49 protein-coding genes and 1 pseudogene (2 of these 50 running past the window's edge) are annotated in these 57,671 nt (G+C 66.2%); 37 read left to right on the top strand and 13 right to left on the bottom strand.

The genetic code is table 11. The annotated features are described in order from the left end of the window. The 3 genes in view from LQG66_RS15220 to LQG66_RS15210 are tightly spaced (at most 60 nt apart) and all read left to right on the top strand, a layout consistent with a single transcriptional unit that may run on beyond the window. On the top strand, positions 1-553 hold the 3' end of the coding sequence (locus LQG66_RS15220) for a cbb3-type cytochrome c oxidase subunit I (protein ID WP_231327019.1). It extends 794 nt beyond the left edge of the window; only the last 553 of its 1,347 coding nucleotides appear in the window; its start codon lies beyond the left edge, outside the window; the stop codon is at positions 551-553. A gap of 60 nt (positions 554-613) precedes the next feature. Further along, on the top strand, positions 614-1,423 hold the full coding sequence (locus LQG66_RS15215) for a CbbQ/NirQ/NorQ/GpvN family protein (protein WP_231327018.1): 810 nt from the start codon (positions 614-616) through the stop codon (positions 1,421-1,423). A gap of 3 nt (positions 1,424-1,426) precedes the next feature. Next, positions 1,427-3,340 (top strand): nitric oxide reductase activation protein NorD, encoded by a 1,914-nt coding sequence (locus LQG66_RS15210; protein ID WP_231327017.1) that lies wholly within the window; start codon positions 1,427-1,429, stop codon positions 3,338-3,340. Between the two features lie 207 nt (positions 3,341-3,547). On the opposite strand, the gene LQG66_RS15205 is transcribed toward LQG66_RS15210, so the two are convergent. Beyond that, positions 3,548-3,982, bottom strand: a complete 435-nt coding sequence (locus tag LQG66_RS15205) for a DUF2267 domain-containing protein (RefSeq protein ID WP_231327016.1) — start codon at positions 3,980-3,982, stop codon at positions 3,548-3,550. 681 nt (positions 3,983-4,663) lie between these two features. On the opposite strand from LQG66_RS15205, the gene LQG66_RS15200 reads away from it, so the two are divergent. Beyond that, a complete protein-coding gene (locus LQG66_RS15200; RefSeq protein ID WP_231327015.1) occupies positions 4,664-4,906 on the top strand; it encodes a hypothetical protein in 243 nt (80 codons plus the stop codon). A gap of 251 nt (positions 4,907-5,157) precedes the next feature. On the opposite strand, the gene LQG66_RS15195 is transcribed toward LQG66_RS15200, so the two are convergent. Then, the gene (locus LQG66_RS15195) at positions 5,158-6,141 is read right to left on the bottom strand and encodes a LysR family transcriptional regulator (protein WP_231327014.1); all 984 of its coding nucleotides are present in this window, start codon (positions 6,139-6,141) and stop codon (positions 5,158-5,160) included. A 178-nt stretch (positions 6,142-6,319) separates the two neighbouring features. Here LQG66_RS15195 and LQG66_RS15190 point away from each other — a divergent pair, with 178 nt between their 5' ends. The 9 genes from LQG66_RS15190 to LQG66_RS15150 all read left to right on the top strand — a co-directional run bounded on the left by LQG66_RS15190 (position 6,320) and on the right by LQG66_RS15150 (position 15,940). Further along, positions 6,320-7,270, top strand: coding sequence for an N-carbamoyl-D-amino-acid hydrolase (locus LQG66_RS15190; RefSeq protein WP_256460622.1), 951 nt, complete (start codon positions 6,320-6,322; stop codon positions 7,268-7,270). A gap of 28 nt (positions 7,271-7,298) precedes the next feature. Beyond that, the gene (locus LQG66_RS15185; protein WP_231327013.1) at positions 7,299-8,120 is read left to right on the top strand and encodes an ABC transporter substrate-binding protein; all 822 of its coding nucleotides are present in this window, start codon (positions 7,299-7,301) and stop codon (positions 8,118-8,120) included. Beyond that, a complete protein-coding gene (locus tag LQG66_RS15180; RefSeq protein ID WP_231327012.1) occupies positions 8,117-8,974 on the top strand; it encodes an amino acid ABC transporter permease in 858 nt (285 codons plus the stop codon). Before LQG66_RS15185 ends, LQG66_RS15180 begins: the two co-directional genes overlap by 4 nt. Continuing rightward, complete coding sequence (locus LQG66_RS15175; RefSeq protein WP_305879339.1) at positions 8,971-9,738, top strand: amino acid ABC transporter ATP-binding protein; 768 nt, start codon at positions 8,971-8,973, stop codon at positions 9,736-9,738. Before LQG66_RS15180 ends, LQG66_RS15175 begins: the two co-directional genes overlap by 4 nt. A gap of 7 nt (positions 9,739-9,745) precedes the next feature. After that, positions 9,746-10,564 carry an ABC transporter substrate-binding protein gene (locus tag LQG66_RS15170; protein WP_231327010.1) on the top strand — a complete coding sequence of 273 codons (819 nt, stop codon included), beginning with the start codon at positions 9,746-9,748 and terminating at the stop codon, positions 10,562-10,564. Then, on the top strand, positions 10,551-11,435 hold the full coding sequence (locus LQG66_RS15165) for a polysaccharide deacetylase family protein (RefSeq protein ID WP_231327009.1): 885 nt from the start codon (positions 10,551-10,553) through the stop codon (positions 11,433-11,435). Before LQG66_RS15170 ends, LQG66_RS15165 begins: the two co-directional genes overlap by 14 nt. A 23-nt stretch (positions 11,436-11,458) precedes the next feature. Next, a complete protein-coding gene (locus LQG66_RS15160; RefSeq protein ID WP_231327008.1) occupies positions 11,459-13,042 on the top strand; it encodes an ABC transporter substrate-binding protein in 1,584 nt (527 codons plus the stop codon). Next, on the top strand, positions 13,039-14,412 hold the full coding sequence (locus LQG66_RS15155; protein WP_231327007.1) for an amidohydrolase family protein: 1,374 nt from the start codon (positions 13,039-13,041) through the stop codon (positions 14,410-14,412). The genes LQG66_RS15160 and LQG66_RS15155 overlap by 4 nt, the downstream gene beginning before the upstream one ends. 829 nt (positions 14,413-15,241) lie before the next feature. Further along, entirely contained in the window at positions 15,242-15,940 is a 699-nt protein-coding gene (locus LQG66_RS15150; protein WP_231327006.1) for a hypothetical protein, read from the top strand. 265 nt (positions 15,941-16,205) lie between these two features. Here LQG66_RS15150 and LQG66_RS15145 read toward each other — a convergent pair whose 3' ends face one another. Then, on the bottom strand, positions 16,206-16,583 hold the full coding sequence (locus tag LQG66_RS15145; protein WP_231327005.1) for a tautomerase family protein: 378 nt from the start codon (positions 16,581-16,583) through the stop codon (positions 16,206-16,208). Between the two features lie 107 nt (positions 16,584-16,690). Between LQG66_RS15145 and LQG66_RS15140 the strand changes: the two are divergent. Then, positions 16,691-17,596: pseudogene (locus tag LQG66_RS15140) on the top strand (LysR family transcriptional regulator). 246 nt (positions 17,597-17,842) lie between these two features. On the opposite strand, the gene upp reads toward LQG66_RS15140, so the two are convergent. The 3 genes from upp to LQG66_RS15125 all read right to left on the bottom strand — a co-directional run bounded on the left by upp (position 17,843) and on the right by LQG66_RS15125 (position 21,208). Then, a complete protein-coding gene (upp, locus tag LQG66_RS15135; RefSeq protein ID WP_231327004.1) occupies positions 17,843-18,472 on the bottom strand; it encodes a uracil phosphoribosyltransferase in 630 nt (209 codons plus the stop codon). 240 nt (positions 18,473-18,712) lie between these two features. Further along, positions 18,713-19,936 (bottom strand): URC4/urg3 family protein, encoded by a 1,224-nt coding sequence (locus LQG66_RS15130; RefSeq protein WP_231327003.1) that lies wholly within the window; start codon positions 19,934-19,936, stop codon positions 18,713-18,715. A gap of 15 nt (positions 19,937-19,951) precedes the next feature. Beyond that, positions 19,952-21,208: a GTP cyclohydrolase II gene (locus tag LQG66_RS15125; protein WP_231327002.1), complete on the bottom strand. Its 1,257-nt coding sequence runs from the start codon at positions 21,206-21,208 to the stop codon at positions 19,952-19,954. Between the two features lie 256 nt (positions 21,209-21,464). Between LQG66_RS15125 and LQG66_RS15120 the strand changes: the two genes are divergently transcribed. Both LQG66_RS15120 and LQG66_RS15115 read left to right on the top strand, forming a co-directional pair. After that, positions 21,465-22,694: an amidohydrolase family protein gene (locus LQG66_RS15120; RefSeq protein ID WP_231327001.1), complete on the top strand. Its 1,230-nt coding sequence runs from the start codon at positions 21,465-21,467 to the stop codon at positions 22,692-22,694. A gap of 339 nt (positions 22,695-23,033) precedes the next feature. Then, positions 23,034-23,960, top strand: coding sequence for an N-carbamoyl-D-amino-acid hydrolase (locus LQG66_RS15115; protein WP_231327000.1), 927 nt, complete (start codon positions 23,034-23,036; stop codon positions 23,958-23,960). Positions 23,961-24,218: 258 nt separating this feature from the next. Here the strand turns inward: LQG66_RS15115 and LQG66_RS15110 are convergent, their stop codons facing one another. Further along, entirely contained in the window at positions 24,219-24,878 is a 660-nt protein-coding gene (locus tag LQG66_RS15110) for an aspartate/glutamate racemase family protein (RefSeq protein ID WP_231326999.1), read from the bottom strand. Between the two features lie 156 nt (positions 24,879-25,034). Between LQG66_RS15110 and hydA the strand changes: the two genes are divergently transcribed. Genes hydA through LQG66_RS15095 form a run of 3 tightly spaced genes read left to right on the top strand, consistent with a single transcriptional unit; the run spans position 25,035 to position 28,254 of the window. After that, positions 25,035-26,504: a dihydropyrimidinase gene (hydA, locus tag LQG66_RS15105; protein ID WP_231326998.1), complete on the top strand. Its 1,470-nt coding sequence runs from the start codon at positions 25,035-25,037 to the stop codon at positions 26,502-26,504. 15 nt (positions 26,505-26,519) lie between these two features. Beyond that, complete coding sequence (locus tag LQG66_RS15100) at positions 26,520-27,491, top strand: NAD-dependent epimerase/dehydratase family protein (RefSeq protein WP_231326997.1); 972 nt, start codon at positions 26,520-26,522, stop codon at positions 27,489-27,491. Between the two features lies 1 nt (position 27,492). Continuing rightward, positions 27,493-28,254, top strand: a complete 762-nt coding sequence (locus LQG66_RS15095; protein WP_231326996.1) for an SDR family oxidoreductase — start codon at positions 27,493-27,495, stop codon at positions 28,252-28,254. Positions 28,255-28,471: 217 nt separating this feature from the next. Here the strand turns inward: LQG66_RS15095 and LQG66_RS15090 are convergent, their stop codons facing one another. Continuing rightward, positions 28,472-29,368: a LysR substrate-binding domain-containing protein gene (locus LQG66_RS15090; protein WP_231326995.1), complete on the bottom strand. Its 897-nt coding sequence runs from the start codon at positions 29,366-29,368 to the stop codon at positions 28,472-28,474. Between the two features lie 210 nt (positions 29,369-29,578). Here LQG66_RS15090 and LQG66_RS15085 point away from each other — a divergent pair, with 210 nt between their 5' ends. From LQG66_RS15085 to LQG66_RS15060, 6 genes are all read left to right on the top strand, one after another. After that, positions 29,579-31,009 carry an NAD(P)-binding domain-containing protein gene (locus tag LQG66_RS15085; RefSeq protein ID WP_231327795.1) on the top strand — a complete coding sequence of 477 codons (1,431 nt, stop codon included), beginning with the start codon at positions 29,579-29,581 and terminating at the stop codon, positions 31,007-31,009. 157 nt (positions 31,010-31,166) lie between these two features. Then, on the top strand, positions 31,167-32,786 hold the full coding sequence (locus LQG66_RS15080) for an ABC transporter substrate-binding protein (protein ID WP_231326994.1): 1,620 nt from the start codon (positions 31,167-31,169) through the stop codon (positions 32,784-32,786). Between the two features lie 238 nt (positions 32,787-33,024). Beyond that, positions 33,025-34,056, top strand: coding sequence for an ABC transporter permease (locus LQG66_RS15075; RefSeq protein ID WP_231326993.1), 1,032 nt, complete (start codon positions 33,025-33,027; stop codon positions 34,054-34,056). 10 nt (positions 34,057-34,066) lie between these two features. After that, positions 34,067-34,927, top strand: a complete 861-nt coding sequence (locus tag LQG66_RS15070; RefSeq protein ID WP_231326992.1) for an ABC transporter permease — start codon at positions 34,067-34,069, stop codon at positions 34,925-34,927. 46 nt (positions 34,928-34,973) lie between these two features. After that, the gene (gene nikE, locus LQG66_RS15065; RefSeq protein ID WP_231326991.1) at positions 34,974-36,635 is read left to right on the top strand and encodes a nickel ABC transporter ATP-binding protein NikE; all 1,662 of its coding nucleotides are present in this window, start codon (positions 34,974-34,976) and stop codon (positions 36,633-36,635) included. A gap of 119 nt (positions 36,636-36,754) precedes the next feature. Then, positions 36,755-38,170 (top strand): FAD-binding oxidoreductase, encoded by a 1,416-nt coding sequence (locus tag LQG66_RS15060; protein ID WP_231326990.1) that lies wholly within the window; start codon positions 36,755-36,757, stop codon positions 38,168-38,170. Between the two features lie 24 nt (positions 38,171-38,194). Here the strand turns inward: LQG66_RS15060 and LQG66_RS15055 are convergent, their stop codons facing one another. The 3 genes from LQG66_RS15055 to LQG66_RS15045 form a co-directional block, all read right to left on the bottom strand. Continuing rightward, positions 38,195-38,929 carry a TonB family protein gene (locus tag LQG66_RS15055; RefSeq protein ID WP_231326989.1) on the bottom strand — a complete coding sequence of 245 codons (735 nt, stop codon included), beginning with the start codon at positions 38,927-38,929 and terminating at the stop codon, positions 38,195-38,197. Positions 38,930-39,105: 176 nt separating this feature from the next. Further along, positions 39,106-40,596 (bottom strand): mannitol dehydrogenase family protein, encoded by a 1,491-nt coding sequence (locus tag LQG66_RS15050; protein WP_231326988.1) that lies wholly within the window; start codon positions 40,594-40,596, stop codon positions 39,106-39,108. Positions 40,597-40,611: 15 nt separating this feature from the next. Then, on the bottom strand, positions 40,612-41,622 hold the full coding sequence (locus tag LQG66_RS15045) for a Zn-dependent oxidoreductase (protein WP_231326987.1): 1,011 nt from the start codon (positions 41,620-41,622) through the stop codon (positions 40,612-40,614). A 184-nt stretch (positions 41,623-41,806) separates the two neighbouring features. Between LQG66_RS15045 and LQG66_RS15040 the strand changes: the two genes are divergently transcribed. The 4 genes from LQG66_RS15040 (at position 41,807) to uxuA (ending at position 46,927) form a co-directional block, all read left to right on the top strand. After that, complete coding sequence (locus tag LQG66_RS15040; protein ID WP_231326986.1) at positions 41,807-42,823, top strand: TRAP transporter substrate-binding protein; 1,017 nt, start codon at positions 41,807-41,809, stop codon at positions 42,821-42,823. Between the two features lie 250 nt (positions 42,824-43,073). Continuing rightward, positions 43,074-44,933, top strand: a complete 1,860-nt coding sequence (locus LQG66_RS15035; RefSeq protein ID WP_231326985.1) for a TRAP transporter large permease — start codon at positions 43,074-43,076, stop codon at positions 44,931-44,933. Between the two features lie 18 nt (positions 44,934-44,951). Then, positions 44,952-45,677: a GntR family transcriptional regulator gene (locus LQG66_RS15030; RefSeq protein ID WP_231326984.1), complete on the top strand. Its 726-nt coding sequence runs from the start codon at positions 44,952-44,954 to the stop codon at positions 45,675-45,677. A 53-nt stretch (positions 45,678-45,730) separates the two neighbouring features. Next, positions 45,731-46,927 carry a mannonate dehydratase gene (gene uxuA / locus LQG66_RS15025; protein WP_231326983.1) on the top strand — a complete coding sequence of 399 codons (1,197 nt, stop codon included), beginning with the start codon at positions 45,731-45,733 and terminating at the stop codon, positions 46,925-46,927. A 43-nt stretch (positions 46,928-46,970) separates the two neighbouring features. Here uxuA and LQG66_RS15020 read toward each other — a convergent pair whose 3' ends face one another. Then, positions 46,971-48,335 carry an MFS transporter gene (locus tag LQG66_RS15020; protein WP_345778959.1) on the bottom strand — a complete coding sequence of 455 codons (1,365 nt, stop codon included), beginning with the start codon at positions 48,333-48,335 and terminating at the stop codon, positions 46,971-46,973. Between the two features lie 39 nt (positions 48,336-48,374). Further along, positions 48,375-49,130 (bottom strand): GntR family transcriptional regulator, encoded by a 756-nt coding sequence (locus tag LQG66_RS15015; protein WP_231326981.1) that lies wholly within the window; start codon positions 49,128-49,130, stop codon positions 48,375-48,377. Between the two features lie 153 nt (positions 49,131-49,283). Between LQG66_RS15015 and LQG66_RS15010 the strand changes: the two genes are divergently transcribed. The 8 genes from LQG66_RS15010 to LQG66_RS14975 all read left to right on the top strand — a co-directional run. Next, positions 49,284-50,480: a mandelate racemase/muconate lactonizing enzyme family protein gene (locus tag LQG66_RS15010; RefSeq protein WP_231326980.1), complete on the top strand. Its 1,197-nt coding sequence runs from the start codon at positions 49,284-49,286 to the stop codon at positions 50,478-50,480. Positions 50,481-50,487: 7 nt separating this feature from the next. After that, a complete protein-coding gene (locus tag LQG66_RS15005; RefSeq protein WP_231326979.1) occupies positions 50,488-51,255 on the top strand; it encodes a glucose 1-dehydrogenase in 768 nt (255 codons plus the stop codon). Between the two features lie 35 nt (positions 51,256-51,290). Next, on the top strand, positions 51,291-52,322 hold the full coding sequence (locus LQG66_RS15000; RefSeq protein WP_231326978.1) for an L-idonate 5-dehydrogenase: 1,032 nt from the start codon (positions 51,291-51,293) through the stop codon (positions 52,320-52,322). A gap of 17 nt (positions 52,323-52,339) precedes the next feature. After that, entirely contained in the window at positions 52,340-53,266 is a 927-nt protein-coding gene (locus LQG66_RS14995) for a sugar kinase (RefSeq protein WP_256460621.1), read from the top strand. Further along, positions 53,263-53,907 (top strand): bifunctional 4-hydroxy-2-oxoglutarate aldolase/2-dehydro-3-deoxy-phosphogluconate aldolase, encoded by a 645-nt coding sequence (gene eda / locus LQG66_RS14990; protein WP_305879329.1) that lies wholly within the window; start codon positions 53,263-53,265, stop codon positions 53,905-53,907. Before LQG66_RS14995 ends, eda begins: the two co-directional genes overlap by 4 nt. A gap of 264 nt (positions 53,908-54,171) precedes the next feature. Then, the gene (gene ytfQ / locus LQG66_RS14985; RefSeq protein ID WP_305879328.1) at positions 54,172-55,137 is read left to right on the top strand and encodes a galactofuranose ABC transporter, galactofuranose-binding protein YtfQ; all 966 of its coding nucleotides are present in this window, start codon (positions 54,172-54,174) and stop codon (positions 55,135-55,137) included. A gap of 123 nt (positions 55,138-55,260) precedes the next feature. Continuing rightward, complete coding sequence (locus LQG66_RS14980) at positions 55,261-56,811, top strand: sugar ABC transporter ATP-binding protein (RefSeq protein ID WP_231326975.1); 1,551 nt, start codon at positions 55,261-55,263, stop codon at positions 56,809-56,811. Then, positions 56,808-57,671, top strand: the 5' portion of a protein-coding gene (locus LQG66_RS14975) for an ABC transporter permease (protein WP_231326974.1). It continues 129 nt past the right edge of the window; only the first 864 of its 993 coding nucleotides appear in the window; the start codon lies at positions 56,808-56,810; its stop codon lies off the right edge, out of view. The genes LQG66_RS14980 and LQG66_RS14975 overlap by 4 nt, the downstream gene beginning before the upstream one ends.

Here is a 57,671-nt window from a genome sequence, read left to right as displayed (position 1 = left end):
CATGGTGATCTTCACGGTGCAGATGACGCTCAAGGCCGGCCGCAGGCATCCCAACCGCGCCGCGCTGCTGTGGTCGGTCGGCTGCTCGGTGATGGCGTTCCTCGGCGCCGGCGTATGGGGCTTCCTGCACACGCTGTCCTCGGTGAACTACTACACCCACGGCACCCAGGTCACCGCGGCGCACGGCCATCTCGCCTTCTTCGGCGCCTATGTGATGCTGAACCTCGCCGTGATGGCCTATGCGGTGCCGCAGCTGCGCCAGCGCGCGCCGTACAACCAGTGGCTCTCGATCGCGAGCTTCTGGATCATGTGCACGGCGATGATGGTCATGACCTTCGCGCTCACCTTCGCTGGCATCCTGCAGGTTCATCTGCAACGCGTGCTCGGCCAGAGCTACATGGACGTCCAGGACCAGCTCGCAATGTTCTACTGGGTACGGCTCGGCTCCGGGGTGTTCGTGGCGATCGCGGCGCTGATGTTCGTGTGGGCCGTGCTGGTGCCTGGCCGCATCAAGCAGCCGGTGCTTCCCGGCGCGCTGCAGCCGGCGGAGTGAAATCCCGCAGGCGGCGGCCGTGGTGTCGCCGCCTGCATTCCCTGATCTCGGAGAGACGTCATGAAAGCCGCGCTGCACGCGATCGACCCCGCCACCGCTTTTCCCGCCTACACGCCGACCGCCAGCGAATGCGCGCTGTTCGAGCATGCGTTCCGGCATCGCTTGCCGGTGTTGCTGAAGGGCCCGACCGGCTGCGGCAAGACCCGCTTCGTCGCCCATATGGCGGTGCGGCTCGGCCTGCCGCTGCACACGGTGGCCTGTCACGATGACCTCACCGCTGCCGATCTCACTGGACGTTATCTGCTCAAGGGCGGTGACACCGTCTGGACCGACGGCCCGCTGACCCGCGCTGTGCGCGAGGGCGGCATCTGCTACCTCGACGAGGTGGTCGAGGCGCGCAAGGACGTCACCGTCGTGCTACATCCCCTCACCGACGACCGCCGCATCCTGCCCCTGGAGCGCACTGGCGAGGAGCTGATTGCGCCCGACGGCTTCATGCTCGTCGTGTCCTACAATCCCGGCTACCAGTCGCTGCACAAGGCGCTGAAGCCGTCGACGCGCCAGCGCTTCATCGCGATCGAGTTCGGCTTCCTGCCGGCCGAGCAGGAGATCGCGGTGGTCGCGGCCGAGAGTGGCCTGTCGCCGGAGCGCGTGCGGCCGCTGGTGGCGCTGGCGCATCGCTTCCGCGCGCTACAGGGCCATGATCTGGAGGAGGGCGTCTCGACCCGGCTCCTGGTCTATTGCGCGACCCTGGTGACGGCTGGAACGCCCGTTGCGGACGCCGTGCTCGCGGCCATGATCGAGCCGCTCACTGACGATGCCGACGTCAAGGCTGGGCTGCGCGAGGTCGCGCACGCCGTGATCGGGTGAGCCATGCTCGACTTCCTCGAACTGGAGGAGACGGTCGGCCGCGCCTGGCATCGCCTGGTCGGAACGACGTCGAGCTATCCGGTCCATCCCGAGCACGCCGTGGCGCTCGCCGACATCAGCGGCCGCATCGCCGTGATGTTTCGCGCGCTCGGCGGCGAGACTGGCGTGCAGATCGCCGGAGCCAAGGCGCGCAAGTCGGGCCATCGGCTCGGCTGGCGCCAGCGCATCGGGCTCGGTGACGAATGCCTCGACCACGCCGGGCGTGACGGCGCGACCGTGTTCCTGCCCGAGACCATCCCGCTGCTGCCGGACCGCGCGCTCAATGCGCAGCTCTATCACTGGCTCGCGGCGTGGTTTGCGACCATGCCGGCGGAGCCGATCACGCAGACGGATCCGCTGCGGCGTGATCTCCTGGCCCTGCGCCGTGCCGGCGAGACGACCGCGCTCGTCCTGACGCGCTTTCCGGGGCTGACCCGCACGCATGCGCAACTCGCCCAGGCGCTGGCTGCCGCCCGGCCGCAGCGGCCGCTGCCGCGTCTCGAGCAGCAGGTCGAGCACATCGTCATGGCGCTGCTCGGCGCGGGCGCTCCGTCGAGGGGAGCGTTGTGGGATGCCGTGATCGCCGACGGCGCACTGCCGGACGTGGCACCGCCCGGCTATCGGCCGATGCTGCCGTGCCCGTTGTGGGGCGATTGCTGGAGCCGCGAGGCCGTCGCGGCTACGCGCGATGATGAGGAGACTCGGACGCCGGCAGAGGAGGCAAGCGCGCCGGACACCCGCAAGCGCTTTGCACGTCGCGAACGTGATGACTCTGTCAAGCGCGATCCGTTCATCCTCAACCGTTTCGAGAAGATCCTCGCGATGGCTGAGATGGTGAATGTCGATCGCCCCTCCGACGACTCCGAGGAGGACGACGCCCGCAAGGCGGCCGACGATCTCGATGAGCTCGCGATCTCCAGGCGCAAGGGGCGTCCGGCGAGCAAGTTGAAATTCGATCTCGACCTGCCGCCGGAGGCGGTCGACACCGCGAGGCTCGATAGCGGCCGGCTTTATCCCGAATGGAACTACCGCAGCGGCGCCTATCTGCCGGACCATTGCCGCGTCGTCACGGGCGACGCCGCCGAGACGGGCGAGAGCTGGGCGCCTGATGATGCGATGCGCCGGCGCATCCGCAGCGTACGGCGCAGGTTCGAGACCCTGCGGCCGCGCCACGAGGTGATGCGCGCCCAGGCCGACGGGCACGATCTCGACATCGACGCGCTGGTGCGCGCGCGCAGCGATCTCAACGCCGGCCATGGCGGGCTCGATCGCGTCTATCTCGCGATGCGCCCGCTCGCGCACGATCTTGCCGTGACCTTGCTGGTCGATGTCTCCCTGTCCACCGATGCGTGGGTCGACGGCGTACGCGTGCTCGACGTCGAGAAGGAGGCGCTGCTGGTGCTTGCCCATGGGCTTTCGGCCTGTGGCGACAGCCACAGCATCCTCACCTTCACCTCGCGGCGCAATTCCTGGGTCCGCCTCGAGACCGTCAAGGCGTTCGGCGAGCCGATGAGCGGGCAGGTCGAGCGCCGCATCGGTGCGCTCAGGCCGGGTTACTACACGCGCATCGGCACGGCGGTGCGTCACGCGGCCGGCGAGCTTGCTGAGCGTCCCGAGCGCAAGCGCCTGTTGTTGGTGCTGACCGACGGCAAGCCCAACGACATCGATCACTATGAGGGCCGCTTCGCGGTCGAGGATACGCGCAAGGCGGTGCAGGAAGCGCGGCGCGCAGGCGTCGCGGTGTTCGGTGTGACGATCGATGCGGCGGCGCAGTCCTATTTCCCAACGCTGTTCGGTCGCGGCGGTTACGCCATCGTCGGCAACATCCGCCGTCTGCCCGCGGCGCTGCCGGCGCTGTACCGGCAGCTGGCGCATTGAGTGCGTAGGAGTTGATCGTGCGAATCTCTCACCGCGACGGCGGTCTGCTCCCTCTCCCCGCAAGCGGGGCGAGGTGAGCACCGCGCAGGCCGCAGGTCTGTACCGCAAGAGCGAAGGATGCACCGCCGCCGCGTTGTTTGTTATTCATCGCCCGATGAACCCAGGCCCGAATTGCCAGCGTATCCCTTCAGCCCTTGTGTTGGCCCCTCACGTTGCGGGCTCGCGCAGGTTGCGCAAAGGTATCGGCAGGTGGGCCATCAGCTTGTCAAACTCGCCGGGATCGAGCTTTTCCCAGAGAATTTCGAAGATGCCGCGCGCTGCCGTGAGCGGGTCGACTGGGAATTGCGGCGGCAGCTGACGGAAGATGTCGTCGACGAAATACTCGAGATGGCGGTCCTTGGTCGGCGTTGCCACGTGATGCCAGCCCTCGTAGTAGATGCCGCGAATGAGCATCGGCAACTGGACGCCGAAATTCACGGCGACGGCCATGGGCATACGGTCGCGCAGTACATGCAGGACTGCACGCAGCGCGTTGTAGGCCTGCTGGCGGCTCGCGAGCGCGAGCCTCTGCTCGACCGCCTTGAGCCAGATATTGGTTTCCTGGACGGCATGGTCCAGCGCGGTGACGCCGATCTCGCTCATGTGTTTCTCCATGACATCTGCATAGGACCGTTCGCGGGACGCCGAACGACGCAACAGCAACACCTGATTCGCTTGGAAGTCGTGTCAGTAGGCGGCGCGTTCAAGTCGAGGATGTTGACTTGCATCAAATTCACAACGTTGTTGTCGATCCTGAGGTAAACGGCCGGTCAATCGCCCTGCGCGGGCGTTTACGATTCATGGTGCCGCAGAACGGGATACCGGTGGTCCGCGACGCCATTCGGCATCTGATGCGGATCATCGTGACGACGCCATTCGCGCCGGAAGCACCGGCGACTGACAGGTTCACGACAACAGCAGGTCGGCAGGCGAAAACATCGCGATCTCGCGGCGCAGGTCGTGCCCGAGTCTTGCCTGACGTGGCCCTCTGCGAATCGAGGCGCGTTCGGCTGGGACATCCGGCCGATGATACGCGATCGGATGGTGCGCGATCGGAAAGGTTCAACATTCAAGCCTGGAACTCGCCGCGAGCGGTTCACGCTGAACATCCAGGGATCATCGTGAAGCGGTACTGCGCCATCAGGTTGAACCGTAATCGCCACGCTTGTGCAGAACGCGTCTTCGCTTGCTCCGCGCGACAGACTCACCTTACATCGGAGTCGTTCGAGGCGGAGAGATCCCGCACTCGACGCCCCTCAACTCACGAATCGACGTCGGCTCGCAATGCTCAAGTCTGCCCAAGAGAAGTCTGTTCACAACAAGCCTGCTCAAGACAAGTCCGGCAAAGACCTGCCGCTGACCGGCTATGCCGTCGTCGTCGACGGTCAGATCAAGACCGAGTTCAAGACCAAGGAGGGCGCGCATAACGGCGCGCACGATCTGAAGCGTCGGTTCCCGATGTTGCAGATCAAGGTGTACGATGCCGAGACCAAGCAGACGCACGACATCGAGCTGGCGCGGGCGTGAGACGCGCGTGCTGTGCACTGGCTTTGGCGTGACGAGGACGCAAAGCTCCGACACCTTGTTGACGTTGCCGCAAACGTATTTTGCCGATGTTCAGGCGCACGGGAAGCGTGTTCCTGATCTTGTGTGGCCGCGGAGACGTTAGTCGTTAATGCGCCCTCGCCCCTTGTGGGAGAGGGCATGCAAGACACAGCAGCAAACTCGCTTGGGTGAGGGGTATGCCTCTACGAGCGTTGCCTGCGGAGAGATCCTCCTCACCCGACTGAGCGCGTAGATGGGCCGGCGATTCCCTCTCCCACAACAAGGGGAGAGGGCGCTGTATCGCGCAACCTTACTGCGGAGGCGATCGGGTCAACGCTTCCAGCTAGACTGGCATTCCGCACCTCGCTGCGAAACGTCTTCGCCAGGTTCGACAGCGGCTTCGCTTCGGACCACAGCATGTAGGCGGAGACTTTCGTGCTCGGCGTGAATGGCCGCACGACCAGGTCATGTCCGCCCTGGCGCGGCGAGAACGGATCGACCGCGGCGACGCCGACGCCGGTCGCGGCCAGCACGCAGGCGGTGTTGCAGTAGCGCACCTCGACGGTCGGCTGGAATTCCGCATCGGCCTCGCGAAAACTGTCGCGCACGGCTTCGCCGAGCCGCGTGCCGCGCTCCAGCCCGATCAGCGGAAAGCCAGCGAGATCCCGTGCCGAAATCACTGGCCGCTCCGCCAGCGGATGCCGTGGCGGCATCACGCACACCATCTCGCCGGTGTGCACCACCTCATGGGCGATGCCGGGATGATCGGACAGGCCGAGCGCGAAGCCGAGCTCGGCGACGTTGCCGAGCACGCCCTCGATGACCCCCTCATAGCGCCGCACGTCGAAGAACATCCGCGTTTGCGGCCGCCGCCGCAGAAAGCCCGACAAGGTCGGCGGAATGATGCTGTAGGCCAGCGGCGGCGTCGCCACGATCGAGAGATGACCCGTGCGCTGTTCGCGCAGGTCGCGGACGCGGCTTTCGAGCCGCGCATGCAAGGTGAAGATCGCCTCGCTCTCCTCGTACAGCGCCATCGCCTCCGGCGTCGGGAACAGGCGGTTGTTGACCCGCTCGAACAGCGTGAAGCCGGCCTGCGTCTCCATCGCCTTCAGGGCGTTGCTGATCGCGGGCTGCGACAGCGAAAGCTCCTCGGCGGCGGCGACGGTGGTGTGATGGCGGATGACTGCCCGCAGGATCTCCAGCTGGCGCAGGTTCATGGCATGGACGCCCTATAAGCCCGGGTTATGGTCTCGGCCAAAATATCATAGACCGAGACCGTCCCGACTGGTTGCAATTCCTGCGCCGGTTTCGCTTCATTGATCCTTCTTTTGCGCGTCGCAACGGGCGGTCCTGCCGCCCGCTTGAAAGGCATGACGCCCAGATCGGAGGCAGAGTTTGAGCCGTATCTTCCGCGCCGCCGCCGCCCAGATGGGGCCCACCCAGCGGGCCGACAGCCGCGAGCACACGCTGTCGCGCATGATCGGGCTTTTGGAGCAGGCGGCCGCCCAGGGCGCGAAGCTGGTGGTGTTTCCGGAACTCGCCTTCACCACCTTCTTCCCGCGCTGGATTCTCGACGGTGATGAGCTCGACGTCCATTTCGAGCGGAGCATGCCGAACCCCGCGGTCGCACCGCTGTTCGATCGGGCGCGCGCGCTTCGCGTCGGCTTCTATGTCGGCTATGCCGAGCTGACGCCGGATGGCCGGCGGTTCAACAGCGCCATCCTCGTCGACTGCGACGGGCAGATCGTCAGCAAGTACCGCAAGGTGCATCTGCCCGGCTCGGTCGAGCCGCGCCCGGGCGCCAAGTATCAGCAGCTCGAGAAGCGCTATTTCGGCTATGGCGATCTCGGCTTTCCGGCGGTACGAACGGATGATGCATGGGCCGGCGCCATCATGGGCATGATGATCTGCAACGACCGGCGCTGGCCGGAATCGTGGCGCGTGCTCGGACTGCAGGGCGTCGAGCTGGTCTGCGTCGGTTACAATTCCGCGGCCTATGATCCGAACGGCGGCAGCACCGAGGATGCGTCGCTGCGCACGTTTCACTCGACGCTGGTGGCGCAGGCCAATGCCTATATGAACGCGACCTGGGCGATCGCAGTCGCCAAGGCCGGCGACGAGGACGGCAGCGGCCTCATCGGCGGCTCCTGCATCGTCGATCCCAATGGCTGCATCGTGGCGCAGGCGACGACGCTCGCTGATGAGGTCATCGTTGCCGACATCGATCTCGATCTTTGCCGTCAGGGCAAGGACAAGATGTTCAACTTCGCGGCGCACCGGCGGCCGGATCAATACAAGGTCATCACCGAGCGCGCCGGCGTGGTCGAACCGGTCGTGGTCGATTAGTTCGTTTCGCATGGGGGAGTGTTGCAGGATGCACCGTTCGTTGTTTGCCGGTTTCGTCACCCTCGTGTCGCTCGTGGCGGCTGGCGCGGCCGAGCTTCCCGCCGACATCAAGCAGGCGGGCACGCTCAGGCTCACGGTCAACTCGACCTACGCGCCGATGGAGTATCACGACCCCGCCAGCAACGAGCTGAAGGGGCTCGACATCGATCTCGCCAACGCGCTCGCAAAACGACTTGGCCTGAAGATCGTCTGGAGCGAGACGCCGTTCGCCGAGCTGATTCCCTCGCTGCAGACGAAGCGCGCCGATTTCATCATCTCCGGCATCTCCGATCGCGCCTCGCGGCGCGAGACCGCCGACTTCGTCGACTATCTCGTCACCGGTCCGCAATTCTTCGTGCTGGCCGAGAGCGATGCCAAGGCCGCGGCCGATCTCTGCGGCCGCAAGATCGGCACCACGCGCTCGACCAGCTTTCCGCAGGAGATCGAGAAGTGGAGCAAGGCGGTTTGCGAGGCCGCCGGCAAGCCGGCCGCGCAATATGTGCCGGGCGAGAACTCGATCGACGTGCGCAATCAGCTGAAGCAAGGCCGTATCGAAGCCGCCGTGCAGGGCAGCGAGACCTTGCCCTATGCGCAGTCGCAGGAGGCTGGCAAATACCGTGTCGTCGGTGAGCCCATCGCCTTCGGTTATCAAGGCATCATGTTCCGCAAGGATGACGCAGCGCTCCGCGACGTCGTGACCGACCAGCTCAAGGCGATGATCGCCGACGGCAGCTATAAGGCGATCCTCGACACATGGGGCCTCGGCGCCAACGCCGTGCGCGAGCCCATGCTCAACGCGGCGCCGCAATGAGCCGCAGCGAGGCGCTGGCCGACGGCTTTCCGGACCTTTCCGGGCATAAGGTCGCACGCGAGGCGCATTGGGGCCGCTGGCTCACGGCTGCGGTCATCGTCGTCATCCTCGTCGCGATCGGCCGCGCCTTCGCCAGGGGGCAGATCGAGTGGTCGTTCGTCGAGCGCTTCATCACCGCGCCGGTGATCCTGCGCGGCATTGTCAACACCATGATCATGGCGGTCCTGGCGATGGCGCTCGGCATCGCACTCGGCGTCGTCGTCGCGATCATGCGGCTGTCGCCCAATCCGGTGCTGAGGTCGGTCGCGGGCGGTTACACCTGGCTGTTCCGCGGCACGCCGCTGATTCTTCAGTTGTTGTTGTGGTTCAACCTCGCACTGGTTTTCCCGACGATCGGCATTCCCGGTCTGTGGAGCGCGCGCGCCGTCGACGTGATGACGCCGTTTCTCGCCGCGCTGCTCGGGCTCGGCATCAACCAGGGCGCCTATACCTCGGAGGTGATGCGGGCCGGCCTGCTGTCGGTCGACATCGGGCAGTACGAGGCGGCGCAGGCGATCGGCATGGGACGGCTGCAGGCGTTGCAGCGGATCATCCTGCCGCAGGCGATGCGGGTGGTGATCCCGCCGCTCGGCAACGAGTTCATCGGCCTCGTCAAGGCGACCTCACTCGCCAGCGTGATCCAGTATCCGGAGGTGCTGCATTCGGCCGAGAACATCTACTACGCCAATTCGCGCGTCATCGAGCTGCTGATCGTTGCCGGCCTCTGGTATCTGCTCGTGGTCTCGATCCTGACGCCGCTGCAGATGCTGCTCGAACGCCGTTTTGCCCGCGGCATCGCACGGGGCGGCCGCTGATGAGGCCGCTGGTCGCTATCCGCCAAGTGAGCAAGCGCTTCGGCGAGTTCCAGGCGCTCAAACAAGTCTCGCTCGATGTCTTCGAAGGCGAGGTGGTCTGCCTGATCGGGCAGTCCGGCTCCGGCAAGACCACCTTACTCCGCTGCGTCAACCAGCTCACCACGGCCGACAGCGGCGGCATCTGGCTCGATGGCGAGCTGCTCGGCTTTCGCGAGAAGGACGGTCGGCTGCATCGCTTGTCGGAGCGGGAGGTCGCGCGGCAGCGGCTCGCCTGCGGCATGGTGTTCCAGCGCTTCAACCTGTTTCCGCACCTGACGGCGCTAGAGAACGTCATCGAAGGTCCGGTGCAGGTACAGAAGCGCGGGGTTGCCGAGGCGAAGGACGAGGCCTTGGCGCTGTTGCGCCGGGTCGGCCTCGCGGAGAAGGCGGGCTCCTATCCGTCGCAATTGTCAGGCGGCCAGCAGCAGCGCGTCGCGATTGCGCGCGCGCTCGCCATGAAGCCGCGACTCGTGCTGTTCGACGAGCCGACTTCGGCGCTCGATCCGGAACTGGTCGGCGAGGTGCTCGCGGTGATGAAGCAGCTCGCGACATCAGGCATGACCATGCTGGTGGTGACGCATGAGCTCGGCTTCGCGCGCGAGGTCGCCGACCGCGTCGTCTACATGGACCAGGGCGTGATCGTGGAGAGTGGTCCGGCGGGCGAGGTGCTACGCGCGCCGCGCGAGGCTCGGACCAAGGCATTTCTGGCAGCTGAAGTGGGGTGAGGTGGTGATGAGATTGACATCGGTTCTGTGGGCTGCTGCCGTGAGTGCGACGGTGGCGGGTGCGGTCAACGCCGCCGAGCTGCCCAGTGAGATCAGGCAGAACGGCCTGCGCATCGCCGTGGTGCCGAACTATCCGCCGATGGAGTTCAAGGACCCGGCCACCGCGACCTTGACCGGCTTCGACGTCGAGCTTGGCGAGGCGCTGGCCAAGAAGCTCGGCGTCAAGGCGGTGTGGCAGGAGACCAGCTTCGATCAGCTGATGCCCGGCCTCACCACGCAGCGTTTTGACATCATCCTGACCGGCATGACCGACTACAAGAGCCGGCAGGATACCGCGACCTTCATCGACTACCTGCGCAGCGGTCCGCGCTTCTTCGTGCAGGCGTCGCGCGCGGCTGAGTTCAAGGAGCCGACCGCGCTGTGCGGCAAGAAGGTCGGCGCCTCCAGGCGCACCATGTTCCCGAAGGACATCGCGGCCTGGAGCGAGAAGAGTTGCGGTGCCAGCCCGATCCAGTTCGTCGGCACCGAGGGCTCGGCCGATGCGCGGACGCAGCTCAAGCAGGGCCGCATCGACGCCGCCGTGCAGGGCAACGAGACCTTGCCCTACATCATGGATCTGGAGCCGAACGCTTATGTGCCGATCGGCGAGCCGATCGCGCTGCAGTACACCGGCCTGGCGACGCCGGTGAAGGCGGCCGAGCTGCAGGAGGCGCTGCGCGGCGCGCTCGAGGCGCTGATCGCCGACGGCAGCTACAAGGAGCTGCTGGCGAAGTGGAAGCTCGGCGACAACGGAATCGAGAAGGTAGAGATCAATGCTGGACAGTAAGGCGCTCGCGGGCATCCCGCTCACTCCGGCCAACACGGCGCCGCCGGCGCCGAACTATCCCTGGCCGAAGCCGTACACGTCGGCAATGTTCCTGTCGTTCGACATCGACGCCGAGAGCGCCTGGACCTCGAAGGATCCGGCGCATGCCGCGCGGCTGGTCACGATGAGCTTCGGCGGCTACGAGGCGCGCGTCGGCACGCCGAAGCTGCTCGAGCTGCTTGCCGAGCTCGACCTGAAGGCGACGTTCTTCATCACCGGATGGTCGGTCGATGCGCATCCGGCGATGGCGGAGGCGGTGCTGAAGGCCGGCCACGAGATCGGCCATCACGGCTATCATCATCTGCTGCCCGATCCCGGCGACCCCTTCATCATCGAGGAGATCGAGCGCGGCTTCGAGGCGATCCAGCGCCGGCTCGGCGTCCGTCCGATCGGCTACCGTGCCCCGTTCGGCGAGTTCTGCGAGGAGCTGCGCGTGGCGCTGGTGCGTCAAGGCATCGTCTACACCTCGTCGTTCCGCGACGACGTCAGACCCTATCGTCATCGCCTCGCGGACGGCAAGCCGGGTACGATCGAGATCCCGGTCACCGCGAGCTATGACGACTGGATGCATGGCCTTTCCGCGCGGTTCTCGCCGCGCTCGATCTTCCCGAAAGAACACGTGTTGTCGATGTGGAAGGACGAACTGGACGAGGTCAGAGAGTGGGGCGCCATGGTCACCACCGTGCTGCATCCGCAGGTCTCCGGGCGGCCGATGCGTTTCCGGCTGCTGCGCGAGTTTCTGACCTACGCCAAGTCGTGCCAGGACGTCTGGATCACGACCGGCGCGGAGATCGCGGCGAACTACCAGCGCCACGAGGCGGCGACCGCCTGAACGATACGTATTGAGGATATCCGATGCCGATCTCCCGCCGGTCCTTGCTTCGCGCCTCTGCAAGCCTGCCACTGTTATCGATGCCGGGCATCGTTCGCGCGGAAGCGCAGACGACGCTGCGCTTCGTTCCGGTGATCGACCTCGCCTTCCTCGATCCGATCTTCTCGACCGCGCAGGTGTCACGCAACCATGGCTTCATGGTCTACGACACGCTGTACGGCATGAACGCTGCGCTCGAGGTCTCGCCGCAGATGGTGTCCGGCCATGCCGTCTCCAGCGATAGCAGGCAATGGGACCTCACGCTGCGCGACGGGCTGTTCTGGCACGACGGCGAGAAGGTGCTGGCGCGTGACTGCGTCGCCAGCATCCGGCGCTGGGCCGGCCGCGACGGCTTTGGCGCCGAGCTGATCGCCGCAACCGATGAGCTGTCCGCGCCCGATGACAAGACCATCCGCTTCCGGCTGAAGCGGCCATTCCCGCTGCTGCCGCAGGCGCTCGGCAAGGCGGCGGTGCAGCCGGCCTTCATGATGCCCGAGCGGCTGGCGAGCCAGGATCCGATGAAGGCGCTGACCGAGGTCGTCGGCAGCGGTCCGTTCCGTTTCCTTGGGGATGAGCGGGTGCAGGGCATCCGCAACGTCTATGCGAAGTTCGAGCGCTATCAGCCGCGTGCGGATGGCAAGCCGGATTGGACCGCGGGGCCGAAGATCGTGCACTACGACCGGGTCGTCTGGTCGACGATGCCGGATGCCGGCACCGCGGCAGCCGCGCTGCGCACCGACGAGCAGGACTGGCAGGAGACCACGCCGCACGATCTCCTGCCGGTGCTCCAGGGCGAGGGAGACATCACGACGCGGGTGCTCGATCCGCGCGGCTATGCCTGTATGATGCGTGTCAATCACCTGCATCCGCCGTTCGACAATCCGGCGATCCGCCGCGCGCTGCTCGGCGCCATCGATCAGGCCGCGTTCATGACGGCGGTCGCGGGCAGCGAGCCTGCCTATCAGTATTCGCCGCTCGGCTTCTTCGCGCCCGATACGCCGATGGCGAGCGATGTCGGGCTCGACGTGTTCCGTGGGCCGCGCAACTACGACAAGGTCAAGGCCGAGCTGAGAGCCGCCGGCTACAATGGCGAGAAGGTGGTGCTGCTGGTGCCGGCGAATTCGCAGGCCCAGCGGCCGCTCGGCGAAATCGCTGCCGATACGATGCGACGCGCCGGCATGAACGTCGAATCCGTCGCGCTGGATTTTGCTGCCGTGCTGCAGCGTCAGCTCAAGAAGGATCCGATCGACAAGGGCGGTTGGAATGCGGCGGTCGGCAACTGGCAGGGCATCGACTGGCTCAATCCGGCCGGCAATACCAACCTGCGCGGCGAAGGCACTGTCGCCGGCTGGTACAAGAGCGAGAAGATGGGCGCGTTGCGCGCGCAATGGCTGGCGGCGCCCGATCTCGCCGCGCAGCAGCGCATCTGCCGCGACATCCAGGCCTTGGCGTTCGAGGAGATCCCGTATTATCCGGTCGGGCTCTACAAGCAGCCGACTGCCTATCGCAAGAGCATCACCGGAATTCTCGACGGCACCGCCGTGTTCTGGAACGTGAGGCCCGCATGACGACCACCGCGATCTTCGGCAGCTACGTGCTGACGCGCAAGGACGGCGCGCAGGACGTGCTGCGCGATCACTGGGTACTGGTCGAGGGCAAGCGCATCGCGGCGATCACTGCGAGCAGGCCGGCGGCGGACGAGGTGTTCGACCGGCCTGGCCGCTTCGTGCTGCCGGGGCTCTTGAACCTGCACAACCACATCTTCAGCGAGGCGATCGCGCGCACCTTGACCGAGGACGGCAACGGCCGCCGCAACAACAAGAGCATCGTCTACACGGTGCTGCTGCCGCTCTCCAAGCGCGGCGCCGAGATTCTGAGCGTAGAGGAGCGGCTGGCGATCGGCCGCATGGGCGTGCTGCAGCTTCTGAAGGGCGGCGCGACGACCGTGATGGAGCCGTTCCGCAACGCCATCCCCGAGCTGTTCGACGCGGCAGAGGAGATGGGGCTGCGCTTCTATGGTGCGCCTTATCTGTTCTCGACGTCGGACGCCAAGGCGGATGCGTCCGGCGTCGTGCATTACGCCGGAGATGACGGCGCGGCCGATATGGCGACATGGAATGCGCTGTATCAGCGCTGGCACGGGCAGGGCGAGGGCCGCATCCGGCTTGCGATGAGTCCGCATGCGACCGATACCTGCGGGCCCGACCTGCTGCGCGCTGCAGCCAGCCGGGCGCGCGAGCTCGAAATTCCCATCACCACGCACATGGCGCAGAGCGAGGGCGAGGTGGCGACGATCGCGCGGCGCTATGGCGGCCGCACGCCGGCCGAATATCTCGACTGGCTCGGCCTGCTCGGTCCCGATCTGCTCGCGGCGCATTGTCATGCCTCGACTGATGCGGACCTGAAGCTAATGGCGGCGCGCGGCGCCGGCGTGCTGAACTGCCCGCGCGTGTTCGCCCGCGCCGGCGTCACCGCCGCGTTCGGCCGCTTCGCCGCGCATGGTGTGCGCACGGCGGTCGGCACCGACGGCTACAACATGGACCTGCTCGGCGAACTGAATGCGGCCTCGATGATCTCCAAGATTGCGCTCGGCAGTGCCGAGACCGCGAGCGCGCCCGAGCTGATCGACGCGGTCACCGCGACCGCAGCCGCAATGATCAAGCGCGACGATCTCGGTGTGATCGCGCCGGGCGCGACCGCCGATCTCACAATCGTCGACATGACCCATCCGCATCTTCAGCCGCTGCACGATCCCCGCCGCGGCCTGATCGCGCTCGCCAACCGCGCCAACATCGACCAGGTCATGGTCGACGGCCGGCTGCTGATTCACGACGGCCGTTATCTCCATGGCGATGAGGCCGCGATCACCGCGGCGGGCGCTGCCGCGATCGCAAAGATCTGGGCGCTGCCCGAGGCGCAGGCGGCGTTCGCGGGGTGAGCGCATGCGTGCCAGCGCAGCTCCGCTTCATCTCATTCAACTTTGTCAAACAGCCGAGCAAGCCGCATCGTTGCCGCGGCGCGGATCGCGCCCGGGTGATGCCTGAGGCTCGGGCCCTCGTGAAGTGATGAGGGCGCAGGGAAGGCCGGGTGCCGGTCGCACCCATGGTCCGCGTGCAACAAAAAGCACGCGGCAGAACCACAGGTACGGACCGAAGCATCCGGCCTTCCCTGCGCGATGGTTTACCGGCTTATACGCGCTCTCCTCGGTGCACCGGGCTTGTTGGCCACCGTCACCTGCGCGGCGCGTGAGCGCCAACGCAAGCTTGATACCAGCATCGGGATATCAGGACCACGCGACTTCGCCGTCCGTGGAACATCGCTCGTCGGCGCATGACGCGCTGTCGATGCTCTCACGTCCACCGCATTGCCGGTCCAACGTATCGTGACGACGCGTACGCCCCTCATCCGGACCGGAACGGTGCGGAGCATAAGCTGAATGTTCTGATTTACAGAAGCGAATTATTTTTCGAGAGGGCTCTTGAAATCGAGGTTGTCGTTGAAATCGCGAATGAAAATCGTCTTGCTGCGCGGAGCAATTTGACCGCGGCGGCGGACGATTCCGGCGCGCGGATGCGTGCGGGAGTGCTCGTCGGGCAAATCAATGCGTACGGAACGACCCTGGCGGCAAGCCCGTCGTGGAGCGCCGGACGCCGCCGGGCGCTGGCTCCTCTATTTGGAACAAATAGAAACAGAACAGAACTAATGGCTATGACTAGGAGTAAAAGGGGCCGTTGTCCGATAGCGCGGACTCATGTGAACTTGCGCTCATGGCAGAGGGCAGCAATCCCTGGTGGTTTAACGTATTCTTGGCGATCGAGGGGTGGCTAGTGGCAACCCCTTGGATTTTGATAATTGCTGGCTCGGTGTTAATTGGCGCTGGAGTCTATTTTACGGTGCGCCCCGTTCAGAAGACATCGTCAGTTCAAGAGACATCGCCGTCCTCAACGAGTGAAACACAGCAAATGGCTGTGCCTCTTTTGGAAGAACAATCCATCTATTCTGGAGGAGGAAACAACAGTCTATTCGCATATAGCGGCAAATTCGCGCGAAGTGGAAAACTAGTGCGTGTCTATCTCCAATACGCGCGAAGCCCTACGGATCGTCCTTTGATTCCAGTGTTTGAAAAGCACAACTTTGTAAAAGGAGAAAAGTTGGTCGTTCCCCTCGCGACCTATCTTGATAATAGCAGCCAATTTAGGTGGGGAACCGAAGCCGTCGGCTTTCAATTAAGCGAATCTCAATCGCTAGGCGCCCCGGCCAAGGCGAGAGTCCGTATCTTTGACCAAGATGGCAATGATATTCAGCAATATGAGTTTGTCCTTTGGCCAACGATTTGGCATATCCAAGTAAGCATTGCCCAGCAACACAATATGAGGACGCCTAGGCCGGAAGACCTTATGTCGGTTCCAAAGATCGACTCTGGAAACATGCGCATACTCCCCGAGACTTGGTGGGATTGGAAATAAGACGGCATTTATTGGTGGTCGCTTCTAGCTCTTGAGTGCTGTGAATGACCTCCGTCGCTCTGGTGCGGTAAGGATTGGCGTAATTGGCTGAGTGGCAAGCGCAGCTTCGATCAGATCGGCAATCGTCCGAGCGCGATCAGCGATACCGATGGTGATTGCGTGCGTAGTCTTCAGCACTTCGAACAGGCCACTCCTAAAATCAAAAGGGGCACCACTTTTAGCGGGGGATGAGAGGGGCCGTTACCCGCCGCCGCCGTTCGTCCGATCACGCGAACTGAGCGAGGCCGTGTCCGACCGACCAGTTCTCCTTGGCGGCTTCGAGAACGGTCACGAAGACGTCTTCCGGCCGGATACCGGGATTTTCGCCGAGCAGCTCCGCGATGCGCCGGAACAACGCCTTCTTCTGCTGGGCGGTGCGAGTGTTGAACACGGTGATCTGGATGTAGACGAGATCGTCGCTGCGATCGATGCCGAAGGCCTTGCCGTAGCGGAAGTTCGCCGGGTCATGCTCGGTGATGGTCATGAACCGATCGTCTTCGGGAACATCCAGCGCGTCGCGGAGCGCCCGGTACAGGCTGTCGAAGATGGCTTGTCGATAGGCGCTGGGCTTGCCGGCTTGCAGGGAAATGTGAAGCAGGGGCATTATCGTCCTCATCTGATGCGATCTCGTCTCATGTTCGGCATGAGAATAGATGCGGCTTTGGCAATCGGGTATGTTGTCAAGTCTGATATCAGTGATAACGGCTGGAAATGACCGAACACCCGCTCGACCTGGACGCCGTCCAGGCCTTCGTTCGCATCGCCGAGCTCGGCAGTTTCACCCGCGCCGCCGAGACCCTGCAGACGACGCAGGCGGCGATCAGCCTGAAGCTGCGGCGGCTCGAAAGCCGGCTCGGCTGCCGGCTGATCGAGCGCACGCCCCGCTATGTCCAGCTGTCGGAGCGGGGCGCGGCCTTTCTCGATGCCGCCCGTGAGCTGCTGGCCGCGCACGACCGCGCGCTCGCAGTGTTTGCCGGCTCGCGCCAGCGTCTGACCATCGGCATCAGCGACCATGTCGCCTGACCGGAGCTGCCGGCGCTGATCGCGCGCATGAACGCCCAGGACCCGCAGCTTCTGGTCGAGATCCGGATCGGGTCGTCGGGCGACCTGCTGCAGAGCTTCGACAGGCGCGAACTCGAGGCGGTGATCGTTCGCCTGCACCTCGGACGAAGTGACGGCGAGCTTCTGGCCGAGGAAAAGTTCGGCTGGTTCGCGTCGCCCGACTGGCAGCCTCGTGAGGGCGAGCCGCTGCCGGTAGCGACCATGGCCGAACCGTGCTGCGTGCGTGCGATGGCCGCGCAGCATCTCGACGCCGCCGGTGTGTCGTGGACGGCAATCTTCGTCGGCGGCGGCGTGGCGGCGGTTGTCGCCGCCGTCATGGCCGGGCTCGGCGTTGCGGCGCTTGCGCCGCGGATGCTGCCGGCCGGCGCCGTTGATGTCGGCGAACGGCTCGGCCTGCCGGAGCTGCCGCGGCTGCCGGTTCTGCTGCACGCGCGGGTGAGGGACGGCCGGACGCGCAATGCGCTCACGGCGCTCGCAGCGGCATTCCGGAGCGCGGTGGAGGGGAGAGCGGCTGCGGCGCGCCGCAGGCAAGGTGCGCTGAGCCCGGAGCCATGATGAGCGCTGAAGGCCATTTCGTCGGAGAGATCGACGTCCTGCTCGCGGATGACTCACGCATGCGTGCCACGGTCAGGGCGAGGGCCTCATGGTTCGAGACGCGTCGCAAGGGCGACGCTCCTCACCATGAGGGTTGAGGTCTGCCCACAGGGGGGCTTAGGTCTTTCCGCAACCTCGACCTCATCCTGAGGAGCATCGCGAAGCGATGCGTCTCGAAGGATGGGCTACAAAAAGAATGGCCGCCGATCACCGCGTGCCGTAGGCGCGGTCGCCGGCGTCGCCCAGGCCAGGCACGATGAAGGCGTCGTCGTCGAGGCCGTCGTCGATGGCCGCGGTCCACAGCGCGACGTCCGGATGCAGGCCGCGCACGCGCTCGACGCCTTCGGGGGCGGCGATCATGCAGACCATGCGGATGTCCTTGGCGCCGCGCTCCTTGAGGCGGTCGACGGCGGCGACCGCGCTGTTGCCGGTCGCGAGCACCGGCGTGACCACGACGGCGAGCCGCTCGTGCAGGTCGGACGGTGCCTTGAAGAAATACTCGACGGCGGTGAAGGTCTGCGGCTCGCGATAGAGGCCGATATGGGCGACGCGCGCGGTCGGCACCAGGTCGAGCATGCCGTCGACGAAGGTGACGCCGGCGCGCAGCACCGGCACGAACACCAGCTTCTTGCCGGCGATCTTGGCCGACTGCATCCGCGCCAGCGGCGTCTCGATCTCGACCTCCGTGAGCGGCAGGTCGCGCGTGACCTCGTAGCACAGGAGCATGCCGATCTCCTTCAGGAGCTCGCGGAACGACTTGGTCGAGATCGACTTGTCGCGGATCAAGGTCAGCTTGTGCTGCACCAGGGGATGATCGACGACCGTGACGCCTTCCATGGCTTTCATCTCCGTAGGGTGGGCAAAGGCGCGGAGCGCCGTGCCCACCTTGATCTTAGCTCAGGTTGGAATGGTGGGCACGCTGCGCTTTGCCCACCCTACGCGCAACTGATCAGTTTCGTCATTGCGAAGAGCGAAGCGACGAAGCAATCCAGACCTCCTTCCGAACCCTTGGATTTTCTCGCTTCGCTCGCAATGACGAGGAGCGCGTAAGGTCACAAGGTGCCTAGCACAAACCCCTTAAAACACCGTGCCGTCGCTGATCACCTTGAGCGGCGGCGCGCCGTCCGGCCGGCGTTCGAAGGCGAGCTTGCGCCCGGCAGCCCAAGTGCCGCCTTCGAGGATTTTCGCCAGCGGCAGCTGCGCAGGCGTCCGACCGGTGCGCTGGCGGACCAGCGTAGCCAGGCGGTCGAGCAGGGCGACGGTGAGCGCGCGCCATTCCACCACCAGCGGCGCGTCCACCGCATGGGTGCAGTCGGCATCGGCAGGATCGCGCAGAACCAACACGCCGCCATCGACGAACAATCCGCCATTGCGGTATTCGGCGAGGCCCGTGAGGCCGTCGATGTCCGCAACCTCGATACCGCCGCGCTGCAGCGGCTCGATCAGCGAATAGCTCAACCATTGCGACAGCTTGTGCAGCGGCATGAGATTGCCGATGCCGTCGCTGCTCGCCAGTGACGGATGCCGCCAGCAATCGCCGAGGCTGACGCCATTGAGCATGATGCGTGCTGGCCAGATCCGGCCGAGCTCCAGCAGCACCTGCTCCAGAATCGCCCCGGCCGCGATGCGACCGTCGGCAGCGCGCGCAGCCAGCTGATCGAACAGTCCACCCGGCCGCGGGCCGTCCTTGGATACGAAGACGTCCAGGGTCGCAGCCACGACGGCGCCAAGTCGCTGCAGCAGCTCCACCCGGCCTTCGAGCCCGATCAATGGATTCTCGGGACCGACCTGGAAGCCGCGTTCGAGATCGCCGACCGCGAGCTGCTTCAGCTTCGCCGCATCGGCGCGCAACGGATCGCTGGGGTCAGCCGAAAACGCGCCGCTCACGAACATGTCGAGGCTCGCGAGCGCCAAGCCCTCGGAGCGGCCGATAGGCGTCCCGCTCACCGCGTCGTGGTAGCGCCAGGCGGCGCCGGCGCCGGCGTCGAGCAGCACGCTGGTGATGGCAAGATCGAACTCGGCCCGCGCGCGCGCCGCTGCATCGGGCCACTGCACCTTGTCGGCGATCATGGCCCAGCGGTCGACGCCACCGACCACGAAGTGCCGCCAGCGCGAATGGAACGGCACCTGGCCGTCGGGATAGGCCTTACTTGTGACGTCGAGCACGAGATCGGCGACGGCGTCGAGCTTCGCAACATCGATACGGAAATGCGGCAGCTTGTCCGCAAGCCCGAGCGCGAGCATCTGATGCGCGCGCTCGCGCACCGCGCGGGCCGACAGGAGGTAGGAGACGTCGTCCATGATCTGTCGCGATGCTCAGTATTTTTCGAGCGGGCGGCCGACGGTGTCGCCGAGCGCCTCGGGTTTCTGCGGCTCCAGCGAGAAATAGCCGGCGGCTTTTTTCGCCGCGATCTCGACATGGGCATCGGCCGGGATCAGCTCGTCCGGGATAGGTACCCTCTCGACGATGTCGACGCCCTGGCCGACCAGCGCATCATGCTTCATGTCGCTCATCGAGATGAAGCGGTCGATGCGCTTGAGGCCGAGCCAGTGGATGACGTCGGGCATCAGCTGCTGGAAGCGCGCATCCTGCACGCCGGCGACGCATTCGGTGCGCTCGAAATAGGCTGCCGCGGCGTCGCCGTCCTCCTGGCGCTTGCGCGCATTGTAGACCAGGAACTTGGTGACCTCGCCGAGCGCGCGGCCTTCCTTGCGGTTGTAGACGATGATGCCGAGGCCGCCGTTCTGCCCCGCAGCGACGCATTCCTCGATGCCGTGAATCAGATAGGGGCGGCAGGTGCAGATGTCGGAGCCGAACACGTCGGAGCCGTTGCACTCGTCATGCACGCGGCAGGTGATCTTGGTCCTGCTGTCGTTGAGCTTGTCGACGTCGCCGAACAGATAGACCGTGGTGCCGCCGATCGGCGGCAGGAACACCTGCAGGTCCGGCCGCGTCACCAGCTCCGGATACATGCCGCCGGTCTGCTCGAACAGGCCACGGCGCAGATTGGTCTCGCTGGTGCCGAAGCGTGCGGCCACGCCGGGCAGATACCACACCGGGTCGATCGCGATCTTGACCACGGACACGCTGCCATTGGCATGTACGACGTCGCCGTCGCGCACGAGGCGCTTGGCCGCGAGCGCCGCATGCAGCTCCGGCAGCTCGATCCGCGCCTTGGTGACCGCGATGGTCGGCCGGATGTCGATGCCTTCCGCGATCTCGCCGCCGAAATTCTCAGCCACCAGATGGCCCCAGGGATCGAGCGCGACGATCTTGGCGGGATCGCGCCACTGCCCGAACGGGCCGATCGTTGCGGCCGGGTGGGTATTGGTGAGATCGGGACGGCGGATCGGATCGAGCGCGCCGGAGGATACCGCGAGCGCGCGGTAGACCGTGTAGGAGCCGCCGTGGCTGCCGATCACGTTGCGGTCCTGCGGACGCGACACCGTGCCGATGATGGGGCCGCGCTCGCGCGCGTTCTCGGCGCCCCAGTGGAGCGGGAAATTATGCTTGGCGCCTGGCACCGGGTGCGAGGTCAGGCGGATGTGATCCGTACGGTTGGAGCGAGTCATCGGACAGCGACCCCCAAAACGGCAACGGCCCGCCTTGACGACGGGCCTGAGCAGAACGCGTTCACGTTATCCATGCACCAATATAGCAGTTTTTCCCCGCCAAACAAGTGGTCGCGGGTGGCCGTCTATTTGTAAACGAATGGTTTCGGATCCGGGTCGGCGGTCCCGCGGCGTCCGGCCCTGGCATGGCGCTTGCCTTTTGCGAGCCGGGCCGCCAGCGTGGCGCGCATATGGAATTCTCGACGGCAACGGCGGCATGGACCTGATCATTCGCAATGCGGTGCTGGCGCAGCAGGGTGAGCTGCGCCGCGCCGATATCGGTATTTCCGACGGCACCATTGTGGCGATCGCGTCGTCCTTGCAGGCCGACGGCGAACAGCGGGATGCCGAGACCTGCCTCGTCGTGCCCGGCTTCGTCGAGACGCACATCCATCTCGACAAGACCTGCATCCTCGACCGCTGCACGATCAGGGAAGGGACGGTGGCGGAAGCGGTGCGCGAGACCGCGGCCGCCAAGCGAAACTTCACGGCCGACGATGTCTATGCCAGGGCAAAGCAGACCGTGGAGCGCTGCGTCAGCCATGGCACGATGCGCATGCGCACCCATGTCGAGCTCGATCCCGGCATCGGCTTCATTGGCTTCGAGGCGATCCAGCAGCTCGCGCGCGACTATGCGTGGGCGCTCGACATCGAGATCTGCGTGTTTCCGCAGGAAGGGTTGACGAACTATCCGGGCACCGAGGAGCTGCTCATCGAGGGCCTGCGCCGCGGCGCGCGCAGCATCGGCGCGGCGCCCTATTTCGACACCGATCCGCCGGCGCAGATCGACCGCATCTTCGCCATCGCGCGCGATCACGACGTCGACATCGACATGCATCTCGATCTCGCCGAGACGCTCGATCACATGCAGATCGAATATGTCTGCCGCAAGACCGAAGAATATGGCTGGGGCGGCCGCGTCGCGGTCGGTCATGTCACGCAGTTGTCGCTGCTGCCGCCCGAGCGCTTCAACGCCATCGCGACGCAACTCGCCAACGCCGGCGTCGCTGTCACCGTGCTGCCGTCGACCGACCTGCATCTGATGGGGCGACGGCACGATCATGCGATCCCGCGCGGCGTGGTGCCGCTGGAGCCGTTGCGCGCCCGAGGGGTGACCTGCTCGCTCTCGACCAACAATGTGCTCAACCCGTTCACGCCCTATGGCGACGGCTCGCTGATCCGGATGGCCAATCTCTACGCCAATGTCTGCCACGTCTCGCGGCCGGATCATCTGGCCGGCTGCCTCGACATGGTGACGCATGATGCGGCACGGCTGATGCGGCTCGATGACTACGGCATCAAGGTGGGTGCGCCGGCCGATCTCGTCTGCATCGATGCCGACAATCCGACCGCGGCGGTGGCGACCCTGGCGCAGCCGCTGTGGGGCCTCAAGCGCGGCCGGCCGTCGTTCTCGCGGACGCGGCCGGTGCTGCATCGGCCGGGTTGACACGATGACGATTGGGATCAAGGCCTTTCAACGCGCGTCATTGCGAGGAGCGCAGCGACGAAGCAATCCAGCGTCCTTGCGCGGCCCTGGATTGCTTCCGCCGTCGCCGCTTGGGCTATGGCGGACACGTCGCTTCGCTCGCAATGACGGATGTGGATGCGTAGGGTGGGCAAAGGCGCATGCAACGCTGCTGCGGCACTTGCGGGTGGATTGCGCGCCGTGCCCACCATCTCGGACAGCGGTGCGCGATCGCGGCGGGCACGCTTCCGCCGTCGCTCGTCGATGCACCGAGCCAGACGTCGCTTTGCCCACCCTACAGACTACTCGTGGAGCTGCATCATGCGTGTAATCAATGTCGCCGCCGCCCAGATGGGGCCGATCCAGCGCGCCGACAGCCGTGAGGCGGTCGTCACGCGCATGATCACGCTGATGGACGAGGCCAAGCGCAAGGGGGCCGACCTCATCGTCTATCCCGAGCTCGCGCTGACGACGTTCTTCCCGCGCTGGTACATGGAGGATCAGGCCGAGGTCGACAGCTGGTTCGAGCGGATGATGCCGAACGCGGCCGTGCAGCCGCTGTTCGATCGCGCCGCGCAGCATCAGATGGCGATGAACTTCGGCTACGCCGAGCTGACGCCGGACGGACACCACTACAACACCGCCATCCTCACCGATCGCAGCAGCAACATCGTCGGCAAGTACCGCAAGGTGCATCTGCCCGGCCATGAGGAGTTTGACCCGTTGCGCAGCCACCAGCACCTGGAGAAGCGCTATTTCGAGCCCGGCGATCTCGGCTTTCCGGTGTGGCGCAATCTCGGCGGCATCATCGGCATGGCGATCTGCAACGATCGGCGTTGGCCGGAGACCTATCGCGTGATGGGGCTGCAGGGCGTGGAGATGGTCGTGCTCGGCTACAACACGCCGTCAGTCAATTCGCAGAAGCAGGCCGAGGGAGTGGAGCAGCGGCTGTTCCACAATCGCCTCTCGGTGCAGGCCGGCGCCTATCAGAATTCCTGCTGGGTGGTGGCGGTGGCCAAGGCCGGCGTCGAGGACGGGCATCCGCTGTTCGGCGGCAGCCTGATCGTCAATCCCGATGGCGTGATCGTCGCCGAGGCGGTGACCGAGGGCGACGAGGTGCTGGTGGTCGCTTGCGACCTCGATGCCACCAGGTTCGGCAAGGAGACGATCTTCGATTTCGCCCGCCACCGCCGCATCGAGCATTACGGGCTGATCACCAGCCGCACGGGGGCGGTGCCGCCGGAGTGAGGCGGCGATTTGCTCGGCTGATGGAGCTAAGCAAAGAGCAGTTGTTGGACACCACCGCCGCTACAACAACGGTGTCGTCCCGGCGAACGCCGGGACCCATACCGCGGAATCTATCAAGGAACGTAGCTCACAGTTGCCTGCCTCACCGCGGCCGGTGGCTATGGGTCCCGGCTCAAGGCCGGGACGACAGCGGAGTGTGAGGCGGCCGGTCGGGCAGATCCGCGAGTTGCAGAGCGCGAGGCTCAGCGAACACTCCACTCACCCCGCAAACGCCACCGCCCCCAGCGCCATCGTCACCGCGGCCTGGGTCGGGTCGATGACGGGAATGCCGAGGGCGTCCTCCAAATTTTTCCGATGGCGCGCCATGCCGGCGCAGCCCATGACGATGGCGCTGGCGCCATCCTCGTCCTTCAACGCCCGGCCGACCGCGATCATCTTCGCGAGTGTGCCTTCGCCGGACGCCGTCTCCGCCACGGTCATATCGAGCGGCCGCTCGGCGGCGAGGCGATCCATCAGCCCCATTTGGCGGAGATAGCGGATGTGGCGCCGGATCGAGCGCTGCGCGATCGCGATCACGCCGAAACTGTCGGCGCGGGTGAGCGCGGTCAGCACGCCGCATTCGGCGATGCCGAGCACCGGCCGCGTCGTCGCCTCGCGGCAGACATGCAGGCCGGGGTCGCTGTAGCAGGCGATCACGAAGGCGCTCGACGCATTGTCGCCCTCGACGAAACGCCGCAGCGGCAGGGTGACGCTGTCGGCGTCCTTCTGGCTCTCGATGCCGAACGGTCCTTCTTGCAGAGTCTCGCAAACGATCTCCGGCCCGTCGGCGAACATCAGCGGCCTGAGCGCTGCCGCCAAGCCGTCGGTGACCACCTGGTTGGAGTTCGGATTGATCACGGTGATGCGCGGGCGGGACATGGGAGGGACCTGCTTCTTCGGTGTTGACGGCGCATGACAGGCAACCACTATGCCACGGATGACGCAATGGTGCTGATGATGCCATCATGCACCGGATGCGACGGCGCGCCGCAACGACGCGGTGTTCCCTATGGCAGAACTGATGAGGAGACCGCGATGACCGAGCCCGCCTATGACCTGATCGTCCGGGGAGGGCGCGTCGCTACCACCACCGACACGTTCGAGGCCGACGTCGCCATCTCGGGCGAGACCATCGCGGCGATCGGCCGCGGGCTTGGGCCGGCCAAGCGCGAGATCGATGCGCGCGGCAAGTTCGTGCTGCCCGGCGGCGTCGACAGCCATTGCCATATCGAGCAGCTCTCGGCGGCAGGCATCGTCAACGCCGACACGTTCGAGAGCGCCACGGCCTCGGCGGCGTTTGGCGGCACGACCAGCGTGATCTCCTTCGCCGCGCAGCATGTCGGTATGCAGCTGCCGCAGGTGGTCGAGGAATATCACGCGCTGGCGCGCAAGGGCGCCGTCATCGACTACGCGTTCCACATGATTGTCGCCGATCCGACCAGGGAGACCTTGGAGCGCGACCTGCCGGCGCTGATCCGGCAGGGCCACGGTTCGATCAAGATCTTCATGACCTATGACCGGCTCAAGATCGACGACGAGCCGCTGCTGGACCTTCTCGTCGCTGCGCGCGAGGGCGGCGCGATGCTGTGCGCCCATGCCGAGAACCACGGCATCATCTCCTGGATGGTGAAGCGGCTGCTGGCGCGCGGCTACACCGCGCCGAAATATCACGCCATCAGCCATGCGCGGTTCTCCGAGGCCGAGGCGTTCAACCGGCTGATCGGCATGGCGGCGCTGGTCGATCAGCCGATCATGATCTTCCACGTCTCGACGGCCGAGGGCGCCAAGGTGATCCGCGATGCGCGCGGGCAGGGGCTGAAGGTGTTTGCGGAAACCTGTCCGCAATATCTGTTCATGACGGCTGATGATCTCGACAAGCCGGGCATCGAGGGCGCGAAGTGGATGTGCAGCCCGCCACCGCGGCGCGCGCCCGACCAGGAGGCGCTGTGGCAGGCGCTGTCGCTCGGTGATCTGCAGACGATCTCCTCCGATCACGCGCCGTATCGGTTCGACGAGACCGGCAAGCTGCGCGCCGGCCCCAATCCCAACTTCAAGCAGGTCGCCAACGGCCTGCCGGGCCTGGAGCTGCGGCTGCCGCTGCTGTTCGACGCGATGGTGTCGAAGGGCCGGCTCGGCCTCAACAAGTTCGTTGAGCTCACCGCGACGGCGCCGGCCAGGATCTACAATCTGCATCCGAAGAAAGGCGCGATCGCGATCGGCGCCGATGCCGACATCGCGCTGTGGGATCCGGACAAGCGCGTCACGATCAGCGATGAGGCCATGCACGATCTCGTCGGCTACACGCCGTTCGCCGGCCGCAGCGTGCAGGGCTGGCCGGTGACCGTGCTGTCGCGCGGCCGTGTCATCGTCGATGGCGGCAAGTTGTCGGCGCAGCCGGGCTCCGGCCAGTTCCTCGCGCGCAGTGGCGGCGAGGCGGCAAAGCCCACCGGCCGCCTGGTGCCGGACATGGATCCGGAGCAGAACTTTGGCGCGAAGCTGCTCTAGGCGGAGCGTCTCACGATGCATGTCCTGATCTTCGGCGGCGCCGGCTTCGTCGGGCTCAACATCGCGCAGGGCCTGCTGGAGCGCGGGCACACCGTCACCATCTTCGACGCGGCCGCGCTGCCGAACGGGGCGCAGCGCGCCTTCGCTGTTTATGGTGATCGGCTGCGGGTGTTGCAGGGCGATGTGACTGACGCCAGCGCCGTGGCCGCCGCCGTTGCCGGCGGCTGCGATGCGGTCGTGCTCGGCGCTGCGATCACCGCGGGGCCCGAGCGCGATGCGGCCGAGCCTGAGCGAATCCTCGCGGTCAATCTGCTCGCGCAGGTGCCGATCCTGCAGGCGGCGCGCAACGCTGGCGTCCGCCGCGTGATCAACCTGTCCTCGGCGGCCTCGTATGGCGCCAGCGGCCAGCGCTACCAGGTGCTGGAGGAGACCACGCCGTGCGAGCCGGTGTCGCTCTATGCGATCACCAAGTTCGCCTCCGAGCGCGTCGCGGCGCGGCTGAGCGAGCTGTGGCAGACCGACGTGATCAGCGTCAGACTTTCGGCGGTGTTCGGCCCGTTCGAGCGCGGCGGAGCCGTGCGCGATACGCCATCGCCGCAGGCGCTGATCGCGGCCTGCTGCGCGCGCGGCGAACCCGCATTGTTGAACGAGCCGGGCGAGAAAGACTGGGTCTACGCAGTCGACGTCGCCGATGCGGTCTGCATGCTGCTTGAAGCCGAGAGGCCGCAGCATACGCTCTACAACATCTCCAACGAGGCGACGTTCACGGCCGAGGCCTGGGGCCGCGCCTTCGCGCAAGGACGCTCCGGCTTCGTCTGCCGGCCCGCGGAGCAGGGGGAGGCGCCGACCGTGCCGGTGTTCGCGCCGAACCGCGGCCGGCTGTCGACGTCGCGGCTCGCGGATGAATTCGGCTGGCGCGCGCGCTTCGACTGCGCGGCGTCAGCCGCGCATTTCGGCCGCTGGTTCGACGAGTATGGGAGAGACTGAGATGAGGCTCGCAGGCAAGGTCGCCGTCATCACGGGAGGCGGCTCCGGCATCGGGCGTGCCAGCGCCGTGATGTTCGCACGCGAAGGTGCGTTCCTCGCGCTGGTCGATCGCGACGCCGTGGGGGCCGAGGAGACGCTGGCGCTGGTGCGCAATGCGGGCGGTGACGGCAGCGTCCATGTTGGTGACGTCGGCGACGCCGCCTTCGCCAAAGCGACCATCGAGACCGTGGCCGCGGCGCGCGGCCGGCTCGACGTGCTGATGACAGCGGCCGGCTTCTCCTGCGGCGGCACGGTGATCACCACCGATCCTGCCGATTGGGACGCGGTGTTCCGCGCCAATGTCGGCGGCACCTGGCTGTGGGCCAAGGTCGCAGTGCCGATCATGCAAGTGCAGAAGGCGGGCTCGATCATCACCGTGGCCTCGCAGCTCGCCGTCGCCGGCGGCAAGGGCAACAGCGCCTATATCTCCGCGAAGGGCGCGATCATCAGCCTCACGCGCACCATGGCGGTCGACTTCGCCACCGACGGCATCCGCGTCAATGCGCTGGCGCCGGGCGCGATCGACACGCCGCTGCTGCGTCGGAGTTTTGCCCGTCACGCCGATCCCGAGCCGGTGCGCGACGCCTCGCGCCAGCGCCACGCCATGAAGCGCTTCGGCGAGGCCGATGAAGTTGCAGCTGCCGCGCTGTTCCTCGCCAGCGACGAGGCGTCGTTCACGACAGGCATCGTGCTGCCGGTCGATGGCGGGTGGCTCGCAGCGTAGTCGTGGTTATGAGTTCAGGTCCATCCGAGCGGGACGCGATTCTGTCTCATACCCGCTGGCTTTCGGCGCAGATATCAAGGCGCGCGGGGGGCCCCGCCTCGCCCCGCGTGCGGGGAGTCCCCCTCACCCCAACCCTCTCAGCGCGAGCGAAGCTGGTCGCGCCCCCGTACGAACGGGGAGAGGGAGCGCACCGTCGCTGCGGCGATGGCTCCGCAACTCACCGCTTCGTCGGTGCACCCTTCCGATCGCGTCCGCGCAAGATATCCGCCAGCGCAGCCGCATTGCGCGACAGCGGCTCGAAGCGCGGGGTCAGCAGATAGGCCCGCATCGGCGTCCTCGGCGCCAAGGGCCGTGCCACGAGGTCGGGCCAGGCGCGGCCGCGCAGCACGAATTCGTCGACGACGGCGAGGCCTGCGCCGGCGCGCACCATGGCGCAGGCATCGGGCGTGTAGCGCACGACCGTCGTTGGCTCCGGACCGCCGGCCAGGGCCTGCGTGACGATGTGACCGTACGGCGTCTGCGGGCCGAAGCCGACCAGCGGATAGGGTGTCATGTCCTTCGGACGCACGCTGCGCAGCTTGGCGAGCGGATGATCGGCCGGCATGATCACATGCAGTGCACCTTCCGCGATCGTCTCCACCGCGACCGTGGGCTCGTCGACCGGCAGCACGGTGATGCCGAGATCGGCGCGTGCGCTGCCGACGCGGCTGACGATTTCCAGCAGCGTCAGCGACTCGAACTCGACGCGCAAATCCGGGAAGCGGCTGCGCAGCCGCGCCAGTGCATCCGGCACCATGCCGTGTCCCGCGCTCGGGCTCGCCACGACCCGGATCGTGCCGGTGCCGCCGGCGCGCAACTCCTCGGCGAGATCGTTGATGCGCGCGACGCCACGGTGAATGTGCTCGACCTCGGCGAACAGGCGCTTGGCCTCCGGCGTCGGCTGCACCCGGCCGCTGATGCGCTCGAACAGCTTCAGCTTTAGTCCGTCCTCGGTGTAGGCGAGGAGCCGGCTGACCGCCGGCTGCGAGACCGAGAGAAGCCGCGCGGCGCCGCTGATCGAGCCTGATATCATGATGGCGCGGAACACCTCGATCTGGCGGAGATTGAGCGGCATGCGACCTCGTGCCTTGCTGCGGAAAGCACCCGAGCTTAAGCGGGGTGGCGATCCCATAACAAGCTGTTATGGGCGGCGGACAAATCGGTATGGTTGGCGCGCAGCTTGCTTTGCTAAGCTTCATGGGCCGGGTGATGATGACGATGGAGAGAGCGTGAGCGACAGCGAGCGTGTCGATCGCGAATGCGTGTATTTCGTCCGGTGGCCGGCATGAGCGACGGCCTTGCCGCGCTGACGGCCCAGGTTCGCAGCGATCTCGCCAGGATCGCCCATCCCGGCATGCCGTGGCTCACTCCGGTCGTCGGTCCCGATGGTGGTCCTGCGCTCGACGTGCTGATCGTCGGCGGCGGCCAGTCGGGCCTTGCGACGGCGTTCGGTCTGCTGCGCTCGCGCGTCAGCAACATTCTGGTACTCGACAAGGCCGAGGAAGGCTGCGAAGGGCCGTGGCTCAGTTACGCGCGCATGCCGACGTTGCGCAGCCCGAAAGACTTCACCGGACCCGATCTCGATATTCCGAGCCTGACCTATCAGGCGTGGCATGAGGCGAAGTTCGGCGTCGAGAGCTGGCGCGATCTTGATCTCATTCCGCGCGAATATTGGGCAGAGTATCTGTTGTGGTATCGCAAGGTGCTCGACCTGCCGGTGCGCAATGGATGTGAGGTCGTCGACATCGCGCCGGCTGCCGATGGCCTGCTGCGGGTGACGGTGCGCGGCAAGAACGGCGAGACGACGCTGCATGCGCGTAAGGTCGTGCTGGCAACGGGCCAGGAAGGGATGGGCGACTGGAGCATTCCAGCGTCACTGCGCCATCTGCCGCCCAAGCGCTGCGTGCATTCGGGCGCCGAGATCGACTTCGGCGCTTTGCAAGGCCGCCGCGTTGCCGTGATCGGCGCTGGAGCGTCGGCCTTCGACAATGCGGCGATGGCGTTGGAAGCGGGCGTCAGTGCGGTTCACCTGCTGTGTCGCCGCGCTGAGATCCAGCTGATCCAGCCCTATCGCTGGCTGACCTTCCGCGGCTTCCTCCGGCATTTCTCCGAGCTCGGCGATGCCTGGCGGTGGCGCTTCATGCGTGCCGTCCTCGAACTGCGCGAAGGCTTTCCGCAGCACACCTACGATCGCTGTGCTCGACATGCTGCGTTCCATCTGCACGAGGGCGCACCCGTCGTCGCCGCGCGCGAAACCGCTGACGGAGTCGTACTGCAGACAGCGAAAGGCGAGATGACCGTCGACTTCGTGATCAGCGCGACCGGCATCACCATGGATTTCGCGCAGCGTCCCGAGCTGCAGCGCTTCGCCGCCAACATCGCGCGCTGGTCCGACCGCTACACGCCGGATGAGAGCGAGCGCAACGAGCGGCTCGGCGCCTTTCCCTATCTCGCCGACGACTATGCGCTGTGCGAGCGCACGCGAGGCGAGACGCCGTGGATCGGCGACATCCACGTGTTCGCGATTGCGTCGACGATGAGCTTCGGCGCATCGGGTTCCTCGATCAACGCGATGACGACTGCGATCCCGAAGCTGGTGCATGGCCTGACGCGCGGATTATTCAAGGCCGATATCGACAAGCATTGGGCGGCCTTCCAGGCCTATGACGTGAAGCAGGCCACGGTGCGCCGCGACGCCGCAGGTGAGCGCGCGTGAGCACTCGATGGCACGAGCACGCGCGTTCCGCGCCGCGCCATCGACAACTCTCTCGTCATTTCGCGTGGCACGTGATTTGCTGCTGCGCAGGCGTCGCCGGTGACCGCTGGCAGGGAGTTTAGTCCCGGAATTTGAGACTACCGAAGGAACAGGGGCGATGAGTTTCAAGATGTCCAAACGTTCGTTGTTGGCGGCGACCGCATTGCTCGCGGTGTCGTTGGCGGCACCTTCGGCGCATGCGCAGAGCCGCGCCGAGACCCTGCGCTACGTCACCGGCGCCACCGTCAACACGCTCGATCCGAACATTCCGGGCTCGACGCGCGAAGCCTTCGCGCTGTCGATGTCGAGCTACGACCGTCTGGTGTCGTTCGGCCGCAAGCAGCTCAATGGTAAGTGGGTGTTTGATTTGGACACCATCACCGGCGAACTCGCCGAGTCGTTTCAGGTCAGTCCCGACGGGTTGAAGATCACCTTCAAGCTGCGGCCCGATGCCAAGTTCCAGGACGGCTCGCCGGTTACGGCCGAGGACGTCAAATGGTCGCTCGACCGCTGCGTCACCGCGCCGATCCTCGGCAAGGCGCAGCTGCTGACGGGCTCGCTGACCTCGGCCGATCAGTTCAAGGTGATCGATCCGCTGACGTTCGAGGTCACCTTGCCGAAGCCGGACAAGCTGGCGCTGCCGAATCTCGCCACCGTCTATCCGATCATCATCAACTCCAAGCTCGCCAAGTCGCACGCGACCGCCGACGATCCGTGGGCGCTGAACTGGACCAAGGAGAATGCCGCCGGCAGCGGCGCCTATAGCGTCGAGACCTTCAAGCCGGGCGAGCAGGTGATCGCCAAGCGCAACGACGCCTGGAACCGTGGTGCGCCGGACAAGCCGGCGGCGTTCAAGCGGCTGATCATCCAGTCGGTGCCGGAGCCGGCGACGCGCGCCAACCTTGTTGAACGTGGCGATGCCGATCTGGTCATCGACCTGCAGGCCAGCGACGTGCAGTCGCTGGAAGGCAAGGGCAAGCTGAAGGTGATCTCGACGCCGCAATACAATGCGGTGACCTTCATCTCGATGAACAACACGCTTCCACCGTTCGACAACGTCAATGTGCGCCGCGCCATCGCCTACGCGCTGCCCTATGACGACATGTTCAAGGCGGCGCTGTTCGGCCGCGGCGCGCCGCTCTATGGCGCCACCTGGGCCGACGGCAAGCCGCCGAGCGGCAGCTATCCGATCCCGCAGCCGATCAAGCTCGATCTCGACAAGGCCAAGGCCTATCTGAAGGAGGCCGGCATGCCCGACGGCTTCTCGACCACCTTCAGCTTCAATGTCGGCCAGGCTGCGACCGCGGAGCCGATGGCCGCGCTGGTCAAGGAACAGCTCGGCAAGATCGGCATCAAGGTCGACATCCAGAAGCTGCCCGACGCGCAGATGTCGACTGCGATCAACGAGAAGAAGCTGCCGTTCTTCATCGAAGGCATCGTCGCCTGGCTGCCCTCGACCGACTATTTCTATCGCAACTTCTACACCGGCAAGCAGCGCTGGAACTACTCCTCAACCGACAATGCCGAGCTGGAGAAGGTCGCCCAGGCGGCGCGCTTCGAGGCCGACAAGGCGAAATACGAGGAAGAAGGCAAGGAGCTCAACGCCATCCATTACGACCAGATGTTCCAGATCCCGATCTGGCAGGCGTCGCAGGATGCGGTGATGCAGCCGACGGTGGACGGCTATGTCTACCAGTTCACCCGGCAGGTCGACTATCGTAACCTCAGCCGCAAATAGGATCATCGCAAGGGATCAGGGTGATCCCGTGCCGCGGGTACGGTCTACCTCTCCCATCGGGGGAGGTCGGATCGCATCGTAAGATGCGATCCGGGTAAGGGGGACGGTGATGACTTTGAATGTGGTTCGCCCTCACCCGCGCCTGCGGCGCGACCCCTCCCCGGTGGGGAGAGGTGGACGTGAAGCGTGGCTGGCGTCGCGATTCACTCAAGACCTATTGGATTAGGACGGCAGGAGCATGGGCACGATCGGCGCAACCTTGCTGCGGGCGGGACGACGCTTCGTCTCGTCGCTCCCGGCGCTGTTCGGGGTGCTGGTCTTCACGTTCCTGCTGATGCGCGTGCTGCCGGGCGATCCTGCCGTGTTCTTTGCCTCCGGCCCCAATGCCGGCAAGGAGGAGATCGAGGTGATCCGCCGGCAGCTCGGACTCGACAAGCCGCTGCCGAACCAGCTCGCGATCTATCTCTACGACGTCGGCCGCGGCAATCTCGGCCGCTCGATGATGACGGGGCAGGCCGTCGCCAAGGATCTGAAGGAGCGGCTGCCGGCCTCGCTGGAGCTGACCTTGACCGCACTGCTGATCGCGCTGGTCTCGGCGGTGCCGCTCGGCGTGCTCGCCGCGCTCAGGCCGGGCTCGCTGGTCGATCACAGCGTGCGGCTGTTCTGTTCGCTCGGCGTCTGCGTGCCGACCTTCGTCTCTGGCCTGCTGCTGATCTACGTGTTCTACTATCTGCTCGGCTTCGCGCCGGATCCGACGGGGCGTATCGATATCTTCGCGACGCTGCCGCCACAGCGTACCGGCTTCCTGATCATCGATTTCCTGCTCGCCGGCGATCTCGAGGGATGGTGGGCGGCGGCGCGGCAATTGATGCTGCCGGCGCTGACGATGGCGCTGTTCGTGATCGCACCGCTGGCGCGCATCACCCGCGCCTCGATGCTGGTGTCGCTCGGCAGTGACTTTGTCCGCACCGCGCGCTCGGTCGGGCTGTCCTGGTGGCGCATCGTCGTGACCTACGCGCTGCGCAACGCGCTCCTTCCCGTGATCACCATCGCCGGCATCGTGTTCTCGACCATGCTGGGCGCCAATGTGCTGGTGGAGAAGGTGTTCTCCTGGCCCGGCGTCGCCTCCTACGCGCTCGACGCGCTACTGGTCTCCGACTACGCTCCGGTGCAGGGCTTCGTGCTGCTGATGGCAACGATCTTCGTGATCGTCAATCTCGTGGTCGATGTGCTCTACGGCATCGCCGATCCCAGGGCGACCGTCGCATGAGTGACTGGGCATGAGCACGATCGAGACCTCATCGACCCTGCGCCACACCGCCTTCGTGCTGCGCGGCAATCCGGTCACGGCGGTCGCAGCCGGCGGCGCGCTGCTGCTGGCGCTGATCGCGATCTTTGCGCCGTGGCTCGCGCCGTATGATCCGGTCGTCTCCGACGTGCCCCAGGCCTTGCTGCCGCCGAGCGCGGCGCACTGGGCCGGCACCGACCAGCTCGGCCGCGACGTCCTGAGCCGCCTGATCGTCGCGAGCCGGCTCGATCTCACGATCGCGGTGACCGCGGTTGCGGTGTCGTTCGCGCTCGGCTCGGTGATCGGCGCGCTGTGCGGCTATTCCGGCGGTCGGCTCGACAAGGCGGTCGGCCGCTTCGTCGATGTGCTGATGGCGTTTCCGCTGTTCGTGCTGGCGATGGCGATGGTCGCCGCGCTGGGCAACCGCGTCGAGAACATCGTGATCGCGACCGCGATCATCAATTTGCCGTTCTACATCCGCTTCGCCCGCGCGGAAGTGAACATCCGTCGCAACCTCGGCTGGGTCGAGGCCGCGCGCGCCTGCGGCGAAAGCCATGTCGCCGTGGTGCTGCGCTTCCTGCTGCCGAACGTGCTGCCGGCGATGGCGGTGCAGATGTCGCTCAATCTCGGCTGGGCCATCCTCAATGCCGCGGGCCTGTCGTTCATCGGCCTCGGTGTCAAGCCGCCGACCCCGGAATGGGGCATCATGGTCGCGGAAGGCGCTCGCTTCATCTCCACCGGGCGCTGGTGGCTGGTGGCGTTTCCGGGCCTCGCGCTGATGAGCGCCGTGCTCTGCTTCAACCTGCTTGGCGACGGGCTGCGCGACATCCTCGATCCGAGGATGCGAACGTGATGGCGCTCTTGACGATGACCGGTCGGGCGCATCCGAGGATGCGTACATGAGCGGACCGCTGCTTGAGGTCGATGATCTCAGAGTGACGTTCTCGACCCGCCGCGGCCCCGTCGAGGCCGTGCGCGGCGTCTCGCTGTCGCTCGAGCCCGGCGAGATGCTGGGCCTCGTGGGCGAGAGCGGCTCCGGCAAGTCGGTGACCGGCTTTGCCATCACCCACCTGCTCGACAACGCCGGCCGCATCACGGACGGTCGCATCCGCTTCAAGGGCCAGGACATCACCCGCGCCGGCAGCGCCGATCTGCGCAGCCTGCACGGCGCCGCGATGGCGATGATCTTCCAGAACCCGCGCGCCGCGCTCAATCCGATCCGGACCGTTGGCCAGCAGGTTGCCGACGCGATCCTCGCGCATCGCCGCATCTCGCGATCAGAGGCGCTGGACGAGGCCCTGAAGCTGCTGCGCGCCGTGCAGATCCGCGACCCCGAGCGGCGCATGAGCGCCTATCCACACGAATTGTCGGGCGGCATGTGCCAGCGGGTGATGATAGCGGTCGCGATCTCCTGCAACCCCTCGCTGCTCATCGCCGACGAGCCGACCACCGGCCTCGACGTCACCACGCAGAAGGTGGTGATGGACCTGTTGGCCCACATTGCCGCCGAGCGCGGCATGGCGACCATCCTGATCACCCACGATCTCGGTCTCGCTGCACGCTATTGCCGCCGCGTCGTGGTGATGGAGCAGGGCAGGCTGGTCGAGGAAGCCGAGCCGCTGACGCTGTTCCACCGACCGCAGCATCCCTACACCAAGCGGCTGGTCGCCGCGTCGCCGACCGCGACGTCGCGCATCGAGGACCTGGTGCCGGATGGCGAACCGATCCCGCTGGTCGAGGTCACCGAGCTGCCGCCGCCGCCGCACGGCACGCCGCTGCTGCTCGACGTCAAGACGATCGCCAAGCGTTTCGACGACGGCACGCTCGGCGTCGCCGATTTCTCGATGACGATGCGCGGCGGCGAGAGCGTCGGCCTCGTCGGCGAGAGCGGCTCGGGCAAGAGCACGACGTCGCGCATGATCTGCCGCCTGATCGATCCGAGCGAGGGCGAGATCCTGTTCGACGGCCAGGCGATCGGCCAGATTCCTGCGCGCGACTTCCACGCGAGCGAGCTGCGCAAGGACATCCAGATCGTCTTCCAGGATCCGAACGACAGCCTCAATCCGCGCTACACCGCGTTCGACTGCATCGCTCATCCCTTGCTCCGGCTGCTGAACATGCGCGCCGGCGACGCGCTGCGGCGGCGGGTCGAGGAATGTGCCGATCGCGTCGGGCTGCCGCGTGAGCTGCTACAGCGCTTTCCGCATCAGCTCTCCGGCGGCCAGAAGGCCCGTGTCGGCATCGCCCGCGCGATCGCCTGCCGGCCGCGGCTATTGGTGCTGGACGAGCCGACCGCGGCGCTCGACGTCTCCGTGCAGGCGGTGGTGCTGCAGCTTCTCAACCGGCTCAGGCGTGAGGACAATCTGGCCTTCCTGTTCGTGAGCCACGATCTCAATGTCGTGCGCATGATGTGCGACCGCACCATCGTGCTGCGCACCGGCGTCATCGTCGAACAGGGCGAGAGCCGCGCGCTGTTCGCCAACCCGCAGACCGAGTACACGCGCGAGCTGGTCGACGCCGTGCCGCATATCGCCCCGCCGGTGGCGCTGGCGCCGGCCTGAGCGGACCCATAACAATTGATTATGGACGGCGGACAACTTGGTATTGGGGCCGGCACATCCCGTCCTGTTAGTTTGCGCGCATCGAAGACATCCCATCTCGAAAGGCCTAAGCGCGTGTCATGACGGAGCTGATCACCAGGCTGCAGAGCATCGTCGGCGCCGCCCATGTCCTGATCGCAACCGAAGACCAGGCGCCGTATCTGCGCGACTGGCCCGGCAAATATCAGGGCGCGGCGATGGCGGTGGTCCGACCGGCCTCGACAGAAGAGGTTGCGGCGGTGATGGCGGCCTGCGTTGAGGCCCGCGTGCCCGTGGTGCCGCAGGGCGGCCATACCAGCCTGTCCGGCGGCGCGACGCCGGATGCGACAGGCCGCGCAATCGTGCTGTCGCTGTCCCGCATGAACCGCATCCGCGCGGTGGACCCGATCGGCCAGACCATCGTCGTCGATGCCGGCGTCGTGCTGGCGAAGGTGCAGGACGCCGCGCGCGACGCCGGGCTGTTCTTTCCTCTCAGCCTGGGATCGGAGGGCACCTGCACCGTCGGCGGCAATCTCGCTGCGAATGCCGGCGGCGTCGCAGTGCTGCGCTATGGCGTGATGCGCGAGCTCACGCTCGGCTTAGAAGTGGTCCTGCCGGACGGCCGCATCTGGGATGGGTTGCGGGCCTTGCGCAAGGACAACACCGGCTATGCGCTGCGCGATCTCTTCATCGGCTCGGAAGGAACGCTCGGCATCATCACTGGCGCCGTGCTGAAATTGTTCCCGCAGCCGACCGCGCGCGCCACTGCTTTCGTCGCCGTCGCGGACGCGGCTGCCGCGCTCAAGCTGCTGCGGCTGTCGCGCGCCCATTGCGGCGACCGCCTCACCGCGTTCGAATTCCTGACCTCAGCGACGCTCGAGATGATCCTGCGCCAGATGCCGGATACGCGTTCGCCATTTGCGGGGCTTCCCGACGCAGCGGTGCTGATCGAGCTCAGCGACATCGGCGACGAGAACGCGCTGACCGCGCGGCTCGAAACCGCTCTGGCCGAGGCCATGGCGGAAGGGCTCGCCTCCGACGCCGTCGTCGCGCAGGACGGCACGCAGGCCAAGGCGTTCTGGCGCGTGCGCGAGAGTGTGTCGGAGGCGCTGGTGCGCGAGGGCAAGGCGCTCAAGCACGACATCGCCGTGCCCGTGGCCGAGATCGCCGATTTCGTTGCCGTGATGGACGCCGCGGTCGGCGCGGCACTCCCCGGCATCCGTCCCATGGTGTTCGGCCATCTCGGCGACGGCAATCTGCACTACAACCTGATGCGTCCGCTCGACATCAGCGAGGCGCAGTTCTACGAGCACGGTCCGCAGATCACCCGTCTCGTTCACGACGAAATCACCCGCCGCCGCGGCTCGATCAGCGCCGAGCACGGCATCGGCCAACTCCGCCCCGCCGAGATGCCGCTGTGCAAGCCGCCGCTCGAACTGGAGCTGATGCTTCAACTGAAGCGCACGCTCGATCCGCACGGGCTGATGAATCCCGGCAAGCTGCTGCCGGGGGCGTGACGACGGCCCGTCGCGTCGCAGCGGTCAGCAGCCTCGGCACACCCCATTGATTTTGCGCCGTGCTTCGTCGTCATTCCAGCCGCTCTTGGGAGGGAACACCAGCTCGGCCGTCAGTTTCATCGGTGCTCTCAGCGCGGCCGGAATCTTCGGGAATGGCTGGATCGACTTGAGCCAAGCGATGGTCTGCTCGTCGACCGCCTTCGAGCCGATGCTCCTGGTGACCTTCGCCTCGACGAGGCTGCCGTCGCGGTCGATGGAGAACGTGACGATCGAACGGACCTCGGTCACGCTCTTGATCTCCTCGGTCAAAACGCGAGGTTCGATTCGGAGGTGGTGCTGGAGTTCGCTGCGATAGGCAATCTCCGGGCCGGAGGTGTCGGAGGTCGGAGGCCATTGCAGCTCGACATAGGCGACGCGTCTTTGCGCGCCCAGATTGAATGATGTCTTGATCTCGAAGGGTACCTTCAGCTCATCCGGGACTCGCGGAAATGACCGCATGCGCCGCAGACCGGAGAGAAGGTCCGCATCATCCTCGGCAGAGCCGGAGCTTTGATCGATCGTTGCGTTCAGAAGCCTACCGTCTCGATCGATCGAGAAGACAACTCCCATTTGAACTGTCTTGCTCCGCAGTCTTTCCGGGATTGCCCAGGTATTATCCATCAGGTGTCGGGAAAGCGCGCGTTTGAACGCGGTTTCGTCTGCAAGCGCTGCTCCGGATATCGAAAGCAAGATAAGGAGACCAAGACCGAAGTATCGCATTGAAGCCCGCCCATTACATTAGCGGAGCAATGTAGCTTGCGACCTCAAGGCTGTCGCGTGGGATTCGGGATCACCACGACGCGTCTGCAACCCGGATGGCGCCGAAGATGCCAACTGCGAGCAGAGGCCAGCCGACGGGGTTGTCTCTCAGGCTGTAGTTCTGGATCAGCTCGCGGCTAGCCTGATGAGCGCGCCGACTGGCTGATCTGGGCTACCGTCGTGCGACAGCCTCGGCGGAAGAGAGAGTCGAGCGCCGCCTCGACCGCGTCCGTGAAGCGTGGATCGGCCGGCAGGTCGTTGCCGAACACCGAAGTGACTGACAACAGCGCCGGCGCGAGCCTGCTCGCGACCGGTCCGGCCTCATCCGCCAGCGCGCGCAGCTTGGCCGCCAGCGGGTCGCGCAGTTCGATCGGCTGTCCCTGCTCGTCGGTGCCGCTGACGTAGCGCATCCATCCCGCGACGGCGAGGGCCAGGCGGGTGATTGGCAGGCCGCGGGCGAGCCGGTCGCTGATGGTGCCGAGCAGGCGCTGCGGCAGCTTCTGCGAGCCGTCCATCGCGATCTGCGCCGTCCGGTGCTTGAGCGCGGGATTGCGGAAGCGCTGCAGCAGCGCGGCGCGATAGGCGGTCACGTCGAAGCCGCCGAGCGCGGGCAGGGTCAGGGTGACCTCCTCGCGCATCATGTCCTCGACGAGACCGGCGAGATCGGGCTCGGCCATCGCCGCGGCCACGGTCTCGCATCCCATGAGGTCGCCGAGATAGGCAATCGTCGAATGTGCGCCGTTGAGCAGCCGCAGCTTCATCAGCTCGAACGGGGCGACATCGCGGACGAACTGCGCGCCGCTCACGTCCCATGCCGGACGATCGCCGCCGAAATCATCCTCGATGACCCATTGGCTGAAGGGTTCGGTGACGACCGGCCAGGCGTCGTCGAGGCCGAGCGCGGCGCTGACATCAGTGCGGTCGGCGTCGGTGGTGGCCGGCACGATGCGGTCGACCATCGTCGATGGAAAGCGGACGTCGCCGGCAATCCATCTGGCGAGATCGCGGTCGACCAGTTCGGCAAAGGCGATGACGAGACCGCGCAGCGTGTGGCCGTTTGCCGGAAGGTTGTCGCAGGCGAGCACGGTGAACGGCGGCAACCCAGCCTGCCGGCGCAACCGCAATCCGCCGACGATGACGCCAAGCGTGCTGCGCGGATGTGTGAGGTTGACGCTGTCGTGACGGACGTCGGGATCATCGGCGCGCAGCGCGCCGGTCGCCGGATCGTGGCTGTAGCCCTTCTCGGTCACGGTGGTCGAGACGATGCGGACAGCGGGATCGGCGAGGCGCGCCAGGAGCCCTGCCGGATCGTCCGGCGCGACCGCAAGGCCGGTGAGCGCGCCGATGACCCGGCGCGCTCGGCTCGCGCCGTCGCTCGCGGTGACGGTGTAGAGACCGCCCTGCGGCTGCAGCGCATCGCGGGTGTCGGGCGAGCGCAATGAGACGCCGAGAATGCCCCAGCGCGGATCATCCTTGAGCAGCGCGTCGGTGTAGACGGCCTGGTGGCCGCGATGGAACGCGCCGAGTCCGAGATGGACGATCCCGGTTGCGACCGTCGTGCGGTCGTAGTCCGGCCTGAGAATGCCGGCGGGCAGGCGGTGGAGCGTGGCAGGGCTGAGGCGGTCCATGTCGTGTCAGCTGCGTCAGAAGATGAGCTGCACCTTGCAGCATTCGGTCTGGTTATGCTCGAACGTGTCGAACGCAGTCGCATAGGCGTCGAGCCCATAGCGATGGGTGATCAGGCGCTCCGGCTGCAGCGTGCCGCTGGCGAACCAGTCGATCACCTTGGCGAACTTGCCGCTGTTCAGTCGCGAGGCGTGGATTGCGAGCTCCTTGGCGGTGACCTTCTGCTGCACGATCGTCGATGGCTCCGCCGAGAAGCCGAGCAGGCCGATCCGCGCGGCGGGCGAGGCGATCTCGATCGCCTCGGCGAGAATGGCGGGATGGCAGGCGGCATCGATGATCAGCGTCGGCTTCAGATCGGCGTCCGCGAGCGCTGCGGGCAGAGCCGTCTGCGCCGTGTTGATGACGCGGTCGGCGCCATTCTGCCGCGCCGCTTCGAGCCTGGAGTCGATGCGGTCGGTGACGATCAGCTCCTTCACGCCGTAGACATGCTTCAGCACCTGGATCACGGTGAGCCCGATTGGGCCGGCGCCATAGACCAGCGCGACGTCGGAGGCGCAGACGCTTGTATGATCGGTGATGTTGGCGGCGATCGAGAACGGCTCGACCAGCGGCGCGTTGTCGTCGTCGACGCTGTCCGGCAGCAGATGCGCGTTGGCGGCCGGTACGCAGGCATACTCCGAAAAGCCGCCGTCGCGATGCACACCGAGCACGGCGAGTTCAGCGCAGACATTGGGACGGCCGACCGAGCAGGGATAGCAGTGGCCGCAGGCAACCACCGGATCGACCACCACGCGGGCGCCGAGCCGGGCCGTGACGCCGTCGCCGAGCTTGTCGATGCGGCCAAAGAATTCATGGCCGATCACGCGCGGATAGCGCGCGAACGGGTTGCTGCCGTGCAGGATGTGGATGTCGGAGCCGCAGATGCCGGCGCGTTCGACCTTGATGCGCACTTCGCCCGCGGCAGGCTCGGGAGTGGCGCGGGTTTCGATCGTCAGCCGGCCGGGCCGCTCTACCACCAGGCTCTTCACGCGTTCCTCCATCCCTTGGGCGCTTCTTGGGCGCTCATCTCGACCGTGGGCTGTCGTCGTATAGCAACCTCATAACTTGGATACAAGTTATCTATTGAAACCTATATTGGTATCCCTTATAGGCTTGAGATACAGGAATGACATACAAAAGGCCCCGCAGCGGGCCGGCAGGGGAGGTTTGCCAATGTCTTTGCCCACATCCATGTCCCGTCGCCGCTTCGTCGGCACCGCGCTTGCGGGCGCCTCAGCCCTGGCGTTCGCGCCGGCCCAGGCGCAATCGGCCAAGTATCGCCTGCGCTACGGCACGGCGTTTCCCGCCACGCATCCCGGCGTCGTCCGCATCATCGAGGCGTCCGAAGTCATCAAGAAGCAGACCAGCGGCCTGGTCGACCTGCAGGTCTATCCGAACAGCCAGCTCGGCAGCGAGCCCGACATGTTCTCGCAAGTCCGCACCGGCGCGCTCGACTTCATGTCGACCTCGGGCGTGAACCAGACCGTGGTGCCGATCGGCGGCATCAATGCGGTGGCCTTCGCCTTCGAGAGCTATGACCAGGTGTGGTCGGCGATGGATGGCGATCTCGGCAATCACGTCCGCGGCGAGTTCGCCAAGGTCGGCCTGCATGTGCTGCCGAAGTGCCTCGACAACGGCTATCGCAACATCACCTCCAGTGCCAAGCCGATCACCTCGCCCGACGATCTCAAGGGCTTCAAGATCCGCGTCCCCGGCAATCCGCTGTGGGTGACGCTGTTCAAGACGCTCGGTGCTGCACCGACGCCGATCAATTTCGGCGAGCTGTATGCGGCGCTGCAGACACATATTGTCGACGGCCAGGAGAATCCGCTGGCGCTGATCCAGAGTGCCAAGCTCTACGAGGTGCAGAAATACATCGCGCTCTCCGGCCACATCTGGGACGGCCACCACATCTTCGCCAATGCGACGCGCTGGAACGGCCTGCCGGCCGACGTGCGCGAGGCCATCACCGCGGCGCTGTCGGAGGCGGCCGTCAAGGAACGCCAGGACATCCAGAGCTTCAACGAGAAGGCGCAGGCCGAGATGCAGGCCGCCGGCGTCGCCTTCAACAAGATCGACACCAAGCCGTTCCGTGATGCGCTGCGCACCGCGGGCTTCTACGCCGATTGGAAAACCAAGTTCGGCGCCGAGGTGTGGGGCCTGCTGGAAAAATCCGTCGGCCAGCTCTGAGACGGCGCGTGCGATGGGATGGGTTGGTACGGTGGTGTGACAAGCAGATCGACAGTTGCATGGTCACCGTCATTCCGGGGCAATCGACAGCGCGCAGCAGCGAAGCAGCTGCGCGTTGGCGATTGAACCCGGAATCTCGAAGTCATCAGGAATGGTAGCAAGACAATGTCGAGATTCCGGGTTCAAGGCCTGCGGCCTTACCCCGGAATGACGATGGAGTGGCGCAGCAGGGTGGGTCTGGGAGGGTGCAATGGCCGTTGAGATGACTGCGACCTCGGTGCCGTCGCATGGTGCGTTCGCCCGGTTCGATCATCTGCTCGGACGCAGCGTGGAAGCGCTGGCCGCGGCGATCGTCGTGGCCGAGCTGGTGCTGCTGGGCGCAGCCACAGTGGCGCGTTACGTCTTCAACGCGCCACTGATCTGGTCCGACGAACTGGCCACCGTGCTGTTCGTCTGGCTGGCGATGCTCGGTGCAGTCGTTGCGTTGCGCCGCGCCGAGCACATGCGGCTGACCGCCTTCGTGCGCCATCTGTCGCCGGCGTGGCGAGCGCGCACCGATGCGCTTGGGCTGATGCTGGTCTGCACCGTGCTGGTCGCGCTGGTGGTGCCGTCCTGGCATCACGTCGAGAGCCATCTGATCAGCCAGATGCCGGTGCTCGAGATCAGCGAAGGGTTTCGCGAGGCTGCGATGCTAGCCGGCGTGCTGCTGATGCTGCTGACCGCGGTCGACCGGCTGATCCAGCAGGCGAGCCTGATGCAGATCATCGGCGCATTGGCGCTGGTGCTGACGGGCGCAGGCCTGCTCTACGCGGCGGCGCCCGTGCTCGAAGACCTCGGCAACTACAATCTCGTGATCTTCTTCTTCGCTCTCGTCGCGGCCGCGATGGTGATCGGCACGCCGATCGCCTTCGCCTTCCTGCTCGCCACCGTCGCCTATCTGCATTTCAGCACCACGGTGCCGGTCTCGATCGTGCCCGGCCGGGTCAGCGAGGGCATGTCGCACATGGTGCTGCTGGCGGTGCCGATGTTCGTGCTGCTGGGGGCGCTGATCGAGATCGCGGGGCTGGCGCGGGCGATGATCATGTTCCTGATCTCCCTCATCGGCCATCTGCGCGGCGGGCTGCAATATGTGCTGCTCGGCGCGATGTATCTGGTCTCGGGCATCTCCGGCGCCAAGGCGGCCGACATGGCCGCGGTCGCGCCGGCACTGTTCCCCGAGATGAAGCAGCGCGGCAGCTCGGAAGGCGATCTGGTGTCGCTGCTGTCGGCCTCGGCCGTGATGTCGGAGACGATCCCGCCGTCGATCGTGTTGATCACGGTGGGATCGGTGACCGGCGTGTCGATCGCGGCGCTGTTCACCGGCGGGCTTCTTCCGGCGGTGGTCGGCCTGATCGCGCTGTCCGTCGTGGTCTACATGCAGACCCGCAAGGAGGACATGAGCGGGGCGCAGCGCTTCGATGCCAAGACGCGGCTGCGCCTGTTCGCGATCGCCATCCCCGGTCTCGGTCTGCCGATCGTGATCCGCTCGGCCGTGGTCGAAGGCGTGGCGACGGCGACCGAGGTCGCGGCGATCGGCGTCATCTACACCGTGCTGGTCGGCATCTTCGTCTATCGCCAGTTCGACTGGAAGCGCGTCTATCCGATCCTGGTCGATACGGCGTCACTGTCCGGCGCCATCCTGCTGGTGGTGGGGGCTGCGACCGGCATGGCCTGGGCGCTGACCCAGTCCGGCTTCTCGCAGCAGCTCGTCGACATGATGGTCGCGGTGCCCGGCGGGCGCTGGGGCTTCCTGCTGATCTCCGCGCTCGCCTTTGTCGTGCTCGGCAGCGTGCTCGAGGGCGTGCCGGCCGTGGTGCTGTTCGGACCGCTGCTGTTTCCGATCGCGCGCATGATGGGCGTGCACGAGGTGCACTATGCCATCATCGCGGTGTTCGCGATGGGCCTCGGCCTGTTCACGCCGCCGTTCGGCGTCGGCTTCTATCTCGCCTGCGCCATCGGCCGCGCCTCGCCGGACGAGGTCATCCGCCACGTCTGGCCGCATCTCGCCGCGCTCCTGATTGCGCTGCTGCTGATCGTGTTCCTGCCGTGGATCTCGATCGGCTTCCTGTGAATCGGATAGACTGCCGTCATGGATGATGATCTGACACCTCTGACGCGGATGGACGGCAAGGCAGGGCGGCGGCTGGCCGACCAGGTCTATGAGCGGCTGCTCGAGGACATCGTCTCCGGCGCGCTGCCGCCGGGCACGCCGATGGCCGAGCTCGATCTGTGCGAACGGCTCGGCGTCAGCCGCACCCCCGTGCGCGAGGCCCTGATCAAGCTCGCCGACGTCGATCTCGTCCGCATCTATCCGCAGAGCGGCAGCGTGGTGGCGCCGGTGTCGCGCGAAGCCTTCGGCGAGGCGCAGTTCATCCGCGAGCATCTGGAATGCGCCCTGGTCGCGGAGGCCGTGCGCTACATGGATGCGACGTCGCTGCGCGAGTTGAGCGAGCTGATCGAGAAACAGATGGCGGCAGCGACGCCCGAAGAGTTCTACGCGCATGACGAGGCGTTCCACCAGACCATCGCCCGCACCAGCCGGCACCCGCATGTGTGGCAGGTGATCCGCCAGACCAAGATTCATTTCGACCGCGTGCGCCATCTGACCCTGAAGGAAGACGCCGGCCATATTCCACTCCTGATTGCACAGCATCAGGAGATCCTGGAGGGGCTCGCCGCCTGCAACGAGGCCCAGGCCGTTGCGGCGATGCGCCGCCATCTGCGCGAGGTGTTCCGCCGTGCCGACGGCATCTTTTCGCGCCAGGAAGAGGTCGCGCAGGCCGAGCCGCGGACGCGGGCGCGACGGCGGCGGTGATCTGTCGAAGCTCGGTCGCGCCATGATGTGTGATTTTTAGGAAGGTAAACGACATGGAACAGACGTGGCGCTGGTTCGGACCCGATGATCCCATCACCCTGCCGCAGGTCCGTCAGACCGGCGCGACCGGGATCGTGACGGCGCTGCACCACATTCCCTACGGCGTGGTGTGGAGCACGGACGAGATCGTCAAGCGCATCGGCATGATCGAGGGCGACTCGTCGCTGCGGCTGCGCTGGAGCGTGGTCGAGAGCCTCCCGGTCTCTGAGGCGATCAAGCTCGGCGAGGGCGACCTCACCGATCTGTTCGACAATTACCGGCAGTCGCTGCGCAACCTCGCCGCCTGCGGTGTCACCACTGTCTGCTACAATTTCATGGCGGTGCTGGACTGGACCCGCACCGAGCTCGCCTTCCGGCTTCCCGGCGGCGCGACTGCATTGCGCTTCGATCTGGATCGCTTTGCCGCGTTCGACTGCTACATCCTACAGCGTCCCGGCGCCGAGGCCGAGTTCTCCTCCGACGTGCTCGACCGCGCCAAGGCATGGGTAGCGCAGGCGTCCGAGTCCGACAAGGATCGGCTGCTCGCGACCATCATGGCGGGGCTACCCGGGGCCTATGATCGCTACGACGTGCCCGGGCTGCGCGGCATGCTGGAAAAATATCGCGATATCGGTCACGCCGAGCTGCGCGCCAACTACGCGCGCTTCCTGCGCGAGGTGGTGCCGACGGCCGAGGAGTGCGGCGTCAGCCTCTGCGTCCATCCCGACGATCCGCCGCGCGACCTGTTCGGTTTGCCGCGCGTGGTCTCGAATGCCGACGATCTGCAATTCATCGTCGATGCCTGTCCGTCCCCCGCCAACGGCATCACCTTCTGCACCGGCGCGCTCGGTGCCGGCGGGCAGAACAACGTGCCGCGGCTTGCCGAGCGCTTTGCACCCCATATCCGTTTCGTGCATCTGCGCAACGTCAGCAAGATGCTCGACGGCTCCTTCATGGAGGCCGAGCATCTGCGCGGCGACGTCGACATGGTTTCAGTGGTGACGACGCTGCTCAAGGAGCAGGCCCGCCGCAAGGCCGCGGGCGAACCGGACTGGCGCATCCCGTTCCGGCCCGACCACGGCCACGAGCTCGCGGATGACATCGGGCGCGGCACCCATCCGGGCTATCCGCTGGTCGGCCGGCTCAAAGGCCTAGCCGAGATCCGCGGCGTGATGACCGCGGTGGCGGCCATCAATCGGCTGCCGGTGTGAGAGCCAAGGGGCGGAACCGCATCAGCGGATCCGCCCGCACAAGTCAATCGTGCTCGTAGCCATAGACCTCCGGCAGGATGAAGATCGCAGCGAGGAGCCCGATCAGCGGGAAGATCGCGACGAACAGGGTCGCGTTGGCCTGGCCGATCGCCGCGAACAGCGACGGGAACAGGAAGATCGCCAGGAACGACGGCAGCTTGACGAACATGTAGGCGAAGCCGCTTGCGGTCCCGCGATATTGAGGACGCGCCACCATGGTCGGGATGGTCATGCAGTTCGAGGCGTCCCAATAGTGGCCCCACAGCATGCCGGCGGCAGCGAAGGGCAGGATGTATTTGTGATCGGTGTAGAGCGCCGCGGCCGCGATCAGAAGCGAGACCAGCACGATGCCGAAGCCGGCGATGCTGATGCCGCGATGGCCGATCTTCGGCGTCAGCAGCGGCCCGACCCAGCCGGAGATCGCCGCAAAGGCGAACAGCGCCATGGTGACCAGGTTGTTGCCGAGCAGGCTGGAGACGCCGACCATCGCGAACATGACCGGCAGGTAGAACGCGAAGGTCGAGAACTCGGAGGCCTGCGCGAAACAGGCGATCCAGCCATACACGGTCGCGCGCCAGCGGATGGGGTCCTTGCGCAGATCGGCGATGAAGGCGCGCGTGCTGGGCGCGGGAATCACGACGTCCTGATCCGGCAGCATCTTCAGGTCGTCATTGTACATGTGGCGGGCGACCGCCTTGGCTTCCTTGAAACGGCCGCGCTGCACCAGCCAGACCGCCGTCTCCGGCACGTCGTGGCGCAGCAACAGGATGATCAGCGCCGGCACGGCGCCCAGGCCCAGCGTGACGCGCCACAGCGTCTCGTGATTGATCTCCATCAGCAGGAAGATCACGATCACGCCGATGGTCAGCACCTCGCCGACGGCGAACATGAACTGCCAGCGGTTGCCCATGACCTCGCGTTCGCCCTTCGCCATGGACTCCATGATGTAGGTGTAGCCGGTCGAGATGTCGCTGCCGAGTGGGACGCCGAGCAGGAAGCGAATGACGATCAGCCATGTCATGTTGGGCACGAACGCCTGCACCAGCGCCAGCACGACGAACATCGTCATCGTTCCCAGGAACATCCAGCGGCGGCCGATCTTGTCGGACAACCAGCCGCCGATGAGCGCGCCGACCAGGGCGCCGCCCTGCGTACCGGCTGCGGCAAGGCCGAGCTCGAGCGCGCCAGGATTGTACTGCTCCTTGATGAAGATCAGCACGAAGGCGATCGAATAGAGATCCCAGGCCTCGACCAGGATCGACGCCATCATCAGCCAGCCGATGCGGCTGCCTTTCGGGCTGTAGTTCTGCACCAGATGGCGCACGGCGGCGTCGATCGCCACTCTCTGCGGCGCGGCTGCGGTCGACATGGACATGTAGTTCCTCCCGTATGTTGTTGCGATGAAGTGTCAGGTGCCTGGCAGCGGCTCGATGCTGCAGTCGAGCAAGCGGGGATCGATGCCCGCTTCCATGTCCTCGAACATCTGGTCCATGAAATCGATCAGCGCATCGCTCGCCGCGACGGCGCGCTCCGCATGCCTGTTGGCTACGGTGTTGAGAATGGCCACGTGGCGGTCGATGGTCCCGCTCAGATCGGCATGATTCGCGAGCAGGCGGTGGTAGATGAAGCCGACACGGCGGTAGATCGTGTGCAGCGGCCGCATCGTATGGGCCAGGAACGGCTCGCCGCTCGCCGCCAGGATCAGCGCGTCGATGCGGCGGTCGAGCTTGTTGAACTCGTCGATCGACAGCGTCGAACGCCGTTCGCGCAAGAGCCGTTCGATGTGCAGCATCTGGTTGCGGTGGGACAGCGAGGCGCGGTCGGCGGCCAGGCGGATCACGAAGCGCTCCACGTCGCGCCGCAGGCCAAGCAGCAGGCGCTCGCGCGCCAGATCGATCGGCGCGATCTGCAGGCCGTGGCGCGGCCGGATGAGGATCAGCGTATCGGCGGCCAGCAGATTGACGGCGCTGTGCACCGGCGTGCGGCCGCAGCCGGTGATGCTCTGCAGGTCCTGGACGGTGAGCAGACGGCCCGGCTTGAGCTCGCAATTGACGAGCAGATCCTCGATCCGCTGATAGGCGAGCTCGAAGAGATTGACGCGGTTGCGCCGCGGCGGCGCGTCGTCCTCGGTCACCGCTTTCAGAGCGGCTTTGCGGCGCGCCATGCCTGTCCCCCGGTGCTTCCCTGTTGTCCCCAAGGCCGCGTCTCGGGCGCGGCACAGCCGCCAACACTAAACATATTGTGATATATTACAAGAGCGCGTATGGCTGATGCCGGCCAAACGGTCCAATTGAGCATGCGGCGGGAGGAGATGAGCGTGAAGATCACGGCGATCGAGACATTGCGCACGCAGGAATTCGCCAACGTCATCTGGGTCCGCGTTCACACCGATGCCGGCGTGATTGGGCTCGGGGAGACGTTCTACGGCGCCGGCGCCGTCGAAGCCCAGATCCATGACACCTTTGCCGGCCGCCTGCTCGGACGCGATCCGCTTCGGATCGAGGCGATCCATCGCGACATGCTGAACCTGCCGATGGCGCAATCGTCCACCGGCGTCGAGTATCGTGCGGCCTCCGCGATCGACATCGCGCTGTGGGATCTGTTCGGCAAGGTGTGCGGCCAGCCGGTGCACCAGATGCTCGGCGGCCTCTGCCGCGACAAGCAGCGCATCTACAACACCTGTGCCGGCACGCGCTACGTGCGCTCGACCAATATCAGCCCGGTCTCCAACTGGAGCCTCGGGACGGACAGCGCGTATGAGGATCTCGACGGTTTCATGAACCGCGCCGATCAGCTCGCCGAGAGCCTGCTCGAAAGCGGGATCTCCGCGATGAAGATCTGGCCGTTCGATCCGCCGGCGCAGGAGAACCAGGGTCTCTACATCACGGCGGCGCAGATGAAGAAGGCCGTCGAACCGTTCGAGAAGATCAGGAAGGCGGTCGGCGACAGGATGGAGATCATGGTCGAGTTCCACTCGTTGTGGAATCTGCCGACGGCCAAGCAGATCGCGCGCGTGCTGGAGGACTATCAGCCCACCTGGTACGAGGACCCGATCCGCATGAATTCGCCGCAGGCGCTGGCCGAATATGCCCGCTCGACCCACGTCTGGGTCACCGCGAGCGAGACGCTCGGCTCGCGTTACCCCTACAAGGACATGCTCGACCGCGACGCCGCGCATGTGGTGATGGCGGACCTGTGCTGGACCGGCGGTCTCACGGAGGGGCGCAAGATCGCAGCGATGGCCGAGACCTATCATCGCCCCTTCGCTCCGCATGACTGCATCGGCCCGGTCGGCTTCATTGCCGCGGTGCACATGTCGTTCAGCCAGCCCAACACCCTGATCCAGGAATCGGTGCGCGCCTTCTACAAGGGCTGGTACAACGAGCTTGTCACGACGATGCCGCTGATCAAGGATGGCTATGTCTATCCAATGGACGGGCCGGGCCTCGGTGTCGATCTGCTGCCTGCGGTGTTCGAGCGCCCCGACCTGACCGTCCGCCGCAGCAACGCGTGAGTGAAGCATGTCAACGTCGCTTTTCGATCTCTCCGGCAAGACCGCCCTGGTGACCGGGTCCTCGCGTGGCCTCGGCCGCGCCATCGCGGAGGGCTTTGCCAAGGCCGGCGCGCGGCTCGTCATCAACGGCACTGATCCCCAGCGCACGCTGGCAGCCGTGGAGGAATTCCGCGCCGCGGGCCATCAGGCCGAGGCCTGTCCGTTCGACGTGACCGACGAAGAGGCCGTCCTCAGCGCCTTCGCGCGCTTCGACGCGGAGGGGATTGCGATCGACATTCTCGTCAACAATGCCGGCATCCAGCACCGCAAGCCGCTGGTCGAGTTCACCACAGAGGAGTGGCGCCGCGTCATCGAGACCAATCTCACCAGCGCCTTCGTGATCGGGCGCGAGGCCGCCAAGCGGATGATCCCGCGCAAGAGCGGCAAGATCGTCAACATCGGTTCGCTGGCGAGCGAGCTGGCGCGCCCCACGGTGGGGCCCTACACCGCGGCCAAGGGCGGCATCCGCAACCTGACCAAGGCCATGGCGGTCGAATGGGCCGCGCATGGCATCCAGGCCAATGCGATTGGTCCCGGCTACATGCTCACCGACATGAACCAGGCGCTGATGAGCAGCCCCGATTTCAACAATTGGCTGATGTCGCGGATCCCGTCGAAGCGCTGGGGTCGCCCCGATGAGCTGGTTGGAACCGCGATCTTCCTGGCCTCCGAGGCCTCGACCTATGTCAACGGCCAGACCATCTATGTCGATGGCGGCATGCTGGCTTCGATGTAGGATCGGCGGACAAGACGAGACAGGGAGGACAGCCGATGCGTGCCGTCGTCATTCACGCGCCCAGGGATCTGCGCATCGACAGCTTTCCCGATCCGGCGCCAGGAACAGGCGAGGTGCGGGTCAAGATCGAAGCCGGCGGCATCTGCGGCTCGGACCTGCACTATTATCATCACGGCGGCTTCGGCACCGTGCGCATCAAGCAGCCGATGGCGCTGGGCCATGAGATCGCAGGCCACGTCGCCGCGGTCGGCGCCGGCGTGACCGGCCTCGCCGAGGGCACGCGCGTCGCCGTCAATCCGAGCCTGCCGTGCGGCAAGTGTGCCTATTGCCGCGAGGGGCTGCGCAACCAGTGCCTGGACATGCGCTTCATGGGTAGCGCAATGCGCGATCCCCATGTGCAGGGCGGCTTCCGCGAATTCGTCACCGTCGATGCCTCGCAGGCCGTGCCGATCGCGCCGTCTCTGTCGCTCGGGGAAGCTGCGATGGCCGAGCCCTTGTCGGTCTGCCTGCATGCCGCGCATCAGGCCGGCTCCCTGCTCGGCAAGCGGGTGCTGGTGACCGGCTGCGGCCCGATCGGCGCGCTGTCGATCCTGGTCGCGCGGCATGGCGGCGCGGCGGAGATCGTGGCGACGGATGTGGCCGATGCGCCGCTCGCGGTGGCGCGCGCGCTCGGTGCCAGCCACGCGTTCAATGTCGGGGCGGAGCCATCGGCGCTCGATCCGTGGCGGGCCGGCAAGGGCGCCTTCGACGTGCTGTTCGAGGCGTCCGGCAACCAAGCCGCGTTGCGGGCCGCGCTCGACGTGATGCGGCCGGGCGGCATCATCGTCCAGCTCGGGCTCGGCGGCGAAATGACCTTGCCGCTCAACACCCTGGTCACGAAGGAGCTGCAATTGCGCGGCACGTTCAGGTTCGACCGCGAATTCGAGCTGGCGCTGCGGCTGATGGGCGACGGGCTGCTGGACGTCAAGCCGCTGATCTCCGCTACGCTGCCGTTCGAAGAGGCGGTCACCGCCTTCGAGCTCGCCAGCGATCGAAGCCGGGCCATGAAGGTTCATTTGACGTTTTGATGGATGGGTTTGGGCCGATGAAAGTCGCCTGCATCGGAGAGTGCATGGTGGAGTTTGCGCAGGAGAACGGCTCGCTGTTCCGGCGCGGCTTCGGCGGCGATACGCTCAATACGGCGCTCTATCTGGCGCGGCTCGGTGTCGCGACCTCCTATGTGACGGCGCTGGGCGACGATCCCTTGAGCGAGATGATGCTGGCGGCGTGGCAGGCGGAGGGTATCGAAACCTCCGAGGTGCTGCGGGTCGCCGGCCGGGTGCCCGGCCTCTACATGATCGAGCGCGATGCCAGCGGCGAGCGCAGCTTCCTGTACTGGCGCGACCGCGCGCCGGCGCGCGAGCTGTTCGACCGCGCCGATCACGCCATGCTCGACAGGCTCTCGCGCTTTGACTGGATCTATCTGTCCGGGATCAGCCTGTCGCTGTATGGCGAGACCGGCAAGGCCAAGCTCCGCGAGCTGTTGACGGTCGCGCGCAAGCGCGGCGCGCGTGTCGTGTTCGACGGCAATTACCGGCCGCGCGGCTGGAGCAGCCGGGAGGCGGCCCAGCGCTCCTTCCGTGCGATCCTGCCGCTCGTCGATATTGCGCTCCCGACCCTCGAGGACGAACAGATGCTGTTCGGCGATTCCGATGCCTCCGTCAGCCTGCGCCGGTTCAAGGACGCCGGCGTCAAGGAGATCGTGGTCAAGCGCGGGGCGCGTGGCTGCCTGATCGATGCCGAGGGCGTGCTGGTCGACATTGCTCCGCCCGCGGTGCTAAAGCCGATCGACACCACGGCGGCGGGCGATTCCTTCAATGCGGGGTATCTCGCGGCGCGCATCCACGGTGCTCCGCCGCGCAAGGCTGCGCTCGCGGGCCATCGGCTCGCAGGCGCCGTGATCATGGCGCCGGGCGCCGTGATCCCGCCCTCGGCGATGCCGCGGGACATTCTGGCGACGAGCGAGGCGTGATGAGCATCCCTGACAAGCGCGCGAAGCTCGATGCGGTGTTCGCGCTCGCGCCGGTCATTCCCGTGATCACGATCGAGGATGCCGCGCACGCGGTGCCGCTGGCGCGGGCGCTGGTCGCTGGCGGACTGCGCGTCATCGAAATCACCCTGCGCACGCAGGCGGGCTTCGATGCCGCTCGCGCGATCCTCGATCAGGTGCCGGACGCGGTGGTCGGCATCGGCACGGTGCTGACGCCGGCCGATTACGAGCGGGCCGCCAAGCTCGGCGCCGCTTTCGCGATCAGTCCTGGTCTGTCCATCGAGCTGCTGGACGCCGCCACCGCAGGCGAGCTGCCATTTGCGCCGGGTATCCAGACGTCGTCGGACCTGATCGCCTGCGTCACGCGCGGCTATGAGCTGGTGAAGTTCTTCCCCGCCGTACCGGCCGGCGGACTCCCGGCGCTCGATGCGCTGGCCGGGCCGTTCCCGAACGTGCGGTTCTGCCCGACGGGCGGCATCAATGCTGGTAATGCCGCGCAATGGCTCCAGCACCGGAAGGTCGTTGCGATCGGCGGCTCCTGGGTGGCGCCAGCGGCCGACATCAAGGCTGGCGCCTGGGCCGCGATCGAACAGCGCGCCCGCGAGGCGACGACGCTGCGCTGACTCTACTGCGCTGACTGTCGCCGCTCGACAACTCAAAATTTTATTGGTGTATGATGTCGCTCTACAGCAGTGCGCCGCTGCGCTCCTGTGCCTAGCCAACGCATTATCCCTCCTTAAAAAGTATTATAGTCAAATAATATGACTAGTCAGGCCAAGGCTTCCGTGGAATAACGGGCGCGCTGGCCGTTGAGGCCGGCTGAAAAGGTGCGATGAGACCGCTCGCAGCGGCGGCGCATCCAGAACAGACATTTGGGAGAACGCCTGATGAACCTGAAAGCCCTCTTTGCGGCGTCCGCAACGGCCGCCTTGTTGCTTGCCACTTCCGCCAGTGCCGCCGAACTGACCGTCGGCTTCTCGCAGATCGGGTCCGAATCCGGCTGGCGCGCCGCCGAGACCTCCGTCTCGAAGTCGGAAGCCGCCAAGCGCAAGGTCAACCTCAAGATCGCCGACGCGCAGCAGAAGCAGGAAAACCAGATCAAGGCGATCCGCTCCTTCATCGCGCAGGGCGTCGATGCCATCTTCCTGGCGCCGGTCGTCGCATCAGGCTGGGATGCCGTGCTGAAGGAAGCCAAGGAAGCCAAGATCCCGGTCGTGCTGCTCGATCGCGACATCGACCCGTCGGGCAAGGATCTCTATCTGACCGCCGTCACCTCCGACAGCGTGCATGAAGGCGAGGTCGCCGGCGAGTGGCTCGCCAAGACCGTCGGCGGCAAGGCCTGCAACGTGGTCGAGCTGCAGGGCACCGTCGGCGCCAGCGTCGCCACCAATCGCAAGAAGGGCTTCGACGCCGTCATCGCCAAGAACGCCAATCTGAAGGTGGTGCGCAGCCAGACCGGCGACTTCACCCGTGCCAAGGGCAAGGAGGTGATGGAGAGCTTCATCAAGGCCGAGAACGGCGGCAAGTCGATCTGCGCGGTCTATGCCCACAACGACGACATGATGGTCGGCGCGATCCAGGCCATGAAGGAAGCCGGCCTCAAGCCGGGCAAGGACGTCCTGACCGTCTCGATCGACGCCGTGCCGGACATCTTCAAGGCGATCGCGGCCGGTGAAGCCAATGCGACCGTCGAGCTGACGCCGAACATGGCGGGTCCCGCGCTCGATGCGATCATCGCCTACAAGGACAAGGGCACGACTCCGCCGAAGTGGATCCAGACGGAGTCCAAGCTCTACACGGCAGCTGACGAGCCGCAGAAGGTCTACGACAGCAAGAAGGGCCTCGGCTACTGAGCCGGGAGGTGTGATTGACGCGTCGCCGTCGTTCTGGCGTTCGCCGGAACGAGGGAAGCAAATGGCTGGCGTCCGCACATGGTGCGGGCGCCAGCTCGAGTGATCCCGCCAAGTTGACTCACCATGTATGATAGTTCAGCTTCTCCGGCCTCCCGTCCAGCGCTTCTGGACGTGCGCGGCCTGACCAAGAGCTTCGGCGCGCTTACAGCGCTGCAGGACGTCGACTTCACCCTGGGTGAGGGCGAGATCCATGCGCTGCTCGGTGAGAACGGGGCCGGCAAGTCGACGCTGATCAAGGTGGTCACCGGCGTGTTCGCGCGTGACGCCGGCACCGTCCGGCTCGCGGGGCAGGAGATCGCACCGCGCTCCGCCGGGGATGCGCTCGATGCCGGCATCGCCACCGTCTATCAGGAAGTGAACCTGCTGCCGAACCTCTCGGTGGCGCAAAATCTCTATCTCGGCCGGCAGCCGACGCGTTTCGGCGTCGTGCGCGAGGCCGAGATGCGGCGGCGGGCGCACGCGCTGCTGCTCGACTACGGCCTGGACATCGACGTTGGTGCGCCGCTGTCGAGCTATTCGGTCGCCGTGCAGCATATCACCGCGATCGCGCGCGCCGTCGACCTGTCCGCGCGCGTGCTCATTCTCGACGAGCCCACCGCAAGTCTCGACCGCCACGAGGTCGAGATCCTGTTCAAGGTGATGCGCCAGCTTGCGGCGCGCGGCATCGGCATCGTCTTCGTCAGCCATTTCCTCGACCAGGTCTATGAGATCTGCGATCGCGTCACCGTGCTGCGCAACGGTCGGCAGATCGGCACCCGCGAGCTTGCCGATCTGCCGCGGCTCGACCTGATCCGCATGATGCTGGGCCGCGAATTGGCGGAGACGACCGGCGAGCGCGCTGCCAGCCAGCCAGAGACGGCGCGCGAAGTTTGCGTCAGCTTCAAGGGCTTCGGCAAGCAAGGGTACCTCGCGCCGTTCGATCTCGAGCTGCGGCGCGGCGAGGTGGTCGGGCTCGCCGGTCTGCTCGGCTCCGGCCGCACCGAGACGGCGCGGCTCGTGTTCGGCGCCGAGCGGGCCGACAGCGGCGAGGCCACGGTCGGCGGCAAGGCCGTGCGGCTGAATTCGCCGCGCGATGGCGCCGGGCTCGGCTTCGGCTATTGCCCGGAGGAGCGCAAGACCGAGGGCATCGTTGCCGATCTGACCGTGCGCGAGAACATCATCCTGGCGCTGCAGGCGCGGCGCGGCCTGCACCGGCCGCTGTCGCGGCGCGAGCAGGACGAGATCGCGATGCGCTATATCCGCATGCTCGACATCCGGCCCCCCGACCCGGAGCGGACGATCGGGCTGTTGTCGGGCGGCAACCAGCAGAAGGCGCTGCTGGCGCGCTGGCTCGCGACGTCGCCGAAGCTTCTGGTGCTGGACGAGCCGACCCGCGGCATCGATGTCGGAGCGCATGCCGAGATCATCCGCCTGGTGCGCGAGCTGTGCGACCAGGGACTGGCGCTGCTCGTGATCTCCTCGGAGCTCGACGAGATCGTCACCTATTCGAACCGTGTCATCGTGCTGCGCGATCGCGCCCATGTCGAGGAGCTGAAGGGCGACGCCGTCGAGGTCTCCAGCATCCTGGCGGCGATCGCTGCCGATGTACCGGCCGCGCAGGAGGTCGCGTCATGACGCTCCGGATCCCGCGCCGCGGTCTCGCACAGGCGCTCGCACTGATCGTGATCCTCATGGTGGATCGTGCGGTGTCGCCGCAGTTCTTCAACCTGCATCTGCAGGACGGCCGGCTGTTCGGCAGCGTGATCGACGTGCTCAATCGCGGCACGCCGGTGGCGCTGCTCTCGCTCGGCATGGTGCTGGTGATCGCGACCGGCGGCATCGATCTCTCGGTCGGCGCCGTGATGGCAATCGCCGGCGCCACCGCGGCGAGCCTCGCCGATACGCAACCGCTGCCGGTCGTGATCGCCGCGGCGCTCGGCGTCGGCCTGGCGTGCGGGCTCTGGAACGGCATTCTCGTCGCGGTGCTGCGCATCCAGCCGATCGTCGCCACCCTGATCCTGATGGTGGCGGGGCGCGGCATCGCCCAGCTCATCACCGAGGGACGCATCGTCACCTTCACCTCGCCCGACCTGGTGTGGATCGGCAACGGCGCCGTGCTGGGCCTGCCGATGCCGATCGTCATTGCCACCGGCATGCTGCTGGTGACGGCCGCCGTCGTCCGCGGGACTGCGCTCGGGCTGCTGATCGAGGCCACCGGCGGCAATGCGCGCGCCAGCGAGCTTTCGGGCGTCGGCACCCGTGCCATGATCCTGTCGGTCTATGTCTGGTGCGGCCTCTGCGCGTCGCTGGCGGGCGTCATCGCCGCCGCCGACATCATGGGCGCGGATGCCAACAATGCCGGTCTCTGGCTCGAGCTCGATGCGATCCTCGCCGTCGTGATCGGCGGCACCTCGCTGTTCGGCGGCCGCTTCAGCCTGGTGTTGGCGGTGGCCGGCGCGCTGATCATCCAGGCCATGAACACCGGCATCCTGCTG

It is taken from the genome of Bradyrhizobium ontarionense (assembly GCF_021088345.1).
In the GTDB taxonomy this organism is placed as follows: domain Bacteria; phylum Pseudomonadota; class Alphaproteobacteria; order Rhizobiales; family Xanthobacteraceae; genus Bradyrhizobium; species Bradyrhizobium ontarionense.
This window is presented reverse-complemented; position numbering and strand designations above follow the sequence as displayed.

Bases quoted from the DNA above. Each gene is read 5' to 3' on its own strand.
- uxuA (WP_231326983.1), top strand. From the start codon at position 45,731: ATGGAACAGACGTGGCGCTGGTTCGGACCCGATGATCCCATCACCCTG.
- LQG66_RS15120 (WP_231327001.1), top strand. From the start codon at position 21,465: ATGGACCTGATCATTCGCAATGCGGTGCTGGCGCAGCAGGGTGAGCTG.
- LQG66_RS15085 (WP_231327795.1), top strand. From the start codon at position 29,579: ATGAGCGACGGCCTTGCCGCGCTGACGGCCCAGGTTCGCAGCGATCTC.
- LQG66_RS15015 (WP_231326981.1), bottom strand. From the start codon at position 49,130: ATGGCGCGCCGCAAAGCCGCTCTGAAAGCGGTGACCGAGGACGACGCG.
- LQG66_RS15170 (WP_231327010.1), top strand. From the start codon at position 9,746: ATGAGATTGACATCGGTTCTGTGGGCTGCTGCCGTGAGTGCGACGGTG.
- LQG66_RS15130 (WP_231327003.1), bottom strand. From the start codon at position 19,936: ATGGACGACGTCTCCTACCTCCTGTCGGCCCGCGCGGTGCGCGAGCGC.
- LQG66_RS15165 (WP_231327009.1), top strand. From the start codon at position 10,551: ATGCTGGACAGTAAGGCGCTCGCGGGCATCCCGCTCACTCCGGCCAAC.
- LQG66_RS15145 (WP_231327005.1), bottom strand. From the start codon at position 16,583: ATGCCCCTGCTTCACATTTCCCTGCAAGCCGGCAAGCCCAGCGCCTAT.
- nikE (WP_231326991.1), top strand. From the start codon at position 34,974: ATGAGCGGACCGCTGCTTGAGGTCGATGATCTCAGAGTGACGTTCTCG.
- LQG66_RS15155 (WP_231327007.1), top strand. From the start codon at position 13,039: ATGACGACCACCGCGATCTTCGGCAGCTACGTGCTGACGCGCAAGGAC.
- LQG66_RS15125 (WP_231327002.1), bottom strand. From the start codon at position 21,208: ATGACTCGCTCCAACCGTACGGATCACATCCGCCTGACCTCGCACCCG.
- LQG66_RS15180 (WP_231327012.1), top strand. From the start codon at position 8,117: ATGAGCCGCAGCGAGGCGCTGGCCGACGGCTTTCCGGACCTTTCCGGG.
- LQG66_RS15040 (WP_231326986.1), top strand. From the start codon at position 41,807: ATGTCTTTGCCCACATCCATGTCCCGTCGCCGCTTCGTCGGCACCGCG.
- LQG66_RS15020 (WP_345778959.1), bottom strand. From the start codon at position 48,335: ATGTCGACCGCAGCCGCGCCGCAGAGAGTGGCGATCGACGCCGCCGTG.
- LQG66_RS15055 (WP_231326989.1), bottom strand. From the start codon at position 38,929: ATGCGATACTTCGGTCTTGGTCTCCTTATCTTGCTTTCGATATCCGGA.
- LQG66_RS15150 (WP_231327006.1), top strand. From the start codon at position 15,242: ATGGCAGAGGGCAGCAATCCCTGGTGGTTTAACGTATTCTTGGCGATC.
- LQG66_RS15210 (WP_231327017.1), top strand. From the start codon at position 1,427: ATGCTCGACTTCCTCGAACTGGAGGAGACGGTCGGCCGCGCCTGGCAT.
- LQG66_RS15095 (WP_231326996.1), top strand. From the start codon at position 27,493: ATGAGGCTCGCAGGCAAGGTCGCCGTCATCACGGGAGGCGGCTCCGGC.
- LQG66_RS15115 (WP_231327000.1), top strand. From the start codon at position 23,034: ATGCGTGTAATCAATGTCGCCGCCGCCCAGATGGGGCCGATCCAGCGC.
- LQG66_RS15005 (WP_231326979.1), top strand. From the start codon at position 50,488: ATGTCAACGTCGCTTTTCGATCTCTCCGGCAAGACCGCCCTGGTGACC.
- LQG66_RS15050 (WP_231326988.1), bottom strand. From the start codon at position 40,596: ATGGACCGCCTCAGCCCTGCCACGCTCCACCGCCTGCCCGCCGGCATT.
- LQG66_RS15195 (WP_231327014.1), bottom strand. From the start codon at position 6,141: ATGAACCTGCGCCAGCTGGAGATCCTGCGGGCAGTCATCCGCCATCAC.
- LQG66_RS14980 (WP_231326975.1), top strand. From the start codon at position 55,261: ATGTATGATAGTTCAGCTTCTCCGGCCTCCCGTCCAGCGCTTCTGGAC.
- LQG66_RS15215 (WP_231327018.1), top strand. From the start codon at position 614: ATGAAAGCCGCGCTGCACGCGATCGACCCCGCCACCGCTTTTCCCGCC.
- hydA (WP_231326998.1), top strand. From the start codon at position 25,035: ATGACCGAGCCCGCCTATGACCTGATCGTCCGGGGAGGGCGCGTCGCT.
- ytfQ (WP_305879328.1), top strand. From the start codon at position 54,172: ATGAACCTGAAAGCCCTCTTTGCGGCGTCCGCAACGGCCGCCTTGTTG.
- LQG66_RS15205 (WP_231327016.1), bottom strand. From the start codon at position 3,982: ATGAGCGAGATCGGCGTCACCGCGCTGGACCATGCCGTCCAGGAAACC.
- LQG66_RS15035 (WP_231326985.1), top strand. From the start codon at position 43,074: ATGGCCGTTGAGATGACTGCGACCTCGGTGCCGTCGCATGGTGCGTTC.
- upp (WP_231327004.1), bottom strand. From the start codon at position 18,472: ATGGAAGGCGTCACGGTCGTCGATCATCCCCTGGTGCAGCACAAGCTG.
- LQG66_RS15200 (WP_231327015.1), top strand. From the start codon at position 4,664: ATGCTCAAGTCTGCCCAAGAGAAGTCTGTTCACAACAAGCCTGCTCAA.
- LQG66_RS15030 (WP_231326984.1), top strand. From the start codon at position 44,952: ATGGATGATGATCTGACACCTCTGACGCGGATGGACGGCAAGGCAGGG.
- LQG66_RS15000 (WP_231326978.1), top strand. From the start codon at position 51,291: ATGCGTGCCGTCGTCATTCACGCGCCCAGGGATCTGCGCATCGACAGC.
- LQG66_RS15080 (WP_231326994.1), top strand. From the start codon at position 31,167: ATGAGTTTCAAGATGTCCAAACGTTCGTTGTTGGCGGCGACCGCATTG.
- LQG66_RS15090 (WP_231326995.1), bottom strand. From the start codon at position 29,368: ATGCCGCTCAATCTCCGCCAGATCGAGGTGTTCCGCGCCATCATGATA.
- LQG66_RS15060 (WP_231326990.1), top strand. From the start codon at position 36,755: ATGACGGAGCTGATCACCAGGCTGCAGAGCATCGTCGGCGCCGCCCAT.
- LQG66_RS15100 (WP_231326997.1), top strand. From the start codon at position 26,520: ATGCATGTCCTGATCTTCGGCGGCGCCGGCTTCGTCGGGCTCAACATC.
- LQG66_RS14995 (WP_256460621.1), top strand. From the start codon at position 52,340: ATGAAAGTCGCCTGCATCGGAGAGTGCATGGTGGAGTTTGCGCAGGAG.
- LQG66_RS15070 (WP_231326992.1), top strand. From the start codon at position 34,067: ATGAGCACGATCGAGACCTCATCGACCCTGCGCCACACCGCCTTCGTG.
- LQG66_RS15075 (WP_231326993.1), top strand. From the start codon at position 33,025: ATGGGCACGATCGGCGCAACCTTGCTGCGGGCGGGACGACGCTTCGTC.
- LQG66_RS15160 (WP_231327008.1), top strand. From the start codon at position 11,459: ATGCCGATCTCCCGCCGGTCCTTGCTTCGCGCCTCTGCAAGCCTGCCA.
- LQG66_RS15110 (WP_231326999.1), bottom strand. From the start codon at position 24,878: ATGTCCCGCCCGCGCATCACCGTGATCAATCCGAACTCCAACCAGGTG.
- LQG66_RS15185 (WP_231327013.1), top strand. From the start codon at position 7,299: ATGCACCGTTCGTTGTTTGCCGGTTTCGTCACCCTCGTGTCGCTCGTG.